A 57,671-nucleotide genomic window follows, 5' to 3' on the forward strand; every position below is an offset into this window, starting at 1 on the left:
CAAGACGCCGCTCTCGGTCATCGTGAACGAAGCGGCGACCCATGCGGCGGACCCGTTCGCGGCCAAGGTGATGGAGCAGGCGGACGTCATGCGCGACCAGGTCGCTCACCACCTCGAGCGGGCGCGGATCGCCGCGCGCGTCACCATCGTGTCCACCGTGACGGAGGTGGCGCCGGCCATCGAGGCGCTGCGCCGCACCATGGAAAAGATCTACCGCGACCGCAGCATCGTGGTCGAGGCGACCGCCGATCCCGCCGCGCGGTTTCGCGGCGAGCGCCAGGATCTCGAGGAGATGGTCGGCAATCTGGTCGACAATGCCTGCAAATGGGCGGCTTCGCGGGTCTCGGTCGAGCTCACCGTGGAGCCGCCGGCCCAGTCCGGGGCCTCGCCGATGCTGCGGATCGTGGTCGATGACGATGGCCGCGGCCTCTCGGCGGCCGAGCGCGCCCAGGTGCTGCGGCGCGGCCAGCGGTTGGACGAATCCAAGCCGGGATCGGGGCTCGGGCTGTCGATCGTCACCGATCTGGCTGCGCTCTATGGCGGCCGCCTGACCCTGGGCGATGCCCCGACCGGGGGACTGCGGGCGGAGCTGAGACTTCCCGGCGTTTGACGGGGCGGCGAATTTCGCCATCCTAAAGGTGTTCTTAATACCGCGGACGCTATGGTTCGGGCAGGGGTGCGCGATGTGCGCTCTCGCCGTGGAAATTTGCACGCCGGCGCATGGGTCAGACAGCTCACGAGCGGTTAAGGGAATATCTCGGGCAGCTGCCGCCGAACGCGCAGTCGCTCCTGATGCGCGAATTCGAGCGCGCCATCGAGCGCGGCCAGGACGTCGCCGTGGCGACCCTGGTGCTCGAGCAGCTGCGCAAGGTGGTGCGGCCCGTCGCGCCGGCGGCTCCCGCTCCAGCAGCCGACCCGGCGCGGCCCCAACCCGCCATCGAGGTCGCCCGTCCGCAAGGCCGCGACGAGCGCCGCCAGAGCGGCGATGGCCCGCGTCGGCTGTTCCGGCCGCTCGACCCGTTCCTCACCGATTCCACCGGTCCTCTCCGTCCCGGCCAGATCCGCCGTGCCTCGCTGCTGCCGGTCTGGCAGTGGCTCGGTCGCGAAGGCGCGCCGGAGCGCTACGCCGAATTCGAGGCCGCGATGTCGGTCTCCGGCGACAGTTCGCGCGAGGTCGAGATGACCGCACGCAAGCTGCAGCGCGCCGCCGCCGAGGCGCTGATGAACCTCGTCGGCCCCAACGCGACCGGCGACCGCCAGCGCGCGCTGGCCCGCATCGGCGCCCCCAGCGTGATCGAGGATCTGCTGCCGATCGCGCTGGTGCTGCAGAACCGCGAGGCGCTCGACGGCCTCAACGGCCGGCTGCCCGGCATCATCCGCGTGCTCGGCGATTCGCAGATTGCCTCCGTCACCGAAGCCATCAACGTGCCGTCGCTGCAGACGCCCTCGATGCTGCCGTTCGCACTGTCGCTGGTGATGCAGCGGCTCGCCGCGCCCTGGCAGATCATCCGTCTCGCCACCAAGATCGCCGCCTCCGACGACGAGATCAGGGTCGCCGCGACCCCGTTCGGCGTCGCCGTCACCATCGCGCTCAACGATCTCGCCGGTCTCGCCTCGGTGCTGCGCGCCGACATCCGGCGCGGTCATTTCTCCGATCTCGGCGATACGCTGAAGACGCTGCATGACGGCGTTCGCGGCCTGCGCACCGAGCTCGACCTGCGCTCGGATTCGAACTGGGGCAAGCAGCTCACCGCGATCCGCGCCGACATCTCCAATGCCCTGCAATCGGAGATCGACAGCGTGCCTGGCCGCGTCCGCCGCATCCTGCGCCAGCGCGCCGACAAGGACATTCCGGCCGGCGCCGGCGTCGATGGCAGCGAGGTCGAGGAGGTGGCGGCACTGATCGAGTTCGTCGCCGTCTGCCGCAACTATGCCAGCGAGCTCGCGATCAACGAGGTGACGCTGCGGACCTATTCCGATCTGCAGCAATATGTCGAGAAGGCCACCGAAGCGCTGGTGCAGTCGCTGCGCTCGGGCGACGCGCGGGCGCGCGCCTATCGGCAGTCGCAGGTGTCGGCGGCGATTCGCTTCTGTCACGTCCTGTTCGGCAACGACTACGCCCAATTGATGAGCAGGTCGGCCGAGAACGCGATGAACGGCGAGCGAAAATCCTCGCGCGCCGGTTGAGATTTTCTGCTAGTCTGTCGACGTTTTTGATTTTGCAATTTCAGGTTGACCTCGCCCCGGGGCCACGCATAGGTTCCGCCAAGTTCCATCCATTTTCATCAAGACCATGATTTCCGTCATCAACTTCGTCGAGGTCGAGAACCGCGTCGTCCGCGCGACCTATCGCAACCTCATGATCAAGGCCAAGGTCGTGCTCGTCGACAAGACGAGCGGGGCGCCACTTCCCGATCCCGTCACCACCATCGCCTCTCCGGTCCCGGTCGGGTCGCTGCGGATCAGGCTCACCGACCATGTCCGGCCGGGCACCTATTTCCTTATGGCCCTGAACGGGCACGGCAGCTATCTCGCCAAGAGCGCTGAGTTCGAGGTCCCCTAATTACGTAATCCTCCTGAGTTTTTTGGCGCGGACGGCTGCGCTACCACGGCGGCAAATGTGAATTGCCGCCGGGAACGGTGCTGGTTAAAAGCGGCGCGAGGCGCGCCTGCCGGTGGGCGCTGACTGGAACTCTGTCCGATGACTCTCTGGTTCGTGTTCGCCGTGATGACGGCCGCGGCGATCTTCGCCGTCCTGCTGCCGCTCGGCCTGGGCGCGCGGGCCGCGTCTGGCGGTCGCGAGGTCGTCGTCTACAAGGATCAGCTGGCCGAGATCGAGCGCGACGTCGAAACCGGGCTGATCGGCAAGGTCGAGGCGGAAGCCGCACGGGTCGAGATCGGCCGCCGCCTTCTGGCTGCCGCGGACCAGGAGGGCGAGGCCGCGGGGAAACCGAGCCTCGGCCTGCGCCGCGCGGCGGCCGTGCTGGCGCTGATCGGCGTGCCGATCGTGGCGCTCGCGGTCTACCTGCCGCTCGGCTCGCCGCAACTGCCGGATTTCCCGCTCACCGCACGCGCGGCGCCGCCCAACGGGACGCAGCCGCTGGAAACGCTGGTGGCGCAGGTCGAGCAGCACCTGCAGAAGAACCCGACCGACGGCCGCGGCTGGACCGTGCTCGCCCCGGTGCTGGCGCGGCTCGGCCGCACCGATGACGCGATTCGGGCCTATCGCAACATGATCACCTATGCTGGCGACGGCGCGGCCAAGCGCGCCGATCTCGGCGAGATGATCACGGCCGCCGCTGGCGGCGTCGTTACCGCCGAGGCCAAGGCGGAGTTCGAGCGCGCCCATGCGCTCGAGGCCGACGAGCCGAAGTCGAACTACTATCTCGGTCTCGCCGCCGAGCAGGACGGCCGCAAGGACGATGCGGCCAACATCTGGCGGGCGATGCTGGGCAAGGCGCCGGCGGATGCGCCGTGGCGGCCGCTGGTGACGGCGGCGCTCGGCCGGGTCGGCGGCGGAGAGGTGCCGGCGCTGCCGAGCGAGGCGGTGGCCGCGGCCAAGAGCATGAGCGACGGTGACCGCGAGACGATAATCCGCGGCATGGTCGACCGGCTGGCGGCGCGGCTGAAGCAGAATGGCGACGACGTCGAGGGCTGGCTGCGCCTGGTGCGCGCCTATGTCGTGATGGGCGATCTCGACAAGGCCAAGGGGGCGTTGTCGGATGCGCGGCAGGCGGTGTCCGGCGATGCCGAGCGGTTGCGGCAGCTCAACGAGGGCGTGAAGACTTTCGGCTTGGATGGATGAGCGGCGCTTCCGCCGCCAACGGGATCAAGGGATGACACGCAAGCAGAGGCGTTTGACGATCATCGGCGGGGCGCTGTTCGTGCTCGCGGTCGCCGCAGGGCTGGTGCTCAACGCGCTGCGCGACTCCATCGTGTTCTTCTCGACCCCGACCATGGTCGCGGAGAAGCATATCGGCCCGGGCAAGCGCTTCCGGCTCGGCGGCCTGGTGCAGCCGGGCTCGCTGAAGCGCGGCGACGATCTCGCCGTCAGCTTCGAGGTCGCCGATGGCGGCGCCAAGCTGCCGGTCGCCTACAAGGGCATCCTGCCGGATCTGTTCCGCGAAGGGCAGGGCGTCGTCGCCGAGGGCGCGCTCGATGCCGACGGCGTGTTCAAGGCCGACACCGTGCTCGCCAAGCACGACGAGACCTACATGCCGAAGGAAGTCGCCGATGCCCTGAAGAAGCAGGGCCATTGGAAGGACGATTACGGCAAGCCGAAAGGCGGCGCCAAACCGGGCCCGGTGTCGATGCGCGAGGGCACTGACAAGAGCGCGGCAGGAGCGACGCAGTGATTGCAGAGAGCGGACATTACGCCCTGGTGCTGGCGCTTGCGCTGGCGCTGATTCAGTCCACCGTGCCGATGCTCGGCGCGTATCAGCGTGACGTCGCCCTGATGAATGTCGGCCGCTCGGCCGCGCTGGCGCAATTGCTGTTCGCCGGTCTCTCCTTCATCGCGCTGATCACGTTGCACGTGACCTCGGATTTCTCCGTCGCCAACGTGTTCGAGAACTCGCACTCGATGAAGCCGCTGCTCTACAAGATCACCGGCGTGTGGGGCAACCACGAAGGCTCGATGCTGCTGTGGGTGTCGATCCTGGCGCTGTTCGGCGCCATGGTCGCGGCCTTCGGCAACAACCTGCCGCTGTCCTTGCGCGCCCGCGTGCTCGCGGTGCAGGCCTGGGTGGCGACCGCGTTCTATCTGTTCATCCTGACCACATCGAATCCGTTCGCGCGGCTCGCCAACCCGCCGATCGAGGGCCGCGATCTCAATCCGGTGCTGCAGGACATCGGCCTCGCCGTGCATCCGCCGATGCTCTATCTCGGCTATGTCGGCTTCTCGATCTCGTTCTCGTTCGCAATCGCAGCCCTGCTCGAAGGCCGCATCGATGCCGCCTGGGCGCGCTGGGTGCGGCCGTGGACCCTGATGGCCTGGATCTTCCTGACGCTCGGCATCGCCATGGGCTCGTACTGGGCCTATTACGAGCTCGGCTGGGGCGGCTGGTGGTTCTGGGACCCGGTCGAGAACGCCTCGCTGATGCCCTGGCTCGCCGGCACCGCGCTGTTGCACTCCGCTGTCGTCATGGAGAAGCGCAACGCGCTCAAGGTCTGGACCATCCTGCTGTCGATCCTGACCTTCTCGCTGTCCCTGCTCGGCACCTTCCTGGTGCGCTCCGGCGTCATCACCTCGGTGCACGCCTTCGCCAGCGATCCGACGCGCGGCGTGTTCATCCTCGGCATCCTCGTGCTGTTCATCGGCGGCAGCCTGACGCTGTTCGCCGGCCGCGCCACCGCGCTGAAGCAGGGCGGCCTGTTCGCGCCGATCTCGCGCGAGGGCGCGCTGGTCTTGAACAATCTGCTGCTCACCGTGTCCTGCGCCACCGTGCTGTTCGGCACGCTCTATCCGGTGATCATGGAGGCGCTCGACTTCAAGCTCTCGGTCGGCGCGCCGTTCTACAACATCACCTTCGGCCCCTTGTTCGCGCTGTTGCTGCTGATGGTGCCGTTCGGCCCGATGCTGGCGTGGAAGCGCGGCGACCTCGTCGCGGCGACCCAACGGCTGCTCGCGGCCGGCGTCACGGCGCTGGTGACGATCGCGATCGTCTGGGCCTGGGCGCGCGGCGGCAGCGCGCTGGCGCCGCTCGGCATCGGTCTCGGCGTGTTCGTCATCACCGGCTCGGTCGTCGATCTGGTCGAGCGCAGCGGCGTGGCCCGCGTGCCGTTCAGGACCGCGCTGCACCGGACGGCCGGCCTGCCGCGCTCGGTGTGGGGCACGGCGTTCGCGCATGCCGGCCTCGGCATAGCGCTGCTCGGCATCGTCTGCGAGACCACCTGGAACAGCGAGCTGATCAGTACGCTGCGTCCGGGCGACGTCCGCAATCTCGCCGGCTACCAGATCAAGTTCGACGGCATGAGCCAGCGCCAGGGCCCGAATTTCAGCGAGGTCGTCAGCACCTTCGTCATCAGCGAGGACGGCAGGCAGCTCAGCGTCCTGACGCCGAGCAAGCGCAGCTTCGCCACCCGCGGCATGTCGACGACGGAAGCCGCGCTGATGACCCGCGGCGTCAGCCAGCTCTACGTCTCGCTCGGCGATGCCACCGCCGACGGCGGCCTCGCCGTGCGCATCTATCACAAGCCGCTGGTGCTCTTGATCTGGTTCGGTCCGGTGCTGATGGCGTTCGGCGGCCTGCTGTCGCTGTCCGACCGGCGCCTGCGCGTCGGCGCCCCGCGGCCGGCGCGCGCCGCGCGCGCGCTGCAGCCGGCGGAGTAGGGCGGATGCGACGCAGTCTCGGCTTCCTCGCGCTCGCGCTGCTGCTGCTTGCCGCACCGGTCGCGCATGCCGTGCAGCCCGACGAGGTCATGTCGGACACCGCCAAGGAGCAGCGCGCCCGCGCGCTGTCGCGCGAGCTGCGCTGCATGGTCTGCCAGAACCAGTCGATCGACGATTCCGATGCGCCGCTGGCGCGCGACCTGCGCCTGCTGGTGCGCGAGCGCCTCGCCGCCGGTGACAGTGACAATCAGGTGCTGGACTTCCTGGTCGCGCGCTACGGCCAGTTCGTGCTGCTGAAGCCGCGGTTCGAGCGCCAGACCCTCCTGCTGTGGCTGCTGCCGCCGGTGCTGCTGCTCGGCGGCGGGCTGGCGCTGTGGTGGCAGGTCCGCCGTCGCGGCCAGCGCGGCCCGGAGGCCACGCCGAAGCTGACGGCCGAGGAGGAGGCGCGGCTCGCCGCGCTGATGGCCGAGCAGCCGCCGGCGACGTGATGATCCGCTAACGCCACGATCCCCTGCCAGTTAGTTACTCCGTCATGCCCGGGCTTGACCCGGGCATCCGCGTGGATCCCAGAGTGCCGGACGACGTGGATGGCCGGGTCAAGCCCGGCCATGACGACGGAGAGAGGCGGGTTGAAAGCGCGCGTGGTGCGAAGGCCGGCTGTCGCGAGTAAGAAGCGTGCGCAGCAAATGAGAACGCGCCGTCGATCCGCAAAACCCCCGTGCTTTCCCGTGCTCCGCACCTACCCGCGCTTTCAGCTTATTTTACCTTTGTCTGGAAGTGTGCGTTGACATTCCGTCTGACGTACCCGGGCAAAGCCGATGTTCTCCAACAGCAATCTGACGATCCGCTTCCTCGTGGGAGGCGTCGTCGCCTCTCTCCTCATGCTGTTGGCGATCGGCGGCGGCACCGGCTTCATCGCGGTGCTCTATCTCAACAACCAGATCACCAGCCTGTCGTCGGACTTCGCCAATCTCAGCGGTCCCGCCCGTGATCATGCGATGCTGATCTATCACCAGGCGCAGTCGGCGTTCTCCTACTTCCTGATGGCCTGCGCGGCCATCGCCGTGTTCGCCAGCGCCGTCTGCCTGATGACCTATGCCGCCGTGCAGAACGGCATCCTGCGCCCGCTCGCCGCGATGGTCTCGGCCATGCGCGACGTCGCCGACCAGAAATACGACACGTCGATTCCCGGCCTCGGCCTCAGCAACGAGATCGGCCAGCTCGCCGGCGCGCTCGAGGTGTTCAAGACCAACGGCATCGAGCGCCAGCGCCTCACCGCGCGCGAGCTGCAGGAGGCGCAGCGCCAGGGCGAGCGCTCGCGCTTTCTCGACGGCCGCATCCATTCCTTCAACGACCTCGTCGCCAGCGTCGTCAGCAGCGTGGCGTCCTCGGCCATCCGGCTGAAGAGCAATGCCGAGACCCTGTCGCGCGCCGCCAACGACACCTCGGCCAAGGCGAATGCGGTCGAGGCCGCCGCCAACCACGCCAATCGCAGCGTCCAGACCGTGGCCGGCTCGACCGAGGAGATGACGAGCTCGATCGGCACCATCAGCCGCCGCGTCTCCGACGCCACCCAGCGCGCCGAGGGCGCGGCCTCGCAGGCCGAGAAGAGCAAGAACACCATCCACGCGCTGTCGGACGCCGCCGAGAAGATCGGCGCCGTGGTCCAGCTCGTGCAGGCGATCGCCTCGCAGACCAATTTGCTGGCGCTGAACGCCACCATCGAGGCCGCCCGCGCCGGCGAGGCCGGCCGAGGCTTTTCGGTCGTCGCGTCGGAGGTGAAGAACCTCGCCAACCAGACCAGCAAGGCGACCGACGAGATCTCCGCCCACGTCGCCAGCATCCAGGGCATCACCGCCGAGACCCGCGGCGCCATCGACGGCATCTCGACCACGCTCAGCGAGATCAGCGCCATCATGTCCGGCATCGAGGTCGACACCTCGCAGCAGCGCAACGCCACCCAGGACATCTCCCGGAGCGTCCAGGAAGCCGCCCGCGGCACCCTCGACGTCTCCAACCACATCGCCCAGATCAGCTCCACCTCAGCCGAAACCGGCCGCCTCGCCTCTGAGGCCCGCGACGCCGCCGGCGAGCTGTCGCAACAGGCCGAGACGCTGAAGCGCGAGGTGGATGCGTTCATCGTGAGCGTGAAGGCAAGCTGATCGGGCGGCTAGCGCCGCACGACAACAGCCAGCCATCATCTCCGCCGTCATTCCGGGGCATTCGCGGCACGCGAATGAGCCCGGAATCCATAACCACGAGCGGTTGTGGTGGCGACGGGCCGTTTCGGCGTATTGCTCCACCAACTGCGAGTCGTGGCTATGGATTCCGGGCTCGCGCTCACGCGCGCCCCGGAATGACGGCGGCGAGAGCGTCGTCCCCGCCATGACGCGAAGCCGTCGCCCAGCCCTCCGCTGTCGTCCCTGCGAACGCAGGGACCCATAGCCACAGGGAGATGCTGTTGTGCGGGATGTCGGACCAGTCTTGTTTCACGACAACCGCCGCGGAGTATGGGTCCCTGCGTTCGCAGGGACGACATCGGAGTTGGTGGAGGCCGCTCGCGTCACACCGGCAGCTGCGAGCCGCGGCCGTCTAACCCGCTATTAGTAAATATCCCCCATCGTGCACATGCATAGCTCTGAGTCGCCGGACAGGCGGCCGATGCTGCGCGGCAGGCGCGTGGCGACGTCAGTTCGCCCGCCTGCCGCTCTTGGGGGAGCGGACGAGGACATGATGAGCTTGAAGATCAGGGGGCGTCTCTACGCCGGCTTTGCGGCGCTCATCGTCGCCGGTGCTGTGATGGCGGCTGTGGCGGTGTGGAATCTGTGGGCGGTGCGCGACCAGGTCGCAAGCATGTCGGCGCTGTCGGACGCGACCGCGCGCATCCTGCAGATCTCCGACCATTTGCAGGCGATCCAGCGCGCCAACCTGCGCTACATCCACGACGCCAACGAGCCGGCGCTCAAGGAGGCGGCCGAGCGCGAGGCGGCGGCGACCGCGCTGCTGCAGGCGGCCACCACCGGCCCGCTGTCCGCGGAGCGGAGCAGGCTCTATGGCGATCTCACGAGCGAGATCGCGCAGATGCAGACCCAGCGCGATGCGCTTAGCGACGCCGTCAAGCAGATGAAGACCGGCCGCGCCGCGCTGCTGCCGGGCGGCGAGGACCTCGCCGCCAAGGCCGCCAAGCTGTCGATCGCGGCGCGCATCTCGAAAGAGCCGGAGGTCATGACCGCGGTCGCGGACATCGACGCCCGCCTGCAGCTCGTCCGTATCGCGACCTGGCGCTTCCTGGCGCTGCGCGACACCAAGTCCGCCTCCGCCTTCCGCGCCGGCGTCGACAATGTCGAGCAGCGGCTCGCCACGCTGGAGGGCGCGTCGCCGCCGGCGGGCGTGCTGGCCGCGATCGCGCCGGTGAAGGCCTCGCTGGAGCTGAACAAGACCGCGTTCGAGGCCACCGCCGCCGCCGCACTGAAGTCCGAGGACATCTACGCCACCGCGATCGAGCCGCTGATCGCCCGGAGCATCGACACGCTCAAGGCCGCCGAAACGGGCGTGAATGCCGACTATCACGCTTCTCGCGCGCGCGCCGAGGGCGCCATCGACAGCACCATCTCGCTGCAGATGCTGGTCGGCGCCGCCGCCATCCTGTTCGGCTGCCTCGTCGCTGTCCTGATCGCGCGCAGCATCGTCGGCCCGCTGGCGTCGATGACGCGGGCGATGGGACGGCTCGCGAGCGGCGACGTCGCCGTCGAAATTCCCGGCCGCGGCGCCAGCGACGAGATCGGCGCCATGGCGACGGCGATCCAGGTGTTCAAGGACAGCATGGCCGAGACCGAGCGTCTGCGCGCCGAGCATGCGGACGCCGAAGCGCGGCAGGAGCAGCAGCGCCGGGACGACATGGCGAAGCTCGCGCGCCAGTTCGAGCAGGCGGTCGGCGAGATCGTCGATGCGGTGTCGCATGCCTCCAGCGAGCTCGAGGCCTCCGCCGGCACCTTGACCAGCACGGCCTCGCGCGCCCAGGACCTGTCGACGGAGGTCGCGGCTGCCTCACAGGAGGCCTCATCCAACGTGCAGACGGTGGCCTCCGCCGCCGAGGAGCTGTCGTCCTCGGTCAGCGAGATCTCCCGCCAGGTGCAGGAATCCGCGCGCATCGCGAGCGAAGCGGTGGCGCAGGCCAACCGCACCAATGAGCGCGTCGGCACCCTGTCGAAGGCCGCCACCCGCATCGGCGACGTGCTCGAGCTGATCAGTAGCATCGCCGGCCAGACCAATCTGCTGGCGCTCAACGCCACCATCGAGGCGGCGCGCGCGGGCGAAGCCGGCCGCGGCTTCGCGGTCGTCGCCGCCGAGGTCAAGGCGCTGGCCGAGCAGACTGCGAAAGCCACCGGCGAAATCGCCCAGCAGGTCTCCGGCATCCAGGCCGCCACCGCGGAGTCGGTCGGCTCGATCAAGGAGATCGGCAGCACCATCGGCCGCCTGTCGGAGATCGCAGCGGCCGTCTCCGCCGCCGTCGAAGAGCAGGGCGCCGCGACGCAAGAAATCTCCCGCAACGTCCAGCACGCCGCCAACGGCACCCAGCGCGTGTCGCGGAACATCGACGACGTGCAGCGGGGGGCCTCGGAGACGGGCTCCGCGTCGGCCCAGGTGCTGACCGCGGCGAGGTCGCTGTCGGCGGAGAGCGGACGGTTGAAGCGCGAGGTGAGTAGGTTCCTGGGGTCGTTGCAGGCGGCGTGATGGGGCGAGGGGTTGCCCAATCAGCGATGCATAGGGCAAATTAGCGTAGCACAATCCGCCATCGTCCACCGAAACCACCGCACGACGCGGTATACGAATTCCGCCTATCAGCCCCGTATACCGCGGTCACTGAGGCAAGTTGGCTTGCGAGAACGATGTGAGCAGGTAACTAGGCCTGCTCAGAAGGGTCTTTGCCGAAACTTTTAGCCGGTTTGATCTTCTTCAATCGTTGATAGCTCGGCTTGTCTGAATCGGGATCAATCATGATGAAAACCTCGGTCCCATCGTCGCCGAAGAACATATATGCAGCGGACGTATTGAGTCCCAAATCCGAGGCTGCGCCATCGCGTCCTGACGTGATTTCTCCGAAAACCGCTCGCCCCCGCGCTTTCCCGGAATAGACGATCTTGTGTCTTACGTTGGTTTCAGTTTTGGATGGTCCGCCGATTGCACCAAAAATACCCATCCCAAAGGGGTTCGCTCGCTCGAAAAAGCCTTCAAAGTTGATGGTGCCGTCGGTAAGTGAGCCTGTAAGCACACATTCAGGTCCCTGCCAGCTTCCGCCCACTGATGCCATCTCAGTGAGCACCGTCGCGGCGCCCAATTTCTGTAGGAAGACTACTCGCTTTTTCGCTCCTTCAATCAGGTGAGTTTGTCTTTTTTCTTCCTGCTCGGGTACGGACTGCAAAGCGCTGAACATCTGACCTACGTTTTTGTGTGGATTTTCGAGGGCTATGGCGCGCTTGTGTTCCAAAAGTGCCAGGTCAATGAAGCCGGCTCGCATGAGCTTGTAACCAAGATTGCTCATTGCGAGAGTTTCTCCGCGATCCGCCGCTAATTTGTACGCTTCAACAGACTTTGCGGGCAATCCGAGTTGATCGAGAGTGGCGCCTATATTGTTCCATGCTCCGGGCGTCCTTTCGTCAGCAGGTATCATCTCGTAGTGATAGATTGATAAGTCATTTTTTTCCTGCTCCCCATACTTATAGGCTATGTCAAACCTCAATTTACTATTGTCCGGGTCAAGTTCGAGTAGGCGCTCAAGAACTACAAGTTCCGTAGCTTTATCTTCCTCACGTTTGGCAAGGTTTGCCAGAGCCTGCAGCACTTGAACCTCAATCTCAGGGTTTTCGGCCGCTAGTGAACGAAGGGCGTTCAACATTTCGTACGATTTTTTTGGTTGTCCACCTAACGCGAATTGCTCGATCGCAAGACGCAAGCTCCTAGCTTTGTGCTTTACATCCTTCGCAAGGGCATGTGCGCGGACTAGGGTTTCGGCGCTCAGATTGTGTTGGTCGTAGACGGCGTACGCTTGTGCCAAATAGCCTAGCGTAGCGCTAGTTGGGCACCCTTCTGCAATCTCTTTGAGGCGCTGAAGTTTGCCTCCCTTTCCTGTGCTGAATCGAACATATTCGACAAATGCATCCCAAGCGGACGCCTTTTCGCGAAGGCTTCCGTCCGCTGTACCCTTATACGAACCTGTCAGGTCAGATAGGTAGGCGTCATTTCCATTCAAAATTGCTTTGAAAGCAGCTCTCTCGTATGTCTCCTTTGTCCAGCTGGCATCGGGCTTCGCGGGAACCATACCGCTGCGCTCGACGGGCACGGCATCGGGTGGTGCTGGCTCCACAGACTTCGTGTCAGCCATTGTAGCAGGCAGGTTGCTCGCGATTGGGGGCGAGATTGCGCTTAGCATTTCCAGTATCTTGCCGTACGACCTTTCGGGTGCAGTCCGATTAAAGGGAATGTACTCGATATCGCCTTGCAATCCTCCTGGGTCGCGAACGCCCTCTTCGATAAGGAGGATCACGTTCAAGCGCCTCCCAATTGCCAGCCCAATCTCCTGGATGATCCAATCTGACGTCTTCCAGATCAAATCTGTCTTATTGATTTTCCACGAGGCCCGTTGGCCGATTAGTGGGCGCAGCTGATTCGCCGGTGCAATCTGCTCTTTGCGTGTACAAATTCCGATGAACGTGTTCTTGTCCTGGATGAGCCTCAGTACCTTGTCAGTGAGTATTCGTGGTTCAGCATTCTCAGCACTCTCCCAGCTGAATTGCGGGTGTGAGCGAGCCACAGAATCGAAGTAATCGGTGAATTTTCGGATGACGTCTGCGTCACCTTCGGTGAAGCTATGACCGACGAACGCTTTAATTTCTCTCATATCGGACCTGCTAGCGAAATGTGTCTGGTTGCGGGCAAAGTAGATTTTTGAAAATGTTATATACCTATTTCGGGTAGCTTGGCGTCCTAGGAACAGCTTTCGCGTGCTTGATACCCGATTTTCTGCCGCTGGTGCAGAGCGGTGTAGTAGGGGATCGCTCCAGACCAAAAGTAGCGCGATAAAGGACGAGGACCGGTCGTATGCGTACCCGACCGGGCAGGACGAGCCTAACCGCTGCCCGTCGCCCAAATCACCCGCGACTTCTGGAAATTCGTCAAGTAATTCCGAAAAACATAAATAGTTTGCCTCTCGCCCCAAATCACCCTTATCCTCCGCCCGTTCCGTTCCGCCGAGGGGGCGTATCGCGATCGTCACGGACGTCGGGATGGAATGCGATGGATGCGGTCGGCCGCAGCGGGGCATTGGCCTCGCCGACGAACGGCGGACTGCGGACAGGAAATCGTGTCGTCCTGGCCTCCCGGTGCCGAGGCCAAGCTGGTGGTGATGATCCGCCGGCGACGGGGTCAATGAGCCGGTCCCCGGGGAGACCACGTATAAATGTTAACACCATCGCGCAGGGAGGGCCGGGCGTGTTCGGCCAGACCTGTGGTACCTGCCGCCTGCATTTTTTGACGCAGGCGGGCCACGGGCGCGGCCAGCGCCCGGCCTTCCCTGTGCCCTCGACGTGAGGGTGCGAGTTTGAAGGGCATGACTCGGGCGCGGGATGCGTCGCGAGGATGTGGAGGCTCGACTCGCGGTTAGTTTTCTCCACATGCTGTTTGATAGTGTGGATCAGGATAGTTGCTCCGGGCGTCATTGCGAGCGCGCCGGACGGGTAGGGCGGATGAGCGAAAGCGTCATCCGCCGGGGGCTGGCTCCGGTGCGGGCGGATGGGCGGCGGCTGGATCGGGGGCTGTTGGAAACGGCGGGTTACGCCTGCGGCCAACCCGCGCTACGGGGGTTACGACTTTGGTCGGACCGGCCAAAATGATGGCCGCTACGGGGCGGCCGGGACGTGGGCAAGCGCTTGGTCTCGCAAGGCTTTTCCGCCTCGCTCCACCATCTGCGCCATTCCGCCGCAGTGTTCGTGTCCATCCATTACAGAAGTTTAACGCCGCAGCCAGCACGCCGTAAGGCGGCAGCCCCCATCTTCACTGGCGAACGGGGCGCACAGCCCGGGACCCAAGTTTTAGACCTTGACCAAAATCGCTTGCGGAGAAAACCGTATGACTGACCGTCCGACCGACCTGTCCTCCCTTCCGTCCTATCGCCAGCCCCGGCGCGGCCTGTTCTCGGCGCGCAAGTTCGCGCTGATGGCCTCCGTCGTCGCGGGCCTCGGCGTCGCCGCCTATGGCCTGTCGCCGCAAGGGGCGCCCGTCGATCTGTTCTCGACCTCGGCGCATGCGCAGGTCGCCAACGAGGTCAGCAAGGTCGCGCGCCCGGTCGGCTTTGCCGACATCGTGGAGCGGGTGAAGCCGTCGGTGATTTCGGTCAAGGTCAACATCGCCGAGAAGGTCGCCAAGGACGACAGCGACGACGATACGCCGTTCCAGCCGGGCTCGCCGATGGAGCGCTTCTTCCGCCGCTTCGGCGGTGAGAACGGCATTCCCGGCATGCCGGGTCGCGGCGGCCGCGGTGGCGGTCGTGCCGTGACCGGGCAGGGCTCCGGCTTCTTCATCTCCGCCGACGGCTACGCCGTGACCAACAACCACGTGGTCGACGGCGCCAACAAGGTCGAGGTGACGACCGACGACGGCAAGACCTACAGCGCCAAGGTGATCGGCACCGACCCGCGCACGGATCTGGCGCTGATCAAGGTCGAGGGCAGCACGAACTTCCCGTTCGCCAAGCTCGCCGACGGCAAGCCGCGGATCGGCGACTGGGTGCTGGCGGTCGGCAACCCGTTCGGCCTCGGCGGCACGGTGACGGCCGGCATCGTCTCGGCGGTCGGCCGCGACATCGGCAACGGCCCGTATGACGATTTCATCCAGATCGACGCGCCCGTGAACAAGGGCAACTCCGGCGGTCCGGCGTTCGATGTCGACGGCAACGTCGTCGGCGTCAACACCGCGATCTACTCGCCCTCCGGCGGCAGCGTCGGCATCGCGTTCTCGATTCCCGCCTCGACGGTGAAGAGCGTGGTGGCGCAGCTCAAGGACAACGGCTCGGTCAGCCGCGGCTGGATCGGCGTGCAGATCCAGCCGGTGACGCAGGACATCGCCGACAGCCTCGGCATGAAGAAGGCAGAGGGCGCGCTGGTCGCCGAGCCCCAGGCCAACGGTCCGGCGGCGAAGGCGGGCATCCAGTCCGGCGACGTCATCACCGCGGTCAACGGCGAGCCGGTGAAGGACGCGCGTGAGCTCGCCCGCACCATCGGCGGCATCGCGCCGGGCGCCTCGGTCAAGCTCAACGTCCTGCACAAGGGCGAGGACAAGACCATCAACCTGACGCTCGGCAAGCTGCCGAACACGATCGAGGCCAAGGCCGACACCGGCGGCGACAATGCGAGCCCGACCCGCGGCGCCGACGTGCCGAAGCTCGGCATGACCGTGGCGCCCGCGTCGAGCGTCGCCGGCGCCGGCAAGGACGGCGTCGTCGTCACCGAGGTCGATCCGAAGAGCGCGGCCGCCGATCGCGGCTTCAAGGAAGGCGACGTCATCCTGGAGGTCGCGGGCAAGTCGGTGACCTCGGCCGGTGACGTGCGCGAAGCGATCAACGCCGCCAAGGCCGACAACAAGAACAGCGTGCTGATGCGTGTGAAGAGCGGCGGGCAGTCGCGCTTCGTCGCGGTGCCGCTGGCCAAGGGCTGAGCGAGGGCCAAGGCCCTCACGAGAAGGCCCTTACGAGATGGGAGACCGCCGGCATGTGCCCCCGCGCCGGTGGCTCTTCCTGGGGGCGGGCTTAAAGTTCCGCTCCCGCAAACCTTCCGTTGGACAACGCCCCCCTCCGTCGGAAGGAACTCGGGCGGTGAGGTCCCCCAGCCTCACCGCCCACTTTGCTGCCGATCAACCCCGGGCCCATGCCGCCTTGCACGGAAACGGCGGCCGGTCCATGTAGATGGACATCGAACCGTGACCGCCGCCCCCGTTTCCGCAATGCGCCTCCTGATCATCGAAGACGACCGCGAGTCCGCCGACTATCTGGTCAAGGCGTTCCGCGAGGTCGGACATGTCGCAGACCTCGCCAGCGACGGCGAGGAGGGGCTCGCCATGGCCGACAGCGGGGATTACGACGTGCTGGTGGTCGACCGCATGCTGCCCAAGCGCGACGGCCTGTCGCTGATCGGCGCGCTGCGCGACAAGGGCAACCGGACGCCGGTGCTCATTCTGTCGGCGCTCGGCCAGGTCGATGACCGCATCAAGGGCCTGCGCGCCGGCGGCGACGATTATCTGCCGAAGCCCTATGCCTTCGCCGAGCTGCTCGCCCGCGTCGAGGTGCTGTCGCGCCGCCACGGCGGCCCGGCCGAGGAGACCACCTACAAGGTCGGCGATCTCGAGCTCGATCGCCTGTCGCACCGGGTCGCGCGTGGCAAGGATGAGCTGACCCTGCAGCCGCGCGAGTTCCGCCTGCTCGAATATCTCATGAAGCATGCCGGGCAGGTGGTGACGCGCACCATGCTGCTGGAGAACGTCTGGGACTATCATTTCGATCCGCAGACCAACGTGATCGACGTCCACATCTCGCGGCTGCGCTCCAAGATCGACAAGGGGTTCGACCGCCCGCTGCTCCACACCATCCGCGGCGCGGGGTACATGATCCGTGACGGCCTTCGGTAAGCTGATCCGCACCACGGCGTTCCGGCTGACGCTGGTCTATCTGCTGTTGTTTGCGCTGTTCGCCGCCTCGCTGCTCGGCTATTTCGCCTGGAACACCCGCCGGCTCATCACCGAGCAGATCTCGACCACGGTCACCTCCGAGATCAGCGAGATGACCGACATCTTCGCCCGCTGGGGCCTGCGCGGAATCGTCGGTGCGATCGAGAGCCGCGCGCTGCGGCCGGGCGCCAATCTCTATCTCATCACCACGCCGACCGGGCAGGCGATCGCCGGCAATGTCGGCTCGCTGGCGCCGGGCGTGATGGGCTCGTCCGGCTGGTCGGAGACGTTCTACCGGCGGCTCGACGACAGCACCGAGCACAGCCATCGCGCGCTGGTCTATGTCACGCAGCTCTCCAGCGGTTTTCGGCTTTTGATCGGCCGCGATCTCGAGGAGCGCCGCCGCCTGTTCGGCATCGTCGCCAAGGCGGCGCAGTGGTCGGTGCTGGTGGTGGTGGTGCTCGGCATCGGCGGCGGCATCTTTGTCGCGCGGCGCGTGCTGCACCGGATCGATGCCATGACCGGCACCACGCGGCGGATCATGGATGGCGATCTCTCCGGCCGTCTGCCGGTCGGGCGCAGCGGCGACGAGCTCGATCGCCTGGCGGAAAATCTCAACGCGATGCTGGAGCGCATCGAGGCGCTGATGACCGGCCTCAAGGAGGTCTCCGACAACATCGCGCACGATCTCAAGACGCCGCTGACGCGGTTGCGCAACCGCGCCGAGGAGGCGCTGGCGAAGTCGCGCTCCGAGGACGAATATCGCGCCGCGCTGGAGCGCACGATCGAGGAATCCGACGGCCTGATCCGCACCTTCAACGCGCTCTTGATGATCGCGCGGGCGGAGTCCGGGCAGGCGCGCGGCGACATGGTCGAGTTCGATGCGGCCGAGGTCGCCGGCGGCATCCACGAATTGTACGAGCCGCTGGCCGAGGACAATGAGATGACCTTGCGGGTCAAGGCCGCGGCGGCGCCGGTGCATGGCAATCGCGAGCTGATCAGCCAGGCGCTCGCCAATCTCGTCGAGAACGCGATCAAATACGGCAAGCCGGCGGCGCTGCCGCTCGATGCCGCCGCCGCCGCTGATAGCCGCGAAATCCTGATCGAGGCGCGGCGCGAGGGCGGACAGGTGCTGCTCAGCGTGACCGATCATGGCGAGGGCATTCCCGAGGCCGAGCGCAAGCGCGCCGTGGAGCGTTTCGTGCGGCTGGAGGCGAGCCGCACTTTGCCCGGTTCCGGCCTCGGTCTCAGCTTGGCGTCCGCCGTCGCGACCCTGCATGGCGGCGAGCTCCGGCTCGGCGATGCCAGGCCGGGGCTGATCGCGACGCTGGTGCTGCCGGCTGGTGCCGGCGTGCCCGCGAAGCTTGCGGCGCCGGCGCAGGATGTGCCACAGAAGGCCGCATGATCTCATCCGCGCCGGGAAACGCGGACGGGCAGACGCTGGCCGAACGTTTCGTTGCCGGCCCACATGTCCGTGCGCCCGACAAAGCCGAACAGCGCCTCAACGAGTGGCTCGCCGAGCTCGAGCCGTCCTTGGCCGCCTCGCTCCACCAGCTGCTCGCCGACGGCTGGCCGCGAACCATCCTGCTCGGGATTGCCGAGTGCTCGCCCTATCTGTTCGATCTCGTCCGCGCCGACGGCCATCGCCTCGACCGTCTCTTGCGCTGCGAGCCGCAGGCGCATCTCGCCGAGCTGATCGCCCGCACCGGCCGCGAGGTGTTTGCCGCTTCCAGCGAAGCCGAGGTGATGAGCCTGCTGCGCCGGCTGAAATCCGAGGCGGCGCTCTTGATCGCGCTGTGCGACATCGGCGGCGTGTGGCCGGTGATGCAGGTGACGGCGGGGCTGACCGACGTCGCGGTGTCCTCGGTGCAGATGGCGCTGCGGTATCTGCTGCGCCTGGAGACGGTGCGCGGCCGGCTCGCGCCCGTCGATGCCGACGATCCGGAGCAGGGCAGCGGCCTGTTCGTGCTCGCGATGGGCAAGATGGGGGCGGGCGAGCTCAACTATTCGAGCGACATCGACCTGATCGTGTTCTTCGATCCCGAGATCAACTCGCTGGCGCGCGACATCGAGCCGCAGCCGTTCTTCGTCCGCGTGACGCAAGCGATGGCGCGGCTGCTGCAGAGCCGCACCGCGGACGGCTATGTATTCCGCGTCGATCTCCGGCTGCGGCCGGATCCGGCCTCGACGCAGGTGGCGATGTCGACCGAGGCAGCGCTGCATTACTACGAGCGCGAGGGCCGCACCTGGGAACGCGCCGCGATGATCAAGGCGCGGGTCTGTGCCGGCGACGTCGTCGCGGGCGAGGCGATGCTGGCGGAGCTGTCGCCGTTCGTATGGCGCAAGCATCTCGACTTCCAGGCGCTGACCGACGTCCACGACATGAAGCGGCAGATGCAGGTCTATCGCGGCCACAGCGAGATCGCGGTCGAAGGCCACAACGTCAAGGTCGGGCGCGGCGGCATCCGCGAGATCGAGTTCTTTGCCCAGACTCAGCAGTTGATCGCCGGCGGCCGTCATCCCGAGCTGCGCGTCCGTCCGACTTTGCAGGCGCTCGACGTGCTCACCGCCAGCAAGTGGATCACGGAGCAGGCGCGCGACGAACTCACCACGGCTTATGAGTTCCTGCGCAGGGTCGAGCACCGGCTGCAGATGATGGCGGACGAGCAGATCCACAGCCTGCCCGACGATGTCGAGGGCGTGAGCCGCTTCGCAAGCTTCTTCGGCTACGACAGCCGCGAGCGGTTCGCGACCGATCTGCTGTTCCATCTGGACGTCGTGCAGGGACATTACGCCAGGCTGTTCGAGGGCGATCCCACCGGCACCGTCAGCCTGCCGGCGGTGGACTACGGCGCCGGTCCCGACGAGCCGCGCCTGATGGAGCATCTTGCCGGATTGGGCTTCCGCGATCCGGTGATGGTCGCCAAGACCCTGCAGCAATGGCTGGCGGGCGAGTACCGTGTGTTCCGCACGGATGCGACGCGCACCGCGTTCACCGATTTCCTGCCCGCGCTGATCGATGGCCTCGCGCATGCCGACGAGCCGGATCGCGCCGTCGTGGCCTTCGACCGCTTCCTGCAGGCGCTGCAACTCGGCGGCCGCCTGATCACCCTGCTCGGGCAGAACCGCGATCTCGTGGCGCTCGTCGCGCTCGTGCTCGGGGCGGCGCCCCGGCTCGGCGACATGCTGGCGCGGCAGCCGCGGCTGATGGACGGCCTGATCGATCCGCGCTTCTTCGGCGCGATCCCCGACCGGCGCGAATTGTCAGAGCGGCTGGCGTCGACGCTAAAGGATGCCGGGACCTATGAGGAGTTTCTCGATCGTCTCAGGCTGTTCGGCCAGGAGAGCCTGTTCCTGATCGGCACGCGCATCCTCTCCGGCACGGTGTCGGCGCAGCAGGCCGGCACCGCGTTCGCCGACGTCGCCGAGGGCATCGTGCACACCGTGCATGATCTCGTGACGGAGCGCTTCGCCGCCCAGCACGGCCGCATCAAGGGCCAGGAGACCGCGATCGTCGCGATGGGGCGGCTCGGCGCGCGCGAAATGACGGCTTCGTCCGATCTCGACCTGATCCTGCTCTACGACTTCGACGGCGATGCGCCGGATTCCGACGGCGAGCGCTCGCTGCAGGGCGCGCACTACTTCGCGCGCTTCACCCAGCGGCTGATCTCGGCCTTCACCTCGCGCACCAATTACGGCGTGCTCTACGATATCGACATGCGGCTGCGGCCGTCGGGCCGCGCCGGCCCGCTGGCCTCGCACATCGACTCCTTTGCGCATTACCAGGAGCAGGAGGCGTGGACCTGGGAGCACATGGCGCTGACGCGGGCACGGGTGATCTCGGCGTCGCCGGCGTTTCGGGCCCGGATCGAGGAGATCATCCAGGCCGCGCTGCAGCGTCCGCGCGACAGGAGCGCGATCGCGCGCGACGTCGCCGACATGCGCCGCGCGATCGCGGCCGAGAAGGGCGAGGCCGATCTGTGGGACCTCAAGCACGCCGCCGGCGGCATGGTCGACATCGACTTCGTCGCGCAATATCTGCAGCTCGTCCACGCCGCGACGACGCCGGAGATTCTCGATGTCAGCACGCTTGCGGTGCTCGACAATGCCGAGCGGCTCGGCGTGCTGCCGCGCGCTGAAGCCGTGATCCTGCGTCAGGCTGCGCGGCTCTATCACGATCTGACGCAGATCGTGCGGCTGTGCGTCAGCGACAAGTTCAAGCCGGATCAGGCCGGCGAGGACCTGCTGCGGGTGATGGCCCGGGCGGGCGACGCGCCGGATTTCTCGGCGCTCGAGGCGCGGCTGCGCGAAACGCAGACCGAGGTGCGGCGCGTGTTCACCGCACTCGTGGAGGGATGACCCGACCAGCCGCGCGGTAGGACGGCCGGCCGCCTATGCCTTTTCCTTGGCGACCGCGGCATCTTTCAGCCGGCCGATCGCTTCCTTCACCGCCGGGTCGAGGCCCGCGCCGCCGGCGTCGTGGTGCGCATAGATCGTCTTGAGCATGCGCGGATCCCAGAACTTCTTGATGTGCTCGGCGACGCCGGCGACCTCCTTCTCCTGTCCCTGGCTCTGGAAGAACTTGCCGATCTGGTTGGCCATGTAGACGAGGCGCTCGGAGGGGTTATGCGACATGGGTGTTGTCCGTCTGTGTTGATCGCGCGCCGGTCTCGGCGCTCGCGACGATCCGTTCGGGATGGGTGAAGATTTCGAAGCCGTCGTTGCGGGCCACCGCAATCAGCGTGATGCCGGCGGCCTCGGCCATGCGAATGGCGAGTGCGGTCGGGGCGGAGACCGCGACCATGATGGGTGCGCCCATGGCAGCAGCCTTCTGCACCAGTTCGACCGAGACGCGGCTCGTCAGGATCACGATGCCCTCGCTCGCCGCACAGCGCGTTTGCGCGAGGTGGCCAGCGAGCTTGTCGAGCGCGTTGTGGCGGCCGACATCCTCGCGCAAGCCGACGATGCCGCGCGCGGGAGTCCAGAACGCCGCGGCATGCACCGCGCGGGTCTCGTGATTGAGCTTCTGCAGCGGCTCGATGGCCTCAAGCGCCGCCATGACGTCGCGCGGAGCGAAACGCCGGCCGTCCGGGACATGCGCCGGCGGCCGCACCGCTTCGCTGATCGAATCGATGCCGCACAGGCCGCAGCCGGTGGGGCCGGCGATGTTGCGGCGGCGCTCGGCCAAGCGTTCGGCCTGCGCGTCGGGCAGCCACATCCTGAGCTCGATGCCGTCATCCAGCTCGACGACGTCGAGCGAGATGATGTCGTCGCGGCTCGTGACGAGACCTTCGTTCAGGCTGAAGCCGATGGCGAAGTCGCGGAGGTCTTGCGGCGTCGCCATCATGACGGCCTGGGTGCCGCCATTGTAGGTCAGTGCGACCGCGGTCTCCTCCGGCACGCGGCGGTGGCCCTCGGTGAGGGCTCCGTCGCGCCAGACCAGACGATCCGCGATGCGCACTGCATCGGTCATGCTACTCCGCTGCCTCCACGACCGGGGCGATGCGGCGCGAGTTGCGGGCCTGCTCGTCATAGGCTTTCTGCCAGTCCGACGGTCCGTTGGACTGCGACACCTGCACTGCCGTGACCTTGTACTCCGGACAGTTGGTGGCCCAGTCCGAATAGTCCGTGGTGATGACGTTGGCCTGGGTCAGCGGATGGTGGAAGGTGGTGTAGACCACGCCGGGGGCGACGCGCTCGGAGATCAGCGCGTGCAGCGTGGTCTCGCCGGCGCGGCTGGTCAGCCGCACCCAGTCGCCGTCGCGGATGCCGCGCTGCTCGGCATCGTGCGGATGGATCTCCAGCACGTCCTCGCCATGCCACACCACGTTCTCGGTGCGCCGCGTCTGGGCGCCGACATTGTACTGCGACAGGATGCGGCCCGTGGTGAGCAGGAGCGGGAAGCGCGGGCCGGTGCGCTCGTCGGTCGCGACATACTCCGTGACCACGAACTTGCCCTTGCCGCGGACGAAGCCGTCGACATGCATGATCGGCGAACCCTCGGGATTCTTCTCGTTGCAGGGCCACTGCACCGAGCCCATCTCCTCGAGCTTCTGATAGGAGACGCCGGCGAAGGTCGGCGTCAGCGCCGCGATCTCGTCCATGATCTCGGACGGGTGGTTGTACTTCATCTCGAAGCCCATCGCCTTGGCGAGACCGATCGTCACCTCCCAGTCGGCCATGCCGTTGAGCGGGGTCATCACCTTGCGCACCCGCTGGATGCGGCGCTCGGCGTTGGTGAAGGTGCCGTCCTTCTCGAGGAAGGTCGAGCCCGGCAGGAACACGTGGGCGTAGTTGGCGGTCTCGTTCAGGAACAGGTCCTGCACGATGACGCATTCCATCGACGACAGCGCCTGCACCACATGCGTGGTGTTGGGATCCGACTGCAGGATGTCCTCGCCCTGCACGTAGAGGCCCATGAAGGTGCCTTCGATCGCGGAGTCGAACATGTTCGGGATGCGCAGGCCCGGCTCAGGGTTGAGCTTGACGTTCCACATCGCCTCGAACTGGTCGCGCACCGCGTCGCCCGAGATGTGGCGGTAGCCCGGCAGCTCATGCGGGAACGAGCCCATGTCGCACGAGCCCTGCACGTTGTTCTGGCCGCGCAGCGGGTTCACGCCGACGCCGCGGCGGCCGATATTGCCGGTCGCCATCGCGAGGTTGGCGATCGCGATCACCGTGGTCGAGCCCTGGCTGTGCTCGGTCACGCCGAGGCCGTAATAGATCGCGCCGTTGCCGCCCTTGGCGTAGAGCCGGGCCGCGCCGCGGATCGCTTCCGGGTCCACGCCGGAAATGCTGGCGATCGCCTCGGGGCTGTTCTTCTCCAGCGCGACGAACTCGGCCCAGTCCTGGAACTCGCTCCAATCGCAGCGCTCGCGCACGAAGGTCTCGTTGACGAGGCCCTCGGTGACGATGACATGGGCCAGCGCAGTCAGGATCGCGACATTGGTGCCGGGCAGCAGCGGCAGATGATAGTCGGCCTTGACGTGCGCCGACTTCACGAGGTCGATCTTGCGCGGATCGACGACGATCAGCTTGGCGCCCTGGCGCAGCCGCTTCTTCATGCGCGAGCCGAACACCGGATGCGCATCGGTCGGGTTGGCGCCGATCACCATGATGACGTCGCTGTCCTCGACCGAGTCGAAGTCCTGCGTGCCGGCGGAGGTGCCGAAGGTGGTGGCAAGGCCGTAGCCGGTCGGCGAGTGGCAGACGCGGGCGCAGGTGTCGACATTGTTGTTGCCGAAGCCGGCGCGGATCAGCTTCTGCACCAGATAGGTTTCTTCGTTGGTGCAGCGGGACGAGGTGATGCCGCCGATCGAGTCGCGGCCGTATTTGGCCTGGATGCCGCGCAGCTTGTCGGCGGCGAACTTGAAGGCCTCGTCATAGGAGACCTCGCGCCAGGGCTGGTCGATGGTCTCGCGGATCATCGGCTTGAGGATGCGTTCCTTGTGGGTCGCATAGCCATAGGCGAAGCGGCCCTTGACGCAGGAATGGCCGCGATTGGCCTTGCCATCCTTGTACGGCACCATGCGCACGACTTCCTCGCCGCGCATCTCCGCCTTGAAGGCGCAGCCGACGCCGCAATAGGCGCAGGTGGTGACCGCCGAATGCTCCGGCTGGCCGATCTCGATCACGCTCTTCTCGGTCAGGGTCGCAGTCGGGCAGGCCTGTACGCAAGCGCCGCACGACACGCATTCCGAACCGAGGAAGCTCTCGCTCATGCCCGGCGACACCCGGCTGTCGAAGCCGCGGCCGGAGATGGTCAGCGCGAACGTGCCTTGCACTTCCTCGCAGGCGCGGACGCAGCGCGAGCAGACGATGCACTTGGAGGGATCGTAGGTGAAATAGGGGTTCGACTCGTCCTTCGGCAGCCAGGCCGGATTGGCCTCGCCGCAGGCGTCGGCAAACACGTGGTTCTCACCCTGGTTGCCGTAGCGCACGTCGCGCAGGCCAACCGCGCCGGCCATGTCCTGCAGCTCGCAATCGCCATTGGCAGCGCAGGTCAGACAGTCGAGCGGATGGTCGGAGATGTAGAGCTCCATCACGCCCTTGCGCAGCTTCTTCAGCCGCTCGGTCTGGGTGTGAACGACGAGGCCCGCGGCCACCGGCGTGGTGCAGGAGGCCGGGGTGCCGGCGCGGCCTTCGACCTCGACGAGGCAGAGGCGACACGAGCCGAACGCGTCGACCATGTCGGTCGCGCACAGCTTCGGGATCTGCGTTCCGGCCTCCATGGCCGCGCGCATGATCGAGGTGCCCTCGGGAACGGTGATGCTCTGGCCGTCGATGGTGAGCGTGACCATCTTTTCGGACTTGGAGAGCGGTGTGCCGTAATCGGTTTCGTGGATGAGCGACATGGTCGGTGTCCTTGTTCCCGATATCTTATTCCGCAGCCTGCAAGCGCGGCTGCTGGGGGCCAAAATCTTCGCGGAAGTGCTTCAGCGCCGAGAGCACAGGGTAGGGCGTGAAGCCGCCGAGTGCACAGAGCGATCCGAGCTTCATAGTGCCGCAGAGGTCTTCGACCAGGGCGATGTTCTCGGCGACGCGCTCGCCGCGGCGGATCTTGTCGATGGTCTCGGCGCCGCGCGTCGAGCCGATACGGCACGGCGTGCACTTGCCGCAGGATTCGATGGCGCAGAACTCCATCGCGAAGCGGGCCTGCTTCGACATGTCGACGCTGTCGTCGAACACGACGATGCCGCCATGGCCGATCAGGCCGTCCTTGGCGGCGAACGCCTCGTAGTCGAACGGCGTGTCGAACAGGGCGCGGGGGAAGTAGGCGCCGAGCGGGCCTCCGACCTGCACCGCACGGACCGGGCGGCCGGTGAAGGTGCCGCCGCCGATGTCGTCGACCAGCTCGCCCAGCGTGATGCCGAACGCGGTCTCGAACAGGCCGCCGAACTTGACGTTGCCGGCGATCTGGATCGGCATCGTGCCGCGCGAGCGGCCCATGCCGAAATCGGCATAGGCCTTGGCGCCCTCGTCGAGGATGAAGGGGATGGCGGCGAACGACAACAGGTTGTTGACGACGGTCGGCTTGCCGAACAGGCCATGATGGGCGGGCAGCGGCGGCTTGGCGCGGACGATGCCGCGCTTGCCCTCGAGGCTCTCCATCAGCGCGGTCTCTTCGCCGCAGACATAGGCGCCGGCGCCGGTGCGCACCTCCAGCTCGAAATTGTAGTTCGAGCCCGCGACGTTGCTGCCGAGCAGGCCGGCCTTCCTGGCGATGTCGATCGCCTTGGTCATGGTCGCGATCGCGTGCGGATATTCCGAGCGCGTGTAGATGTAGCCCTTGGTGGCGCCCACCGCGATGCCGCAGATGGTCATGCCTTCGATCAGGACGAAGGGATCGCCTTCCATCAGCATGCGGTCGGCGAAGGTGCCGCTGTCGCCCTCGTCGGCGTTGCAGATGACGTATTTGCGGTCGGCCGCGGTCTGCGCCACCGTCTTCCATTTGATGCCGGTCGGGAAGCCTGCGCCGCCGCGGCCGCGCAGGCCCGAGGTCGTGACCTCGGAGATCACAGCATCGGGCGTCAGCGTCAGAGCGCGGGTCAGGCCCTTGTAGCCGCCATGGGCGCGGTAGTCGTCGAGCGACAGCGGATCGATGATGCCGCAGCGGGCGAAGGTGAGGCGGGTCTGCCGCTTCAGCCACGGGATCTCCTCGGTCAGGCCGAGCGAGAGCTTGTGCGGCTTGTCGGCGACGATCGCATCGAGCAGGGACGGCACGTCGTCTGCCGTCACCGGTCCGAAGCCGAACCGGCCCTGCGCCGTCTCCAGTTCGACCAGCGGCTCGAGCCAGTACAACCCACGCGAGCCGTTGCGTACGACTTCAATATCGACCTTCCGCTCCAGCGCCGCCTTGTGCAGCGCGTGGGCAACCTCATCGGCGCCGACGGCGAGGGCGCCGGCATCACACGGGACAAAAAGACGCACGCTCATCGCTGGGCCTCCGAGACGAGAGCATCGATCCGGGCTTCGTCGAGCCGGCCGACCAGGCGGCCATCGAGCATGGCCGACGGCGCGGTTGCGCACAGGCCGAGACAGTAGATCGGCTCGAGCGTGACGCGCTCATCGGCCGTGGTGTTGCCGATGGAGATGCCGAGCTTCGCTTCGGCGCGCGCCGCGAGCGCATCGCCGCCGGCGGCCTGGCAGGCCTCGGCGCGGCACAGCTTCAGCACGTGACGACCGGCCTTCTTGGCCCGGAAATCATGGTAGAACGTGAACACGCCGTAAACCTCGGCGCGCGAGAGGTTCAGAGCGGATGCGATCATCGGAATGGCATCCTCCGGCACATGGCCGAACGTCTCCTGCAACGCATGGAGGATGGGCAAGGTTGCTCCCTCCATCCCGCTATGTTGGGCGATGATTTCGGCGCCGCGCGCCGCGTCCCACGTCTCGTACACCGGCGTCATCCTGATCCCGATTCTGCGTTGCAAGCGTTTCGCACATCCAAATTGGAATTGCTCAAGATATCAATAAAGCAGTCCCGTGCTGCGATAGCGAAACGCAATCGAGAGATAGCTAGAAGTTGACGAAAAACAGGCCTTCGCGCGACCGGCTTGCGGCCGCGTTTTACCGTGTCCGGGCCCGCCGCGCCGTGATAGGTTTCTCCGTGGCCCGCACCGCCGAAAACGTGCGGAACTGGGCCCTTCAACCGCTGGAAGGCCGACCTCTTGATTGACAAGCTCGAACTGCTGCTGGCGCTGGCCAAGGAGCGTCATTTCGGCCGCGCGGCCGAGGCCTGCGGCGTGACCCAGCCGACGATGTCGACCAGCATCAAGCAGCTCGAGGAGATCCTCGGCGTTATGCTGGTGCAGCGCGGTTCCAGGTTCCAGGGCTTTACGCCGGAGGGTGAGCGCACGCTCGACTGGGCGCGCCGGATCGTCGGCGACTTCCGTGCGATGCGCCAGGAGATCAACGGCCTCAAGGACAAGCTATCGGGCGAGATCCGGATCGCGGCGGTGCCGACGGTGCTCGGCATGGTGGCGTCGCTGACGACGCCGTTCCGCGCCAAGCATCCGGAGGTCCGGTTCCGCATCATGTCGTGCACGTCGGCCGACGTGCTGGGGCTGCTGGAGAACCTGGAGGTCGATGCCGGGCTGACCTACATCGAGAACGAGCCGATCGGCCGCGTCCGCACCATCCCGCTCTACAACGAGAGCTACCGGCTGCTGACCGCGCCCGACGCGATGTTCGGCGATCGCGATCAGGTCACCTGGCAGGAGGTCGGGCAGGTGCCGCTGTGCCTCCTGACCCCGGACATGCAGAACCGCCGCATCATCGACCGCGCTCTGAAGGCCGCCGGCAACGAGGTGACGCCGACGCTGACGTCGAACTCGCTGCTGGTGCTGTACACCCATGTCAAGACCGGCCGCTGGGCCAGCGTGATGCCGGCCAAGCTCGCCGAAACGCTCGGCCTCGCCGACAAGGTGCGCTCGATCCCGATCGTCGATCCCGTCATCAACTACCAGATCGGCCTGGTCATCCCGCAGCGTGACCCGATGACCCCGCTGATCGCGGCGCTGGTCCAGATCGCCCGCGAGGTCGCGCCCAGCCTGCAGGCGTGAGGCGCGCGTCCGCGGAGTTGCCGCTGGCCCAGCGCCTCAGCACCGGCGGTGAACAATGGCCCAGGCTTGCTCCGCTGCGCTCGCCATGATGGCGTACACTGTCTCCTCTCGTCATTGCGAGCGCAGCGTCGCCATCCAGGTTGCTGCCGTGGCGACGGTCGGCGTCGTCACCGACCTTGCTGGCATCATCGGCAGACTTCGGGCTCTCATGCGGTCGCGGAACCCTGACCTTGCGCGTGGCGCGTGGTCTTCAGCTCATAATGCCCGGCATGGCCGTCATAGCGGCTGAGCAGCTTCCGCGCCGCGGGCGGCACCACCGCCGTGTCATGCGCCGGACCCGCAAAGCGAACCACCGCCGTCTGATCGGCGAAGGTCATGATCGTCACGAATTCGACCTCGTCTTCGAGCGGCCTGCGCAGCAGCTCGATGCTCAGAAATCCCTCGATTTCCCGATCGATGATCCCTGGAAAGATCGTTGACCGCAGCAGGTCCTCATAGGCATCGGCATCCGCCGCCCTGGTCCAGCCGTGCCAGATCCGCTTCAGCATCGCGATGCTCCCTTGGGTACGATGATGGTCACCGAACCCTTGCACGGGCGTCGAGCGTCGGACTTGGTGAAAGTTGCGGTCCGCGCGGCGAACTCGCGGAGCGGCTAGCTCCGCTCAGTACGCCGCAAATTGCTCCCGCATGATCTTCTCCTCCTGCCGGATCCGCAAGGTCAGTGGCACGGCATAGATGATCAGGCCGGCCACGAGCGTGAGATAGGCGTGCAGGGTCAGCGCGTAGCCGATCAGCTCGGGCAGGATGTTGAGGAAGTAGTTCGGGTGGCGCACGATCCGGAACAGCGGATGGGTCACCAGCGCGTGGTCGCGCGCGAGCATCAGCTTGACGGTCCAGAGGCGGCCGAGCAATTGCGACACCACAAGCAGCATCACCGCGCCGAACAGATAGATCACGAACCCGATGATGCTGACGGCGTCGAGCGGCGCATCCCGGACGAGGCCCTCGGCCGTCGCGGCGAGATAGAAAGCGACATGTGCGATGGCCAACCAGCGCGACACGGATGCGCCGTATTCGGTTGCGCCGTCGGCGCGCAGCCGTTTTTCGTTGCGGATCGAGACGCCCAGCATGGCAAAGCGATAGGCGAAGGCGGCAACGATGAAGGCAATGATCACGCGCGGTACTCCAGATCTTGGAGCAACTGCCTTAGTTGCTGACGTGCAGGTGCGTCAATACCACGTTCCGCCGATGTTGCTGACTAGGCACGAAGCGACGTCATGATGCCGTCATCCGCCTGCGTCGGCGTTGCATGTCCGAAGGGCAAGCCGATCGCATGCCTCGGGCATCATCCGTCACGCGAGAGCGCTGTCATGCCTGTGGGGCCTGATCCTGAAGTGCAATCTCTTTGAGATGTGAGTCCGATTTGATGATGTTGCCGTAGGGTGGGCAAAGTGCCCACGCTACGGCAGTACGGCCGCCGCGCTCACGCCGCGACCGAGATGCTCGCCGTGGCCTTGTACGCGTCGCGGGGCAGGGTCACGCGCACGACGGTGCCGTGCTCCAGCCGCGAGCGCAGCCGCATCGAGCCGCCGTGCAACTGGGCCAGCGAGCGGGCGATGGCGAGGCCGAGCCCGGAGCCGTGATAAGTCTTGGTCATCTGGCTCTCGACCTGCTCGAACGGGCGGCCGAGGCGCGCCAGCGAATGCGCAGGGATGCCGATGCCCGTGTCGGCGATGATGAGCACGACCTTGTCCTCGAACACGCGGCTCCGCATCGTGACACGGCCGCCCTCCGGGGTGAACTTCACCGCGTTCGACAGCAGGTTGACCATGATCTGCTTGGTGGCGCGACGGTCGGCGACGACCGGGATGCTGCCTCCGATGTCGGCGTCGAGCACGAGGCTCTTGTCCAAGGCGCGACCGGAGACGACGCGCAGCGATTCCGCCAGCGTCTTGGCGAGGTCGAGCGGCTCCATGTCGAGCTTCATGCGGCCGGCCTCGATCTTCGACATGTCGAGGATGTCGTTGATCACCTCGAGCAGATATTGACCCGAGGTCAGGATGTCGTGGCAGTACTCCTGGTACTTTTCCGAGCCGAGCGAGCCGAACATGCCGCTGCCCATGATCTCGGAGAAGCCGATGATGGCGTTGAGCGGAGTGCGCAGCTCGTGGCTCATATTGGCGAGGAATTTCGACTTGGTCTGGTTGGCTTCCTCGGCGCGGGTCTTTTCCTGCGAGTACTTCTCGGCGAGGTCGGCGAGCTCGATCGCCTGGCGTTCCAGCGCGCTCTGCGAGCGCTGCAAGTCGATGACCGTGGCGCGCAGGCGCAGGTCGTTGTCGACGAGCTTCTGCTCGTGCTCCTTGATGCGGGTGATGTCGGTGCCGACCGAGACGTAGCCGCCGTCCTTGGTGCGGCGCTCGGAGATGTGCAGCCAGCTGCCGTCGTCGAGCTGCGCCTCGAAGGTACGGCCGCCCGGCGCCTGCTGGCTGTGGTCGTGCAGCCGGGTGCGGATCTCCGGCATCTTGCCGACCTCGATGACGGTCTCATAGGAGGTGCCGGGGATCACGGCGGAGTCCGGCAGCTTGTGCAGCTTCTGGAAGTGCGAGTTGCACAGCACCAGCCGGTTGTTGGCGTCCCACAGCACGAAGGCTTCCGAGATCGTCTCGATCGCGTCGCGCAGGCGCAGGTCGGCCTCGACGGTCTTCTCGACCAGGCTCTTCTGCTCGGTGACGTCGACCGCGATGCCGATCAGGTGCAGGCCGGAATCTGAGGTGCCCTGGCTGAGCTCGCAGCGAACCCGCAGCCAGATCCAGTGGCCCTCGGTGTGGCGCATCCGGAAGCTCTGGTCGATCTGGTGGATGTCGCCGGCGACGAGCTGGTCGGCGATCTCGAACAGGTCGATGTCGTCCGAGTTCACCAGCGCGTTGACCTCGCCGAAGGTGAGGAGGTCGGTGCGGTTCTCCAGGCCGAGCATCGCGAACATCGAGTTCGACCAGAAGATGCGCCCGCGCGACAGGTCCCAGTCCCACAGCCCGCAGCGGCCGCGATTGAGCGCGGTGTCGATGCGGCCGCGCACGGCGTCGTTGATCAGGTCGCCCTCGCGGGCGCGGGTCGACTGCCAGTGGAAGGCGAAGCCCAGGATCAGCACGACGAAGCCCGTCGTCGCCGACAGGGTCACCGAGAGCGCGGCGTCCGAGCCCCAGATCGGCTCGAGCTTCTCCTGGATCACGACGACGCGGCCGGGCAGCGCCTTGATCAACTGCGACACTGCGAAGGCCGGACGGCCGTTCGGCAAGGTGATCTCGGTGACCGCGCCCTGCAGGCCGGGCGTGGCCAAGAGCTGCGCGGTCGAGATCAGATCGAGGATGCGGTCGTTCTCGCCGAGCGCGGCGTCGACCGGAACCCGGGCCAGGATGCGGTGGTCGGCGCCGGTGACGATCACGTGGCGTCCGGCCGCCGCTCCCCAGGCGGGGATCAGGTCGGGCAGCAGGCTCTGCAGATGCTCGATGTGGGCGATGCGGTCCGGGCGCGTCGCCAGATGACCGATACGGTCGGCGAGCAGGTCGGAGATCGCGGCCAGGTCGCGCTTGGTCGCGCCGCGCTTCTGACGGCTCTGGTCGAGCACCTGGACGAAGGCGCCGAGACAGATGGTGACGAGAAAGGCGATGATCAAAGTAGGGACAGCACGACGCAATACCGGCTCAGCAGTCAGCAGCCTTTGATAGGCCGGTTTCGCGATCGATTGCGCCAACCCCTTGATGGAATCAGAAGATTGGACGCACGCGTTCGCGGCATGCGCACGCGCCATGCTGTAGACCCCCGAAACTTCTTGGATACCCGAATTTCGAAAGAGCCCCAGCCGCTTCCGAATCAAGTTGATTTGAATCCAGATTTCTCGGGCTGTCGAGAGTCAACGATTTGGCAAAAGCTAATAAATCTTATCCAATGCGGAATTGCCATGGCGAAAAGCCGGCAGAGTGAGTCCGAAGCGGGAACGCAGCATGACGTTCAGGCTTCAGCCGTGCGGCGGCTCGGCGTGACTGATGACGCGCTTGACGCTCGGGAAGGCGCGACGCACCCCGCGCTCGATGTGGTCGACATTGTCGTGCACCTTCAGCACGCTCATCGACGGCGCCGCGCGGCAGTGGAAGTTGACGATCTCGCCGGCCTCGGTGTTGCGGACGCGGACATTGTGCACGTCGTACATGTCGGTCTCGGCGGCGAGACGCTGCAGGGCGGCGGCGATCTCGGCGATCCGCTGCGCCGGCGCGTCGACGCCGAATGGCAGCTCGGGTTCGAGCGGCTCGATATGGGTGTCGACCTCGACGTCGGCGCCGAATTCGTCGCGGATGCTGCGTTCCAGCTCGTGCGCGATCGCATGCGCCGCGAACAGGCTCATGTCGCCGTCGACCTCGAGGTCGATCGCGACGATCAGGCGGCCGCCGACGTCGTGGACGGTGACGTGATGGATCGCGAGGCCGGAATTGCGCGCGATCACCATGATGCGCTCGCGCACGCTCTCGTTGCTGAGCGCGACCGGCACCGTCGTGAAGGTGACGTCGGCGCCGGACAGGCTGGCATCGACCGCGGCCTGCGCATCGCGCTTGATCTCGTGCACACGGTCGATCGGGTAGGTGCGCGGCACCTGCACCGTGGCGTCGACAAAATGCGTTGCGCCGACGAGCCGGACCCGCAGCCGCTCGACATCGACGACGCCGTTGATCGAACGGATCGCGGCGCGCGCCTTTTCGGCCGCGCCCTCTGGTGCACGGTCGAGCAGTGTTTCTACGGTGGAGCGCGCCAGCCGCAGGCCGAGCACCGAGATCATCAGGGCGACCGCGACCGCGGCGGCGGAATCCCCCCACCAGAACCCGAACGCGGTGAGGACCAGGCCGCCGATGACGGCAATCGAGCCGAGCACGTCGGAGGCGAAATGCAGTGCGTCGGCGGCGAGCGCCTGGCTGTGGGTCTCGTGCGCGGCGCGGTGCAGCGCGCGGGCGCGCCAGAAGTTGACGGCGATGTCGACCAGCAGCACCACGAACGGAATCGCCGACAGCGACGGCGGCGGCGCCGCCTCGCGCAGCCGGCTGACGGATTCCACCAGCACGCCGCCGGCCAGCACGTAGAGCAGGGCGATGACGCCGAGCGCCGACAGGCTCTCCAGCTTGCCATGGCCGTAATGATGCTCGTCGTCGGCCGGCCGGTCCGATACCCGAACCACCATCCAGGTGATCACGGTGGCGACGACGTCGACGGCGCTGTGCAGGGCCTCGGAGACGAGCGCGAGGCTGCCGATCAGGATGCCGACGATGAACTTCGCCGCGGCCATGCTGGCGCTCGCCGCGATCGAGATCGCGGCGACACGGGTTTTCCCGGAATCGACATGGGAGGCGGCGTCTCTCATGGCGGCGGATGTAGCAGCCGAGGCCGCACCATGAAAGCCGGGATCGCGCGGTCCATGGGCGCGGACCGCGCGCTGTTTCGAGTGCTTCTAAATCTCAGAAGGTTGCGTTCACAAGGTCACCACGATCTTGCCGAGATGCTTGTTCGCCTCCATGTGCGCGAACGCCGCGCCAATGTCGTCGAAGGCGAAGACGCGGTCGATCGGCAGCCGCAGCGTGCGCTGCTCGACCGCACTCCAGATGTCCTTTTTCACCTCGTCGAAGATCGTACGGATCTCCTCGATCGAACGGGTGCGGAAGGTGACGCCGACGTAGGTGATGCGGCGCGCCGCGTGCAGGTCGAAGTTGAAGTCGGCATGGGTGCCGCCGAGCCGGCCGACATTGACGATGCGGCCGAGGACCTTGGTCGCGGCGAGGTTCTGATTGGCGACCTTGCCGGACACCTGGTCGATGATCAGATCGACGCCCTCGCCGTTGGTCGCCTGCAGCACCTGATCGACCCAGGCGGGATCGCTGGAGTCGATGGCGAGATCGGCGCCGAACTCGTTGAGCCGTCCGCGGCGCATCGCATCGGTCGAGGAGCCCACCACCAGCGAGGCGCCCTTGAGCTTGGCGATCTGCATCGCCATCAGGCCGACGCCGGAGCTCGCACCCTGCACCAGCACGCGCTGGCCCGGCTGCAAAGCGCCGTTGGTAACGACGGCGTTGTGCATCGTGGTCAACGCGATCGGCAGCGTGGCGGCCTCGTCGAAATTCATGTTCGACGGCGCGTGGAACAGACGGCCGTGGTCGGCGAGGGTGTATTCGGCGAACGCGGCGCTGCCCGAGCCCATCACCTTGGCGCCGATCTTCACGCCCTTGGCGTCGGGACCGAGCTCGGCGACCTCGCCGGCCCATTCCATGCCGAGCACCGTTCCGACGCCGCCGGCGGCGCCATGCACATGCCCCTTGGTCATGCCGAGATCGGCGCGATTGAGGCCGCAGGCGCGCACGCGGACCAGGACCTGCGTGCCCTTCGGCGTGGGCTTGGCGATATCGGTGATCGCGGCGCCCTGGGCGCCGTAGACATAGGCTTTCATCGCGAGGAATCCTGTCGGTCAGAATGAGCGGCGACCTTACTGTGCCGCTGTTCTCAGCGCACCGCCTAACAGGCGGCGCGCTGCTCCGACAAGACTCCCTGGGGGATGAACCGGTTCCGCTGACCGGGCTGGACGCGTCAGGCGGCGACCGGAGCTTCCGCTTCGTCGAAGGCGCTGGAGACGTCGCGCATGCTGATGACGCCGGCGAGCGCGAAGTCGACGATGACCGGGAGGTGGCGGATGTGATGCACGTTCATCAGATGCCGCACGTGCTCGAGCGTGTCCTCAGTGCTGCAGGAGATCAGCCGCTGCGGCGAGATCAACTGCGAGACCTTCATGGTGACGCCGGCGGCGCCGTGCTCGGCGATGGCGCGCACCACGTCGCGCTCGGTGAACATGCCGGCGGCGGTGTTGCCTTCCGTGCGGACGACGTCCTTCACGACGAGGGCGCTGACATTGCTGGCGCGCATCAACTGCGCCGCGACGCCGACGGTCTCATTCATTCGCACCGTGATCACGCGCGCCGTCTTGTTGCGCAGGATGTCTCCAACTTTCATGGCACCCTCCCGTTTGTTGTCTTGAACAGAAGGAAGTCTGGTATACGTTATGCCAGAAGTCAATTGGGATCTTGATGTTTTCTGGGCAGATGCCTGGAAAATAAGGTCAGCGATGCTGTCAAATGTATGCTCGGATTGGCATCTGGCATGCACGGCGCGCCAAAAGAAAAAAGAAAAGGAGGCGCATCGGGATGCGCCTCCTGCAGTCGCGGGAAGAAGCGGGTGATTTACGCCGTGGTGCGAACGTCCTGCGCCGCAGGCTGGGTGACCGCCGCCTCCTTGCCGAGGATGAAGGCGCGGCGCAGCGGCTTGATCACGAACAGCGCCATCAGCGCCGCCGTCGCGTTCAGCGCAACGCCGATCACGAACACGGCCTGCCAGCCATACTTGGCGGAGACGAGGCTCGCGAGCGGGACCAGGAGCGAGGCGGTGCCCTTCGCGGTGTAGAGCATGCCGTTGTTGGTCGCGGCATATTTGCTGCCGAACGTATCGCCCGAGGTCGCCGGGAACAGGCTGTAGATCTCGCCGAACACGCCGAAATAGACCGCGGTCGCGAGCACGAACACGATCGGGTTGTGGCCGTAATTCGCCAGCGTCAGCAGCATCAAAGCGGCGGTGCCAAAGGCGATGAACATGGTGTGCTCGCGGCCGATCGTATCCGAGATCCAGCCGAACACCGGACGGCCGAAGCCGTCGAAGATGCGGTCGAGCGAGATCGCAAACGTCAGCGCTGCCATCTGGAAGCCGGCGAGCGACACCGGCTCGTTGGCGATCTTGAAGTCGTGCGCGATCGGGGCGATCTGGGCGGCGGTCATCAGGCCGCCGGAGGCCACCATCACGAACACCAGATACATGATCCAGAAGATCGGCGTGCGCAGCACCTGCGGCGGCGTGTAGTCGATCTTGCTCTGCGGCAGGTTGAGCTGCTTCTTGCGCGCAGGTGCGGCGTGGGTCGGCGGCCGCAGGAAGATCGCGAGCACGAACACGATCAGGCCCTGGCCGATGCCGAAGGTGAAGAAGGCGCTCTGATAGCCGCTTGAGGCGATCATGCTGGCGATCGGCACGACGGTGAGCGCGGCGCCCGCGCCGAAGCCGGCCGCGGTGGCGCCGGCGGCGAGGCCGCGGCGGTCGGGAAACCATTTCAGCGCATTGCCGACGCAGGTGCCGTAGACCGCACCGGCGCCGATGCCGCCGATGACGGCGCCGGCGTAGAGCAGGGTGAGCGAGTCGGCGTAGGAGTTCAGCACCCATGCCAGCGAGATCATGACGGCACCGAACATGATGACGAGGCGCGGGCCGTATTTGTCGACGAACCAGGCCTCGACCGGCACGAGCCAGGTTTCGGTGACGACGAAGATCGTGAAGGCCAGCTGGATCGCCGTGCGACCCCAGTGAAACTTCGCGTCGATCGGATCGACGAACAGTGTCCAGCCATATTGCAGGTTGGCGATCATCGCCATGCAGATGATGCCCATCGCGAGCTGGAGCCAGCGGAAGCCGCTGGACTGTGCCTGAACAGGCGGTGTCGCCTCTGTGCTGGAAACCATGTGTCCTCCCTAACGCGCTCTCTTGGAGGATGCCGCTGCGAGCGCGCTCCTCGTCTGCGCACGAAGTCATTCTGGTATAATATATTCCAGTCTGCAATATGGCCTGCGACACAGGGTGCGACATGTTGCTTTGCAACGAGAGCGAAATCGTCCGCCAAGCAAAAGAAAACGCTCGGCAAAATGCCGAGCGTCGTCAATCTGGAAGCGTCCTTTTTTATTTTTGTTGCAGCGCGAAGGGGCGCGTCAGAGCGTCGATTTCTGCACCACGACCCTCCGCCAGGGCTTGAGCACCGCGATCGCGAGGATCGATGCCAGGATGTTGGCGCCGGCCGCGATGATGAAGACGCGGTCCCAATTGCCTGATGACTGCTGCATGTAGTTCGCGATCGGCACCAGCAGCGCTGCCGTGCCCTTGGCTGTGTACAGCAGGCCGGCATTGGTGGTGGCGAACTTGGTGCCGAACGTGTCGGTGCAGGTTGAGGGGAACAGCGAGTAGATCTCGCCCCAGGCGAAGAACACGAAGCCGGACAGGATCACGAACCACACCGGATCGTGGCCGAGCATGTACAGCGCCCAGATGCCGATGCCTTCCATGCCGAAGGCGATGAACATCGTGTTCTCGCGGCCGATCATGTCCGAGATCCAGCCGAAGAACGGACGCGTCAGGCCGTTCAGAACGCGGTCGATGGTCGCTGCGAACGTCACCGCCGTCATGGTCATGCCGATCAGCGTCACCGGAATGTTGTCGACCTTCCAGTCGCCGGCGATCGGCTTGAGGTTGGCCGTCACCATCAGGCCGCCGGCGCCGACGATCACGAACATGAAGTACATCAGCCAGAAGATCGGCTGACGGATCACTTCGGTCGGGTTGTAGTTGCGGCGGCTCTGGACGAGGTTGGTGTTCTGAGTGACCGCGGGCACCTGGCCTTCCTTGGGCGCGAACAGGAAGAAGGCGAGGATGACGATGATGATGCCCTGGCCGAGACCGAAATACAGGAAGGTGGTCTGGAAGCCGGAGTCGCGGATCATGGCCTGGATCGGCGCGACGGTGAGCGCCGAGCCGGCGCCGAAGCCGGCCGCGGTGATGCCGGCCGCGAGGCCGCGCTTGTCGGGAAACCATTTCAGCGCGTTGCCGACGCAGGTGCCGTAGACGCCGCCGGCGCCGATGCCCGCGATGATCATGCCGAGATAGTAGCCGTTGAGCGAGGTGGCGTAGGCGTTGATCATCCAGCCGATCGCGCAGAGCACGCCGCCGACGAGCACGACGATGCGCGGGCCGTATTTGTCGACGAACCAGCCCTCGACCGGCACGAGCCAGGTTTCGAACAGCACGAACAGGGTGAAGGCCCACTGGATCGACGCGCGATCCCAGCCGAAGGTCTTGGCGATATCTGGGACGAAGAAGGTCCAGCCATATTGATAGTTGGCGATCATCACCATCGCCAGGACGCCAACCGCGAGCTGCGTCCAGCGATAGGCGTCGCTTACTCTTGCAGATGCGGGCGCCCCCGCGTGAGCCAAGTCCGTCATGTTTCCTCCAGGCTGTCTATTCTTGTCCTAACAGCTATGCGGAGTTTGGTATATGATATGCCAATAAACAAGCGGATTCATCGAGCCCGTGCCCGCTGCTAGGCCAGCGATCGATGAAAAAAGCCTGCAGAAGCAAGGCAAATCGTTGCAGCGACAATACGACGCAGCAGAGGATATTTGTAGTTCAACTATCGGAGCAAGGGCGAGTTTATGTGGCGAGCGCCCGCAACCGGTTGTAGCCCTGCTGGATCGCCGACCAGAACAGCGCGATCAACCCGAGTGCCATGATGGTGCCGACCAGCCCGTTGGAGAAGAAGATCGCGAGCGATCCCTGGGATCCCAGCAGTGACTGCCGGAAGGCCTCCTCGGCCTTGTCGCCGAGCACGATGGCGAGCACCAGCGGCGCGAGCGGATAGCCGCACTTCTTGAACAGATAGCCGAGCACGCCGAACACCAGCATCAGCACCACGTCGAACGTGCTCGAGTGCACCGAATAGGCGCCGATGGCACAGAGCACGAGGATGAGCGGTGCGATGATGCTGAAGGGAATGCGCAGGATCGCCGCGAAGACCGGAACGCAGGTCAGCACGACGAGCAGGCCGGCGAGGTTGCCGAGATACATCGAGGCGATCAGGCCCCAGACGAATTCCTTCTGCTCGACGAACAGCATCGGGCCGGGCTGCAGGCCCCAGATCAAGAGGCCGCCGAGCAGCACCGCCGCCGTGGGGGAGCCGGGCACGCCGAGCGACAGCATCGGCAGCAGCGCCGCCGTGCCTGCCGCATGGGCTGCCGTCTCCGGAGCGACGACGCCTTCGATCTCGCCATGGCCGAAATTCTTGCCGCGCTTGGAAAGGCGCTTGGCGATGCCGTAGCTCATGAACGAGGCCGGCGTGGCGCCGGCGGGGGTGATGCCCATCCAGCAGCCGATCAGGCAGGAGCGCAGCGACGTGACCCAATAGGCCGGCATCTCCTTCCAGGTGTGCAGCACGACACGCAGATTGATCTGCGCATTGCCGCCGCGGAAACTCAGGCCTTCCTCCATCGTGAGCAGGATCTCGCCGATGCCGAACAGCCCGATCACGGCGATCAGGAAGTCGAAGCCGTTGAGCAGTTCAGTGACGCCGAAGGTGAGGCGGAGCTGGCCGGTGATGGAATCCAGGCCGACAGCCGCGAGTGCGAAGCCGATCATCATCGCCGCAATCGTCTTGAAGGGTGGCTCCTTGCTCAGGCCGACGAAGCTGCAGAAGGCGAGAAAATAGACGGCGAATTTCTCGGCCGGGCCGAACTGAAGCGCGAAGCCAGCGACCAGCGGCGCGATCAGCGTGATCATGATGACCGCGAACAGCGCGCCGACGAAGGACGAGGTGAACGCTGCCGTGAGCGCCTCGCCCGCCTTGCCCTGCTGCGCCATCGGGTAGCCGTCGAAGGTGGTGGCGACCGACCATGGTTCGCCGGGGATGTTGAACAGGATCGAGGTGATGGCGCCGCCGAACAGCGCGCCCCAATAGATGCAGGACAGCATGATGATCGCCGAGGTCGGCGGCATGCTGAAGGTCAGCGGCAGCAGGATCGCGACGCCGTTGGCGCCGCCCAGTCCCGGCAGCACGCCGATGATCACCCCGAGCACGATGCCGAGGATCATCACCATGATGTTGAACGGTTGGAGGGCGACTGCGAAGCCGTGAAACAGATTGGCGAGTTCTTCCATACCAGCTTGGTCCTGCAACCCTCAGCGGATGAGTTTTCTTGTTAGAGCCCGAGCCAATCCTCGATCGGCCCCTTGGGGAGGGGGACCATGAACCAGCGCTCGAAGATCAGATAGGTCACGACCGGCGTGCCGACCGCGACCGCTGCCACCGTGAGCCAGCCATATTTGCCGAGCCACCGCATGAACCAGGCGATGAAGATCATGGACGCGAGGTAGAGGCCAATGAAGGGAAGGGCGCCGACATAGATCGCCGTCGGCACCACCACGCTCATGACCTGGCGGAGCTGGCCCCATTCGGCGAAGACACGGCCGTCGTTCTCGCGCAGCGTGTTGCGGACATTCATCGCGCTGGCCGCGACGATGAGCAGGCCGACGTAGAACGGGAAGAACCCCGCCCGCGGTCCCTCGGCGCCCCAATTGATCCCAGCCTTCACGCTGCCGATGATCACGATGATCCCGAACAGCGCGATGGCGAGCGTGACGCCGGCCTCGACCGCCTTATGGCTGGGGCCGGCCGATCCACCGTGACTTCTCATGCGAGCCGCTCAGTTCGAGGCCAGGAAGCCGGCTTCCTTCATCAGGAGCTCGTGCCGCTTCTCTTCGGTCTCGACCCACTTCGCGTAGTCCGCACCGGTCATGAAGGTGGTGTTGAAGGCGCCGGTCTTCATGAAGTCCTGCCATTCCGGCGTCTCTCGCACCTTCTTGAACAGGTCGACGTAGTATTCGATCTGGTCCTTGGTGGCCCGTGGCGACATGAAGATGCCGCGCAGCATCAGATATTCGATGTCGAGCCCCTGAGACTTGCAGGTCGGGATGTCCTTCCAGGCCTTGCCGTCGGTGATCGGCTCGTCAAAGCCCATCGGCTTGTCGTCGAACACGCAGAGCGGCCTGACCTTGCCGCCGCGCCACTGCGCCACCGCCTCGATCGGATTGTTGACGGTGGAATCGATGTGGTTGCCCACCAGTTGCACGGCCACTTCGCCGCCGCCCTTGTAGGGGATGTAGGTGAACTTCGCGCCGGTCGCCTTCTCCATGGCTACCGTGATGATCTGGTCTTCCTGCTTCGAGCCGGTGCCGCCCATCTTGAGGGTGCCGCCGGCCTGCTTGACCGCATCGACGTAGTCCTTGGCGGTGGTGTAGGGCTTCTCGGCATTGACCCAGAGCACGAACTCGTCGAGCGCCAGCATCGCGACGGGAGTGAGGTCCTTCCAGTTGAACGGAATGCCGGTCGCGAGCGGCGTCGTGAACAGGTTCGACAGCGTGATGATGATCTTGTGGGGATTGCCGGCCGACGCCTTGACGTCGAGGAAGCCTTCGCCGCCGGCGCCACCGGACTTGTTGATCACGACCAGCGGCTGCTTCATCAGGTTGTGCTTGGTGACGATGCCCTGGATCGTCCGGGCCATCTGATCGGCACCGCCGCCGGTGCCAGCCGGAACGATGAACTCGACCGGCCGGACAGGCTCCCATCCCGCCAGAGCCGGGATATGCCCTGCCATCAGGGCGATGCCAGCCATAACGGCCACGCGCACGGAACGCTTCATCGACGCTTTCTCCCCTTCATTCCCGAGAGCGCACGGCTTCTTCCGGCCGCTGTGCCCAATCGAACCACCGACCTGTCGAGCCCGCCGGTGTCATCCCCACCGTGACCAGCTTCAGGCCGTCGCCAGCCCCGGACTTCCTTGCCATGCCCATGCAGCCAAAAGTTGTGTTGGCAGCCGGGATCAGGCAGCAAGAGGAGCATCCGCAGCAAATCGACCGATTTGATTTTGGTATGAAGAGGTGACCGACCGCAATTGAGGAGATCGGGTGGGACGCCCACGGGGCCAATATGTCGCAGGTCGCGTGGGGGTCGCAAAAGCAAAAGCCCCGGAGATCCGGGGCTCTTGGTTGGGCTTCGAGGGTTGCCTGCGCGCGCGAAGCGCGCCGAGCCTCAGAGGCCGAAATAGGGCAGGTCGCCGTTGCGGTTGGCGGCGCGGGCGCTGGTCATCAGCACGCGGTCGAGGGTCGCCAGCAGGCGGCCGAACAGCGACACGGGCTGGACGAGGGGGAGGGCGACGGTCTTGGCCATGGTTTGTCTCCTTCAGTGAGGCGGTATGACGTTCTGACTGAGGAGAATTTACGTATACCAGATGCCAGATACAACGGATTATATTGCATGGCGGTATGAGCGTTTTGCGATGCAGCAGGAATGTGACGATTTGGATTTTCAATCGAAATTTGACTTCGCATGCAGAAAGAGCCGCCCAATGGGGAGCTCTGAGCAGTTGAAGGGTAATTAGATACGCATTCGCGGCTATGCGACGGCTTGCCTGCCGCGGCTGGCTCGCCCACGACGATCCGGGGATCGCGGCCACTGCTGGACACCTCCCAGGTGCGCTCTGATCGCGTGCTCCGCGTGCAACGCGAGGGAACAATGGCGCGGGGCCAGGGAACCGTGCCGCCCGGGCCGCAGTTACCCTGCAATCGCACGGAGCGGCATGACCGGATGTTGATCGTTCAGTTCGGCGCGCTGTATCTCTTCTAGAAACGTATCATCGGCGAAGGAAAGGCCATGCGCGCCTTGATCCTGGCACTGTCCCTCCTAGCGATCGCCGGAAGCGCGCAGGTCGCTCACGCTGGTCTGAGCAGCACACCTCGTGAAGCGTCGGCACCCGCCGATACCGTGATCGCTGCCCAGGACGCCAATCAGCAGGCCGAGAACCAGATCGGCCTCACCAAGGCGAAGCGTCGCGCGGTGCAACGAGGGCTGACCAGGCTCGGGTTCGGCACCAAGATCAACGGGACGTTCGACGAACAGACCCGCGCCGCCCTCGCCCATTGGCAGGAGGAGCGCGGCTACCCCACGACCGGCTTCCTCAATGCCGCCCAGCACAAGGTCCTGATGGACGCGGCCGCCGAGGCTGCCAAATCCGACCGCCAAGCCCGTCGCAGCACGGGACGCGCGCGACATCAGCGCAATGTCGGAGGTCCCATCGGCGCGATCGGCGGTGCGATGCACCGCGTGGTGGGCGGAATTTTCGGCAGGTAAGCGTTCAACCTCGAAAGAGCTGGAGGACGGCCATCGCAACCTGGCACGTTGTAGGACGGTTGTGACCACGATTCGCCGGGCGAACTCATGTTACCAGAGCATGCGCATGGCGGCGTGGATGTCGGGGGATGAAGCAGATCGGATCAACTTGCTTTGACCACTACGAGTCCTCCCACCCCTTGCGGGATGCGGCCTGGCCGGCCGCCGGATACGAAGAGGCTGTCGCATCTTCGGCAGATGTCTGCTGTGGCTCTCAACGACACCGTCGCAATCAATGACCTCTGGGCCCGAAATGGGCCAAGCACGTCACTTCACGTCGCCCAGGTCGGCGGCCCGGCCGAGCCGAGAGTCACCGCTATCAGTCGTTGCGTCGTTGCGCGCACGCGGCAGATAGATCGTGACCGTGGTTCCCTTGCGGAGCTCACTCTCGATCACCGCGACACCGCCGCATTGTTTGGCAAATCTATAAACGCTGGCGAGACCGAGCCCGGTGCCTTTGCCCGGCTCTTTGGTCGTGAACAAGGGCTCGAATGCAACCGCGAGGATTTCAGGCGGCATGCCCGAGCCCGTGTCGGAAACCGCGACTGCCACGTAATCGCCCGAGAGATTGTCGTGCTCGCTGTGCAGCGTCCTATTCATCGTCGATATTTGCACGGTGCCTTCCGCGGTCATGGCATCGCGCGCATTGACGACCAGGTTGATGATCGCCATCTCCAGTTGGGTTGCGTCGCCGCGTACGGGCCAAGCCTCCGATGCGAGGTTGAAGATCAGCTTGCCGATTGTGCCCAGCGACTGCTCCAGCACTCCCTCCATGGCAAGGATCGCCTGATTGATGTCGATGATCGTCACTGCCGACGGCTCTTGGCGTGCGAAGGCCATAAGGGAGCGGACGAGCTGCTGGCCCCGTTTGGCACTAGCCAGGGCATTATTGATACGCAATCGCGAGCGGGGATCATCGATCCGCTCCTCGAGCATATCCAAGTTTCCTAGGATCGGGGTGAGCAGATTTCCGAAATCGTGGGCGATGGTGGCGGCCATCTGGCCAATCGCTTCCAGCTTCTGTGATCGCCGGAGCGACTCCTCGATTTGCGCTTTTTGGTGCTGCGCCTCGTCGCGCTCGACCTCGCGCTGGTTGATCAATTGGGAAGCCGTTGTCAGAGCGTGACCTAGCTCGTTCACCTCCCGAATTTCGACCGTCGGGACATCAATCTTCCTGGACAGTCCCAGCGCAAGCGCCGGGGTCGTCATCGCGCGGATCGAGCGGACGATTCGCCTGCTGATACTTGCCGCCAACAACGCACCGAGCAACAGCACGAGGACCGCGGTAGCGCTCTGGATCATCAGTGCCCATCGCAGATTCGTCGTATAGACGCTCTTGGGAACGCCGAATGCGATCATCCAGCCCGTGATCGACGACCGGTGGTATCCGCCGATGACTGCGATACCTTCCAGCGTCGGGGTCTCGTAGATGCCCTCCTGCGCCCTCGACGTCTGGCGTTGGAATTCAGGCGTTCCCTGCTGGCCGATGAACAGTTCCGGATCTTTGGTCCGGGCGACGATAGTCCCGCCGGTGTCGAGGATCGCCACGATCCAGCCCTCCGGTATCTTCTGCCGCTCCAAGATTACGGCAACATTCGCGGGAAGAATGCCCATCACAAGCGCATACGCGACCCCTTCCCGTCCCGAAACACGGGCACACCGACGGCGATTTGAGGCTGTCTCGATGTGGCTCCGATATAAAAATCGGAAATCGCAGGTCGGCCGGACTCGAAGATGGTGCGGACCAGGCCTGGGATGCTGGTTCTGGGCAACGGCTGACCGTAGGGGACCATCGTGCTGACCAGGAGTTGTCCGGCCGCGTCCGCGATGACAATTACATTGCCTGTCAGCCACTGCAGCAGTTCGCGCGAGTGCTCGTGAAAGGCGGCAAGATCACCGGACTGCAGGTAGGGTGACTTTGCAAGCACCCGCAAGCTCGACTGGACGCTGAGCAGCTCGCGGTCGACCGCCTGCATCAGCGCGCGTGTTGTGGCCACGGTATTGCGTTCTGCATTGTCGCGTGCCGCAATATACGAGTCGGTGATCAGGTAGCCGGCGACCAGCATTGCCGGAACCGTGCAGACCACGAGGAGCAACCCCAACCAGAACCGAATGGATCGACCACGGTTTTCGACAGGAGGTACGCGCCTGGACATGAACTCTTCACCGATAGAGTTTTGGAAAGAACCTCGCGACAGCCCACCATGCAAAACCCTATGAGCCTAAGGCGGGTTCTATTTGATTTGAGTCAAACGCCTACGATGAGAACCCGGGCCAACGCCCCGCCTCCAGGTATGGGATCGGGAATTTTCGCAGCCTCATGCCTGCCCTCAAGCTGAGGGAAGACCATCGTGTCGGTTCAAAGCAGAACTCTGGAATGGGCCTTCGCTACTACAATGTGGGATGCTAGCGAAATGTCTCAGATCGGTCACAAGCGGTCGAACCTCCGGCGACTGTGTCACGTCCGCTGCGTCCCTAATACCGGACATGCCGATACAGGCCCGATCGTCAGCCGTAGGCGGTGATCGCGCGGCTGGCCGTTTGTCCCCCTCTTGGCGGATTTCCACCGGTTAACTTTTCTGAGAGGTGATCTGTATTGATCAGCATGTTGGAGTGCGAGGGTAAAAGCTATTCCCACCGGTCAGTCGCGGGCATCTATCCGGTGACTGGGAGCATCGCGTTCACGTCTGATGCGAGGGAGTACGTCATGAGCCTGTTTTACGAGCCACCATGTCCTAAGTGCCGGAGACCCACAATCTTGGCGCGTATCACGCCCGGTTCGTCTGGTCTTGGTATCCGAACGTTCAAATGCCCCGCGTGTGAGGAAATTCATCAGCGGGTAATCGGATTCGTCGATCCAATGAAATCTCGAACGGTAGAGGGCTGGTTGCGCGGTGAATTGGGAGCGCCGGTGCAGAGCTCCGAGCGTAGCGTGTTCCAAATACACAACTCGACTCTGGAACAAGACAATTCCTTAAATGGAAACTACAAAGCTTGAGAGGTTAGCTCCCGGAGTATCGAGGAGATGCTGTCAGAGCCATAAGGCTTAGGCAGAAATCTGCTTCCCTCCGGTAATCGGCTTCTTTGAACGCATGATGTCCTGAAGTCGCGATGATCTTGATCGGGCCAGCGACCACGCACAAAGTGCGCGAGCTTGAGCCCATCCATCGATCCGGCCATCTGGATATCGGTAAAGACGACATGAATATCCGGGCGCGTTTCTAGGATGGCAATCGCCTCGTCCGCGTTGCTAGCTTTAGCCGCCCTTCGCATCTGTTCTGCCACGCCGAGGGGCTTTTCGGAAGTGAGCACCGCGTCCGCGACTCCGGGCCTCCCCAATTGACGGCCTCACGCGCGCCAATCGGCAAATTATAGGCAATCCAGTCGTCGACGCGAGGATTGCGGAACTGGAACAATTTCTCGTTATGGCTGTTGTCATCCATGATCTCCGGAGTGGATAGATCGAGACGACCTGGGGCAGCAAACCACAATGAAAAGATCATTCACAGCCCTCGGCATTTTCGCGCTTCTGGGAGCGCTGACAGTTGCCTTGCTTGGCTTTGCACCAAAGCTCGAAGCGAGCGAGGTCGCCGCGTTAGCCAAGGGAGACCGGCTGGCAGTGAGAACGGCGTCCGCAAACTGCTCAGCGCAGACGTGGCCTCACTTCACTACATCCTGTCTGCAAAATACGAGTTCAAGCCAAACAATCGTGCAAGCTCGTCTGGTAACGGCCGGCCGCTAAGGCGCCGAAAGCTATCATCGTCCAGCATACGATGGTTCGCCCCGCGCCTGAAGACAATGGCCAGAAAAGTGCCAGCTTGCGAACTGGGCTTCGCAGAAGTGTCGGCCCGGCCGACGCGAATCATGGCGACGCCGTGAAACGCACTTATCCTCCTCTTTTCCAGGGTTTGCATGACCTCCGATTTACCTGAAGTACCAAAAGTCCTCGTTGTCGAGGACGAAATGATGCTGCGTATGCGGGCGGTGGATATTGTGGAAGATGCCGGGTTCTCTCCTGTGCAGGCCGTCGATGCCGACGAGGCGCTCTCTATTCTCGAATCACGCTCTGACATATCGCTCCTCTTTACCGATATTCAGATGCCCGGCAGCATGGATGGGCTCAAGCTTGCTCACGCGGTCCACGACCGCTGGCCGGCCATCAAGATCATTTTGGTTTCCGGCCAAGTTGAGCCTTCCGACGCAGATAGGCCTCAGGACAGCCGCTTCTTTGGCAAGCCGCTAAGCAATGGCCAGATGATCACCGAACTGCAGGCGATGGTCGGTGCGGGCGCACTGACGACGATTCCAGACGCGTCCCTGTTGCCGACAGATAAGAACGGTTACAGCCCGGAAGCAATCGAACTTAAGCGAATATCCGCACAAGAGGCCGCGCTCTCCGCAGAGAATGATAGCCTTCGCTTATTACTTGAGCAGGCCAACATCGATGCCAAGGCCTTGCTCATGCAGTCTTCTATCGACGCAGAGCAGCGCGATGCAGCAGACAAGTTGCAGAAGCTGATCGTGGGCGAACTCCATCATCGCATAAAGAACAACCTCGCAACCGTCAGTGCCATCGCGTCGCAAAGCTTTCGGACCACAACCAGTATCGAGCACGGGCAGAAGGCTATGGAAGGCCGGTTGCTGGCGCTATCGCGCGCCCATGATTTGCTGATGCAAGTCAGTTGGTCGAATGCCAGCCTTACCCGCACCGTGAGCGGCGCAACCGAGCCCTTTGACAGTCAAGGAAACAGACGTTTCCATTTCAATGGGCCAGATATCAAGGTGGCCTCAAGTGCCGTTATTGCCCTCGCAATGACGCTCAATGAACTTTGCACCAACACCATAAAATTTGGCGCACTGTCGACCTCCGCTGGCAGCGTGGAGGTCGCCTGGAAGATAGATGAGGAAAAGCAGCGGCTTTGCCTGACTTGGACGGAACGAGGAGGTCCGCCCGTTCGGCCGCCCACGCGCAGCAGCTTTGGGACGCGCATGATGCAATCCCTCGGTCAGCAGCTCCATGGCCAGGTGCAGCTTTCTTACGAGCCAGCCGGCTTGATCTACTCGCTGGATGTGCCGCTAAGCTCAATCATCGCGAAAGCTTGAGCCATTCCGTCGATCCGGTTCGCAAGACTGTTGAACAGATTCGAGAACTGAGCGCATAAGAATATTACCGATAATCGGATCAACAAAATGATGAAGTTGCAAGCGCTGATAGTGACCATCTTTCTGGCAGCCATTGGAGCCACAGGCGCTGAGGCAGAGTGTGAGATCGCCGACGCCAAGCTGGAAGAAGCTATACAACAGAATCCCAAGCTGCGTGGTCCCGCCAATAGTCAGTCGGTACGCGATCTAAGAAGTTTGCGGGATGCTGCATTCACGCTCCGGTCCTACGGGCGTCAGGAGGACTGTGAGCGTCTTCTAGCAAATATCCGTGAATTGATAGCCGGGCCGCCAATGGGCTCGTTGGGCGATAATGACGAGGAAGATGCCGATAAACAAAACGCAGCGCGGGAGCCGAGAGCTAAACGCGGAGCGGCGCTGGGCAGTCGTGACAAAAAGGACGCAAAGCCGCTTTCAAGGATTGATGAACTCACCCCCGGCTTGAGGACGGACGAAATGATCGGCGCGGAAGTCCGCAGTTCCGACGACAAGATCGTAGGCGAGGTTAGAAATATCGTTTTTGGCACGAAAGATGGCCGAGATTACGCGATCGTCGCTTCTGGCGGCTTTTTTACAACGGGAAAGGAAAGCATCGTCGTGCCGATCAAATCGCTCAAGGTGACGCAGGATCGGTCGAGCTTCTTTCTTCCGATTTCCAGAGAGATCGTGAAAGCCGTGCCCCTCATGCCTGATCAGGACTACTTGTGGCTGTCGGATAAAAAGTGGCGTACCCATAATGACGGGTTTTTTCAGGGGCGCTGAGTACAGATGAACAATCTGGGTTCAGACTATAGGTGCGAGCAAACGCCCATGCTCGTCGGCCCCGATCGTCTGCAACGCTTCAATCGTTTCGTTGACCGTAATGTCCGACCATTCGATCTGGATGAAGAAATCTCCAAGATCGTCGTGAAACTCGGATCGTACGCGTTCATCTGGGCAACCTCGCGCAACTGCCTCAGGATGTCCGCTCCGGGTCTTGGTCGTGTAAAAACGGCCTTGCGGACGTCCGTCCTGACCACGAGGACGCGGGCGTTTCTCAGGCTGTGATTGCCGCGATCAACGGCTTGACCCCGACGATGTTCATGACCCGTGTGAGGTTGTAGGCCAGAACCGATAGGGCCTTCTCGGCGGCTACTTTTGGGAGCGATTTAGTGAGGAAGTGCGTCGCTCCCATACGGGCCTTCATCGTGCCGAACGGATGTTCGACCGTCTCGCGCCGCTGGCGCATCGCTTCCGGGTTTGCGTCAAGGCGCTGCTGCACTGCCTCAAGCAGATGCTCGTGCTCCCACCGTGTAATCCGCCGCTCCGGCCCCGGCGTGCACTGGGATTTGAGCGAACAGGTTTGACAGGCTGTGGTCCAGTAGCGCCGCAACACCTTGCCGTCTTCTTCGTTTGTATAGCGATACGGTAATCGCTCTCCAGCTGGGCAGCGATAGGCATCCTGTTCTGGCAAATAGACAAAGTCCTGCTTACCGAAGCGTCCCTCCGACTTAGCATTTGACGTCTGCGGCTTGGGCAGCGTCACCGTGATTCCGGCCTCGTGGCACGCGAGGATCTCTGGGCTATTGAAGTAGCCGCGATCGGCTACAGCGTCGAGCGTCTCGCTCTTGAGAACGGCCTTTGCCTGTTTGGCCATGTTAGCAAGTTGGGCGCGATCTGAACCGCTGTTCGTGACCTCGTGCGTCACAATCAGATGGTGCTCGGTGTCCACGGCGACCTGTACATTGTAGCCGACAACGCCGGAGCCGCGGCCGCTCGTTGCCATCGAGCGGCTGTCGGGATCGGTCAGAGAGATTTGCTGATCGGACGACGCAAGCATCTGCTTCTCATACGCGGCAAGCTTGCCCATTTCCTCCTTCAGCTTCGTGAGCTTCTCGGCAAGTCTCGTCACCTTCGCAGCCAGCGCCTCTGTCGGCTCCTGGCGGTCGGCCGTGTCAAGTTGGCTCAGATAACGCGCGACGCTCTCCTCCAGCTGAGCACGCCGCCGTTGGACCTTTGCCCGTGTGAAGTTCTTGTCTCGGTTGTTCACGGCTTTGAACTTGCTGCCATCGATGGCGACGCTCGCCGTCGCCAGAAGGCCCATCCCACGGCAGAGTTCGACAAAGCGCGCACAGACCATGCGAAGCGCCAGGCCGTTGTCTTTACGGAAGTCGGCGATGGTCTTGTGATCAGGCGCGAGCCGACCCAGCAGCCACATCACCTCGAGATTGCGGCCGGCCTCCCGTTCGAGCCGCCGGCTCGACTGCACCCGGTTCAGATAGCCGTAGATGTAAAGCTTCAGGAGAACCGAGGGGGGGTACGACGGCCGACCGGTGGCTGTCGGCTCCACCCCTTCAAAACCCATCTCAGACAAATCGAGCGCTTCGACAAATGCGTCGATCACGCGAACGGGGTTGCTCTCGTCAATGAAATCATCGAGGCATTCAGGCAACAGCGTCCATTGCCCACGATCCGCCTCTTCAACGAAGCGCCTCATCGATTCCCCCAAAAGAATCACTGGAGAATCATAACAGCCGCGCAGCGTTTTCACACAGCCAGGGTCCTAAGCCGTCGAATTCTCTACGACTGGGACAGGCGTCATCCAGACGCTCGCGTCGACATTGCAAATTTATCTAGCTAAGATCGACAACTATTGTTGTCCTCAGCTGGTCGATCGAACTGGAAGCGTTGGACGTTGGAGCCGGATATGGACGTCCCGAAAAGGCGCCTCATTTGGGACCTTGTGCAAGGAGGCCTCTCGGAGGAATCCTTCATCGCGCAATTCGGCGCAAATCCGCGAACTACGCCCGAGATCGTTCGCGTCGAGCTTGAGGAGAGTTTGACAGAGAGGTCGACCGATAACCTCAGATTTGCGTTTGCCGGTCACCATTGACTGCCTGTATCGGACGGCGTTGCGCAAGCATGATTATCTCGCCTACAACGACAACGAATCCCTGGCAATCAAGTGCATCTGGGCGCTGCATGATATCGGTACGCCCGAGGCAGCCGAGAAACTCCAACGTTTATCGCAGTCTGATTTGTCAGCGCGCGTGCGCGAGAAAGCTCTCAAGCGACTATCGGCGCTGGCGGTGACGCGACCCGGTGCCAGCTTATCGCCGCGCAAGAGACCAAAAGGTTCGGCCCGACTGGGATTTGGGTGGATCTCAGCGCGACAAGTAGGGCAGCGGGCGATATCCTTCGCAGAAGCGTGCCAAGGAGACGTCAAGTCTCGGTGGGCGGGAATCAAAAAGCCGCCGGGCGATGCCGGCGGCTTGATGTCGGTGGGAGGTAGGTGCTGCGGCGCTCGCGCCGCTCCTGCCTTGGTGCTGCGTTGCCGCTTACTCAGCAGCTTCCTTGCGCGGCGGATCGAGTGCACCGGAGTCGTGGATCTCGGCGACCTGGTGGTCGCTGAAGCCCAGCACCTGGCGCAGGATCTCGTCGGTGTGCTCGCCGAGCAGCGGCGAGCGCGTGACGTCGGCCGGGCTGTCCGACAGCTTGATCGGGTTGCCGACCGAGAGATACTTGCCGCGGGTCGGGTGGTCGACCTCGACCAGGGTGCCGGTCTTGCGCAGCGACTCGTCCTCGGCGATCTCCTTCATCGACAGGATCGGGCCGCAGGGGATGTCGAACTCGTTCAAGATGTCCATGGCCTCGAACTTGGTCTTGGTCATGGTCCACTGCTCGATGCGGCCGAAGATCTCGTTCAGGCGCGGCAGGCGGGCAGCGGGCTTGGCGTAGTTCGGGTCGGTCTTCCAGGTCGGCTCGCCGATTACGTCGCAGATCTTCTCCCAGACCGGGGCCTGGGTGATGAAGTAGATGTAGGCGTTCGGGTCGGTTTCCCAGCCCTTGCACTTCAGGATGCGGCCGGGCTGGCCGCCGCCGGAATCATTGCCGGCGCGCGGCACGGCGTCGCCGAACGGCACGCCCTCGCCGAACTGGCTGTATTCCTTCAGCGGGCCGTGCTCGAGGCGCTGCTGGTCGCGCAGCTTGACGCGGCAGAGGTTCAAGACGCCGTCCTGCATCGCGGCGGTGACGCGCTGGCCACGGCCGGTGTGGGTGCGCTGATAGAGCGCGGTGACGATGCCGAGCGCCAGGTGCAGGCCGGTGCCGGAATCGCCGATCTGCGCGCCGGTGACCAGCGGCAGGCCGTCACGGAAGCCGGTGGTCGAGGCGGCGCCGCCGGTGCACTGCGCGACGTTCTCATAGACCTTGCAGTCCTCGTAGGGACCAGGGCCGAAGCCCTTGATCGAGGCGACGATCATCTTCGGGTTGATCGCCTGGATCTTCTCCCAGGGGAAGCCCATGCGATCGAGCACGCCGGGGCCGAAATTCTCGACCAGCACGTCGCACTTCTTGATCAGCTCGGTCAGAACCTCCTTGCCCTTGGGGTTCTTGGTGTCGAGCGTGATCGACCGCTTGTTGTGGTTCAGCATCGTGAAATAGAGGCTGTCCACGTTGGGAATGTCCTGAAGCTGGCCGCGGGTGATGTCACCCACGCCCGGCCGCTCGACCTTGATCACGTCGGCGCCGAACCAGGCCAGCAGCTGCGTGCAGGTCGGTCCGGACTGGACGTGGGTGAAATCGAGAATGCGAACGCCCTCGAGCGCCTTGGTCATGTCTTGCTCTCCGTAACGATTGGTCATCCCGCGACAGCGGGCATCTGATGTCCTTGCGGGTGGCCTTTACTTCTTCTTCGTCAGCACGCTCTGCGGATTGAGGTTGCCGATACGGCCGCTCTCGGATCCCGCAGCAGGATCGATCACGGCGTTGATCAAGGTCGGCTTGCCGGAATCCATCGCTTCGTTGACGGCGCGCTTCAGCTCGTCTGGCGAGGTCGCGTTGACGCCAACGCCGCCGAAGGCCTCCATCATCTTGTCATAGCGCGCGCCCTTGACGAACACGGTGGTCGCCGGGTCGTCGCCCGCCGAGTTCTGGTCGGTGCCGCGATAGATGCCGTCGTTGTTGAAGATAACGACGCAGATCGGAAGATTGTAGCGACAGATCGTCTCGACCTCCATGCCGGAGAAGCCGAAGGCGCTGTCGCCCTCGATCGCCAGCACCGGCTTACCGGTCTCGACGGCGGCGGCGATCGCCGAGCCCATGCCGATGCCCATGACACCCCAGGTGCCGACGTCGAGGCGCTTGCGCGGCTGGTACATGTCGATGACGCCGCGGGCGAGGTCGAGCGTGTTGGCGCCCTCGTTGACCAGGATCGCGTCCGGACGCTCCTTGATGATGGTGCGGAGCACGCCGAGCGCGCCGTGATAGTCCATCGGTGAGTTGTTGTTCATCAGCCGCGGCGCCATCTTGGCGACGTTGTCCTCGCGCTTCTTCTGCACCGCGCTCAGCCACTCGACCGAAGCCTTGGGCCAGTTGCTGCCCATCGCCTCGCTGAAAGCCGTGACGACCGAGCCGATGTCGCCGACCACGGGGGCCGCGATCTCGACGTTGGAGTCCATCTCCTTCGGCTCGATGTCGACCTGGATGAACTTCTTCGGCTGTTCGCCCCAGCTCTTGCCCTTGCCGTGCGACAACAGCCAGTTGAGGCGGGCGCCGATCAGCATGACGACGTCGGAGTCCTTCAGCACGGTCGAGCGCGCCGCGCCGGCGCACTGCGGATGCAGGTCGGGCAGCAGGCCCTTGGCCATGCTCATCGGCAGGAACGGCACGCCGCTCTTCTCGACGAAGGTCTTGATCGCCTCGTCGGCCTGCGCGTAGGCCGCGCCCTTGCCGAGGATGATCAGCGGACGTTTCGCGTTCTTCAACAGATCGAGCGCGCGCTTCACCGAGTCGGGCGAGGGGATCTGCGCCGGGGCCGGATCGATCACCTTGACCAGTGAGGCCGCGCCGGCTTGCGCGTTCATCACCTGGCCGAACAGCTTTGCCGGCAGGTCGAGATAGACGCCGCCCGGACGTCCCGAGACGGCGGCGCGGATCGCGCGGGCGAAGCCGATGCCGATGTCCTGGGCGTGCAGCACGCGGAACGCCGCCTTGCACAGCGGCTTGGCGATCGCGAGCTGATCCATCTCTTCATAGTCGCCCTGCTGAAGGTCGACGATCTCTCGCTCCGAGGAGCCCGAGACCAGGATCATCGGGAAGCAGTTCGTCGTCGCATGCGCGAGCGCAGTGAGTCCGTTGAGAAAGCCGGGAGCGGAGACGGTGAGGCAGACGCCCGGCTTCTTGGTGAGGAAGCCGGCGATCGCGGCGGCGTAGCCGGCGTTCTGCTCGTGACGGAAGGAGAGCACGCGGATGCCTTCAGCCTGCGCCATGCGACCGAGATCGGTGATCGGAATGCCCGGCACGTTGTAGATCGTGTCGATCCCGTTCAGCTTCATCGCGTCGATGACGAGATGAAAACCGTCCGTGAGCTCCTCGTGCGTGTCGGGTGCCTCGGTCTTAACAGCAGTCTGCGCCATGCGCCTCTCTCCCTGGTCGTCTACGAAGGCGCTTTGCGGCGTCTTCTTCTGTTTGAACCTGTCAGCTGAATAATTCCTGGCCGTGCGTCTCGACATAGGTCGCGAGGCCCAGCGTGTGATCACGGGCGCGCTTCTCGGCGAGCTCGGTGTTGCGTTCCTCCAGCGCCTCGATGATCGCGAGATGCTCGGGCAGGGAGGCCGCGATACGATCGGTGCGCCCGATCGTGAGCTGGCGATAGCCGCGCACGTGCAGCAGGATGTCGTTGGTCATGTCGACCAACACGGGCGATTCCGACAGCGAGATCAGCGCCTGATGAAACGCGATGTTCGCCTTGGAATACTCCTCGACGTGCTCCTGCGGCGGGCGGTCCTTGCCGAAGTCCTTGAAGTAGTCGCGCAGCGCCGAGATGTCCTTCTTGCGCGCGATCGTCGTGATCAGCCGCGCCGCCATGCTCTCAAGCGCCGCCCAGGCGCGGATCATGTCGACGATCTCGCTCTTGGTCCGGCGCACCACGACGATGCCACGGCGCGGCACGGTCTTCACGAAGCCGTCCTGCTCCAGCATCGCGATCGCTTCGCGAATGGGCGTGCGGCTGACACCGAGGCGCTCGGAGAGAGCGCGCTCGTCGAGCATGACAGGCTCGGGCGAGGCGTAGATGTCCATCTTCAGAATGGCTTCTTTCAAGGCCTCATAGGCCTTATTCTTGAAGCTCGTCTCCGGGGCGATGCGAGCGATCGCGATGTCGGCCTCGGCCATGATGGGCAATGCCTTGTTCGTTTTTTCTGTAGACAAGACCGTCTCCTCTCCTTGGGAGATGCTTGTTTACAGCATTTTGCGTCCAAGTTTTTTGGCATACCAGATGCCAGGATGTCAAGCTGCGAGCTTTTTCAGCGTGTCCACATCTTCGTCGCGCTTGACAAAGTTTGCGTCTGGCATACCAAATGCCATAAACGACCAGCAATCTCCAGGAGGAAGCCCCGATGTCTGACGCCATCCCGAATGCCAAGGCCACGATCCGAGACGTTCTCGATCGTGTGAAGGCGGATAAACGCACCAGCCTCACCGCGCCCGAAGGCAAGATCGTGTGCGACGCCTACGGCATTCCGGTGCCGAAGGAGGGCCTGGCGAAGTCTGCGGCCGAGGCGGCCAAGCTCGCGGGCGACATGGGTTTTCCGGTCGTGATGAAGATCGTCTCGCCGGACATTCTGCATAAGACGGAAGCCGGCGGCGTCATTGTCGGCGTCAAGACTGCCGACGATGCGAAGACAGCGTATGAGACCATTCTCGCGAATGCGAAGAAGTACAAGGCCGACGCCAAGATCGAAGGCATCCAGGTGCAGCAGATGCTGACCGGCGGTACCGAGGTGATCGTCGGTTCGATCACCGACGGTTCGTTCGGCAAGCTGGTGGCCTTCGGCCTCGGCGGCGTGCTGGTCGAGGTGCTGAAGGATGTGACATTCCGCCTCGCCCCCGCGACCAAGGACGATGCCCTGTCGATGCTCGACGGCATCCAAGCCCACGAAATGTTGAAGGGCGTGCGCGGCGGCGATGCCGTGAGCCGCGAGGCGCTGGCGGACGTCATCGTCAAGGTGTCGAAGCTGGTCAGCGATTTCCCTGAAATCGTCGAGCTCGACCTCAATCCGGTGTTCGCGACCAAGACCGGCGCGATTGCGGCCGACGTCCGCATCGTCGTCGATTTCGACTACAAGCCCCGTCCGGCGCCGCGCTCGAACGAGGAAATCGTCACCGCGATGAACCGCATCATGAAGCCCCAGGCGGTCGCCGTGATCGGCGCCTCCGCCGAGGACGGCAAGATCGGCAACTCCGTGATGAAGAACCTGATCAACGGCGGCTACAAGGGCCAGATCTACCCGATCCACCCGAAGGCCTCCGAGATCCTCGGCTACAAGGCCTACAAGAGCGTCAAGGACGTGCCCGGCGTGATCGACACGGCGGTGTTCGCGATCCCCGCCAAGTTCGTCGCCGGCGCGCTGACCGAATGCGGCGAGAAGCAGATCCCCGGCGCGGTGCTGATTCCCTCGGGCTTTGCCGAAGCCAACGAGCCGGAGCTGCAGGCTGAGATCGTCGAGATCGGCAAGAAGTACAATGTCCGCCTGATGGGGCCGAACATCTACGGCTTCTACTACACGCCGGCCAATCTCTGCGCGACCTTCTGCACCGCCTACGACGTCAAGGGCCACGCGGCGCTGTCGTCGCAGTCGGGCGGCATCGGCATGGCGATCATCGGTTTTTCGCGCTCGGCGAAAATGGGTGTGTCTGCCATCGTCGGCCTCGGCAACAAGTCCGATATCGACGAGGACGATCTGCTCGCCTTCTTCGAGCAGGACCCCAACACCAACCTGATCGCGCAGCACTGCGAGGACCTCAAGGACGGCCGCGCCTTTGCGGAAGCCGCCAAGCGCGTCTCCAAGAAGAAGCCGGTCATCGTGCTCAAGGCCGGCCGCACCTCGGCTGGCGCCAAGGCGGCCTCGTCGCACACCGGCGCGCTCGCCGGCAACGACAAGATCTATGAGGACGTGCTGAAGCAGTCGGGCGTCATCCGTGCCCGCTCGCTGCGCCAGCTGCTCGAGTTTGCCCGTGGCGTGCCGGTGCT

Annotated in this window: 44 protein-coding genes (2 of these 44 only partly in view); 20 read left to right on the forward strand and 24 right to left on the reverse strand. The window is 64.6% G+C overall.

The genetic code is table 11. The annotated features are described in order from the left end of the window. From QX073_RS11045 to QX073_RS11085, 9 genes are all read left to right on the forward strand, one after another. Window positions 1-610, forward strand: partial view of a sensor histidine kinase gene (locus tag QX073_RS11045; RefSeq protein WP_315716143.1) — the final stretch only. Its footprint begins 767 nt before the window's first position; 610 of the gene's 1,377 nt are visible here — the last part of the coding sequence; its start codon lies beyond the left edge, outside the window; its stop codon occupies window positions 608-610. A gap of 110 nt (window positions 611-720) precedes the next feature. Beyond that, window positions 721-2,187 carry a hypothetical protein gene (locus QX073_RS11050; protein WP_316225744.1) on the forward strand — a complete coding sequence of 489 codons (1,467 nt, stop codon included), beginning with the start codon at window positions 721-723 and terminating at the stop codon, window positions 2,185-2,187. Window positions 2,188-2,293: 106 nt separating this feature from the next. Beyond that, a complete protein-coding gene (locus QX073_RS11055) occupies window positions 2,294-2,563 on the forward strand; it encodes a hypothetical protein (RefSeq protein WP_315716145.1) in 270 nt (89 codons plus the stop codon). A 138-nt stretch (window positions 2,564-2,701) separates the two neighbouring features. Then, window positions 2,702-3,805 carry a c-type cytochrome biogenesis protein CcmI gene (gene ccmI / locus QX073_RS11060; RefSeq protein ID WP_316225745.1) on the forward strand — a complete coding sequence of 368 codons (1,104 nt, stop codon included), beginning with the start codon at window positions 2,702-2,704 and terminating at the stop codon, window positions 3,803-3,805. Between the two features lie 31 nt (window positions 3,806-3,836). Beyond that, on the forward strand, window positions 3,837-4,355 hold the full coding sequence (ccmE, locus tag QX073_RS11065) for a cytochrome c maturation protein CcmE (protein WP_315753052.1): 519 nt from the start codon (window positions 3,837-3,839) through the stop codon (window positions 4,353-4,355). Continuing rightward, window positions 4,352-6,331 (forward strand): heme lyase CcmF/NrfE family subunit, encoded by a 1,980-nt coding sequence (locus QX073_RS11070; protein ID WP_316225746.1) that lies wholly within the window; start codon window positions 4,352-4,354, stop codon window positions 6,329-6,331. The genes ccmE and QX073_RS11070 overlap by 4 nt, the downstream gene beginning before the upstream one ends. Window positions 6,332-6,336: 5 nt before the next feature. Next, window positions 6,337-6,819 carry a cytochrome c-type biogenesis protein gene (locus QX073_RS11075; protein ID WP_316225747.1) on the forward strand — a complete coding sequence of 161 codons (483 nt, stop codon included), beginning with the start codon at window positions 6,337-6,339 and terminating at the stop codon, window positions 6,817-6,819. Window positions 6,820-7,149: 330 nt separating this feature from the next. Next, window positions 7,150-8,493 carry a HAMP domain-containing methyl-accepting chemotaxis protein gene (locus QX073_RS11080; protein WP_315716150.1) on the forward strand — a complete coding sequence of 448 codons (1,344 nt, stop codon included), beginning with the start codon at window positions 7,150-7,152 and terminating at the stop codon, window positions 8,491-8,493. 568 nt (window positions 8,494-9,061) lie between these two features. Then, entirely contained in the window at window positions 9,062-11,065 is a 2,004-nt protein-coding gene (locus QX073_RS11085) for a methyl-accepting chemotaxis protein (protein ID WP_316225748.1), read from the forward strand. A gap of 169 nt (window positions 11,066-11,234) precedes the next feature. On the opposite strand, the gene QX073_RS11090 is transcribed toward QX073_RS11085, so the two are convergent. Continuing rightward, window positions 11,235-13,229 carry a hypothetical protein gene (locus QX073_RS11090; protein ID WP_316225749.1) on the reverse strand — a complete coding sequence of 665 codons (1,995 nt, stop codon included), beginning with the start codon at window positions 13,227-13,229 and terminating at the stop codon, window positions 11,235-11,237. Window positions 13,230-14,455: 1,226 nt separating this feature from the next. Here QX073_RS11090 and QX073_RS11095 point away from each other — a divergent pair. The 4 genes from QX073_RS11095 to QX073_RS11110 all read left to right on the forward strand — a co-directional run bounded on the left by QX073_RS11095 (window position 14,456) and on the right by QX073_RS11110 (window position 21,403). Further along, entirely contained in the window at window positions 14,456-16,039 is a 1,584-nt protein-coding gene (locus tag QX073_RS11095) for a Do family serine endopeptidase (protein ID WP_316194734.1), read from the forward strand. 285 nt (window positions 16,040-16,324) lie between these two features. Further along, a complete protein-coding gene (locus QX073_RS11100) occupies window positions 16,325-17,005 on the forward strand; it encodes a response regulator transcription factor (protein WP_315716199.1) in 681 nt (226 codons plus the stop codon). Beyond that, the gene (locus tag QX073_RS11105) at window positions 16,989-18,449 is read left to right on the forward strand and encodes a sensor histidine kinase (protein WP_316175916.1); all 1,461 of its coding nucleotides are present in this window, start codon (window positions 16,989-16,991) and stop codon (window positions 18,447-18,449) included. The genes QX073_RS11100 and QX073_RS11105 overlap by 17 nt, the downstream gene beginning before the upstream one ends. Then, window positions 18,446-21,403, forward strand: a complete 2,958-nt coding sequence (locus QX073_RS11110; protein ID WP_316225750.1) for a bifunctional [glutamine synthetase] adenylyltransferase/[glutamine synthetase]-adenylyl-L-tyrosine phosphorylase — start codon at window positions 18,446-18,448, stop codon at window positions 21,401-21,403. Before QX073_RS11105 ends, QX073_RS11110 begins: the two co-directional genes overlap by 4 nt. Before the next feature lie 33 nt (window positions 21,404-21,436). Here the strand turns inward: QX073_RS11110 and QX073_RS11115 are convergent, their stop codons facing one another. Genes QX073_RS11115 through QX073_RS11135 form a run of 5 tightly spaced genes read right to left on the reverse strand, consistent with a single transcriptional unit; the run spans window position 21,437 to window position 27,453 of the window. Beyond that, the gene (locus QX073_RS11115; protein WP_315716156.1) at window positions 21,437-21,679 is read right to left on the reverse strand and encodes a formate dehydrogenase subunit delta; all 243 of its coding nucleotides are present in this window, start codon (window positions 21,677-21,679) and stop codon (window positions 21,437-21,439) included. Beyond that, window positions 21,669-22,517: a formate dehydrogenase accessory sulfurtransferase FdhD gene (gene fdhD / locus QX073_RS11120; RefSeq protein WP_316225751.1), complete on the reverse strand. Its 849-nt coding sequence runs from the start codon at window positions 22,515-22,517 to the stop codon at window positions 21,669-21,671. Before fdhD ends, QX073_RS11115 begins: the two co-directional genes overlap by 11 nt. A gap of 1 nt (window position 22,518) precedes the next feature. Beyond that, window positions 22,519-25,398 (reverse strand): formate dehydrogenase subunit alpha, encoded by a 2,880-nt coding sequence (fdhF, locus tag QX073_RS11125; protein ID WP_316225752.1) that lies wholly within the window; start codon window positions 25,396-25,398, stop codon window positions 22,519-22,521. 25 nt (window positions 25,399-25,423) lie between these two features. Then, window positions 25,424-26,980, reverse strand: a complete 1,557-nt coding sequence (locus QX073_RS11130; RefSeq protein WP_315753040.1) for an NADH-quinone oxidoreductase subunit NuoF — start codon at window positions 26,978-26,980, stop codon at window positions 25,424-25,426. Further along, window positions 26,977-27,453 carry a formate dehydrogenase subunit gamma gene (locus QX073_RS11135; protein WP_315753146.1) on the reverse strand — a complete coding sequence of 159 codons (477 nt, stop codon included), beginning with the start codon at window positions 27,451-27,453 and terminating at the stop codon, window positions 26,977-26,979. The genes QX073_RS11130 and QX073_RS11135 overlap by 4 nt, the downstream gene beginning before the upstream one ends. A gap of 261 nt (window positions 27,454-27,714) precedes the next feature. On the opposite strand from QX073_RS11135, the gene QX073_RS11140 reads away from it, so the two are divergent. Beyond that, a complete protein-coding gene (locus tag QX073_RS11140) occupies window positions 27,715-28,608 on the forward strand; it encodes a LysR family transcriptional regulator (RefSeq protein WP_315716160.1) in 894 nt (297 codons plus the stop codon). A gap of 206 nt (window positions 28,609-28,814) precedes the next feature. On the opposite strand, the gene QX073_RS11145 is transcribed toward QX073_RS11140, so the two are convergent. From QX073_RS11145 to QX073_RS11160, 4 genes are all read right to left on the reverse strand, one after another. Beyond that, window positions 28,815-29,156 (reverse strand): antibiotic biosynthesis monooxygenase, encoded by a 342-nt coding sequence (locus QX073_RS11145; RefSeq protein WP_315828279.1) that lies wholly within the window; start codon window positions 29,154-29,156, stop codon window positions 28,815-28,817. A 114-nt stretch (window positions 29,157-29,270) separates the two neighbouring features. After that, complete coding sequence (locus QX073_RS11150; protein ID WP_315828280.1) at window positions 29,271-29,783, reverse strand: isoprenylcysteine carboxyl methyltransferase family protein; 513 nt, start codon at window positions 29,781-29,783, stop codon at window positions 29,271-29,273. 308 nt (window positions 29,784-30,091) lie between these two features. Next, a complete protein-coding gene (locus tag QX073_RS11155) occupies window positions 30,092-32,416 on the reverse strand; it encodes a PAS domain-containing sensor histidine kinase (RefSeq protein WP_315753037.1) in 2,325 nt (774 codons plus the stop codon). A gap of 207 nt (window positions 32,417-32,623) precedes the next feature. Further along, entirely contained in the window at window positions 32,624-33,937 is a 1,314-nt protein-coding gene (locus QX073_RS11160; protein WP_316184524.1) for a cation diffusion facilitator family transporter, read from the reverse strand. On the opposite strand from QX073_RS11160, the gene QX073_RS11165 reads away from it, so the two are divergent. Next, the gene (locus QX073_RS11165; RefSeq protein WP_315716165.1) at window positions 33,918-34,046 is read left to right on the forward strand and encodes a hypothetical protein; all 129 of its coding nucleotides are present in this window, start codon (window positions 33,918-33,920) and stop codon (window positions 34,044-34,046) included. The genes QX073_RS11160 and QX073_RS11165 overlap by 20 nt on opposite strands. 74 nt (window positions 34,047-34,120) lie before the next feature. Here the strand turns inward: QX073_RS11165 and QX073_RS11170 are convergent, their stop codons facing one another. The 8 genes from QX073_RS11170 to QX073_RS11205 all read right to left on the reverse strand — a co-directional run bounded on the left by QX073_RS11170 (window position 34,121) and on the right by QX073_RS11205 (window position 42,502). Continuing rightward, window positions 34,121-35,089, reverse strand: coding sequence for a zinc-binding dehydrogenase (locus QX073_RS11170; protein ID WP_315828281.1), 969 nt, complete (start codon window positions 35,087-35,089; stop codon window positions 34,121-34,123). Window positions 35,090-35,226: 137 nt separating this feature from the next. Beyond that, complete coding sequence (locus QX073_RS11175) at window positions 35,227-35,646, reverse strand: CBS domain-containing protein (RefSeq protein ID WP_015665845.1); 420 nt, start codon at window positions 35,644-35,646, stop codon at window positions 35,227-35,229. 227 nt (window positions 35,647-35,873) lie between these two features. Further along, a complete protein-coding gene (gene oxlT, locus QX073_RS11180; RefSeq protein WP_315716168.1) occupies window positions 35,874-37,193 on the reverse strand; it encodes an oxalate/formate MFS antiporter in 1,320 nt (439 codons plus the stop codon). A 243-nt stretch (window positions 37,194-37,436) separates the two neighbouring features. Next, entirely contained in the window at window positions 37,437-38,723 is a 1,287-nt protein-coding gene (gene oxlT / locus QX073_RS11185) for an oxalate/formate MFS antiporter (protein ID WP_315716169.1), read from the reverse strand. 208 nt (window positions 38,724-38,931) lie between these two features. Further along, window positions 38,932-40,431, reverse strand: coding sequence for a tripartite tricarboxylate transporter permease (locus tag QX073_RS11190; protein ID WP_315753031.1), 1,500 nt, complete (start codon window positions 40,429-40,431; stop codon window positions 38,932-38,934). 41 nt (window positions 40,432-40,472) lie between these two features. Next, a complete protein-coding gene (locus QX073_RS11195; protein WP_316194739.1) occupies window positions 40,473-40,967 on the reverse strand; it encodes a tripartite tricarboxylate transporter TctB family protein in 495 nt (164 codons plus the stop codon). Window positions 40,968-40,976: 9 nt separating this feature from the next. Next, window positions 40,977-41,975, reverse strand: a complete 999-nt coding sequence (locus tag QX073_RS11200; RefSeq protein WP_315716172.1) for a tripartite tricarboxylate transporter substrate binding protein — start codon at window positions 41,973-41,975, stop codon at window positions 40,977-40,979. A gap of 389 nt (window positions 41,976-42,364) precedes the next feature. Continuing rightward, the gene (locus QX073_RS11205) at window positions 42,365-42,502 is read right to left on the reverse strand and encodes a hypothetical protein (protein WP_315716173.1); all 138 of its coding nucleotides are present in this window, start codon (window positions 42,500-42,502) and stop codon (window positions 42,365-42,367) included. 483 nt (window positions 42,503-42,985) lie between these two features. On the opposite strand from QX073_RS11205, the gene QX073_RS11210 reads away from it, so the two are divergent. Next, complete coding sequence (locus tag QX073_RS11210; RefSeq protein ID WP_315753028.1) at window positions 42,986-43,462, forward strand: peptidoglycan-binding domain-containing protein; 477 nt, start codon at window positions 42,986-42,988, stop codon at window positions 43,460-43,462. A 306-nt stretch (window positions 43,463-43,768) separates the two neighbouring features. Here the strand turns inward: QX073_RS11210 and QX073_RS11215 are convergent, their stop codons facing one another. Both QX073_RS11215 and QX073_RS11220 read right to left on the reverse strand, forming a co-directional pair. After that, the gene (locus QX073_RS11215) at window positions 43,769-45,115 is read right to left on the reverse strand and encodes an ATP-binding protein (protein WP_316225753.1); all 1,347 of its coding nucleotides are present in this window, start codon (window positions 45,113-45,115) and stop codon (window positions 43,769-43,771) included. Next, complete coding sequence (locus QX073_RS11220; protein WP_316225754.1) at window positions 45,115-45,567, reverse strand: PDC sensor domain-containing protein; 453 nt, start codon at window positions 45,565-45,567, stop codon at window positions 45,115-45,117. Before QX073_RS11220 ends, QX073_RS11215 begins: the two co-directional genes overlap by 1 nt. Before the next feature lie 1,846 nt (window positions 45,568-47,413). Between QX073_RS11220 and QX073_RS11225 the strand changes: the two genes are divergently transcribed. From QX073_RS11225 to QX073_RS11235, 3 genes are all read left to right on the forward strand, one after another. Then, window positions 47,414-48,604 carry an HWE histidine kinase domain-containing protein gene (locus tag QX073_RS11225; RefSeq protein WP_316187447.1) on the forward strand — a complete coding sequence of 397 codons (1,191 nt, stop codon included), beginning with the start codon at window positions 47,414-47,416 and terminating at the stop codon, window positions 48,602-48,604. A gap of 90 nt (window positions 48,605-48,694) precedes the next feature. Then, the gene (locus tag QX073_RS11230; RefSeq protein ID WP_316225791.1) at window positions 48,695-49,423 is read left to right on the forward strand and encodes a PRC-barrel domain-containing protein; all 729 of its coding nucleotides are present in this window, start codon (window positions 48,695-48,697) and stop codon (window positions 49,421-49,423) included. A gap of 6 nt (window positions 49,424-49,429) precedes the next feature. Further along, on the forward strand, window positions 49,430-49,708 hold the full coding sequence (locus QX073_RS11235) for a hypothetical protein (protein ID WP_316159569.1): 279 nt from the start codon (window positions 49,430-49,432) through the stop codon (window positions 49,706-49,708). Here the strand turns inward: QX073_RS11235 and QX073_RS11240 are convergent. The 4 genes from QX073_RS11240 to QX073_RS11255 all read right to left on the reverse strand — a co-directional run bounded on the left by QX073_RS11240 (window position 49,698) and on the right by QX073_RS11255 (window position 55,849). After that, window positions 49,698-51,137 (reverse strand): IS1182 family transposase, encoded by a 1,440-nt coding sequence (locus QX073_RS11240; protein ID WP_316225792.1) that lies wholly within the window; start codon window positions 51,135-51,137, stop codon window positions 49,698-49,700. The two genes, QX073_RS11235 and QX073_RS11240, sit on opposite strands and share 11 nt — an antisense overlap. An 841-nt stretch (window positions 51,138-51,978) precedes the next feature. Continuing rightward, window positions 51,979-53,256, reverse strand: coding sequence for a formyl-CoA transferase (gene frc, locus QX073_RS11245; RefSeq protein ID WP_315718405.1), 1,278 nt, complete (start codon window positions 53,254-53,256; stop codon window positions 51,979-51,981). Window positions 53,257-53,322: 66 nt separating this feature from the next. Further along, window positions 53,323-55,056, reverse strand: coding sequence for an oxalyl-CoA decarboxylase (gene oxc / locus QX073_RS11250; RefSeq protein ID WP_315754568.1), 1,734 nt, complete (start codon window positions 55,054-55,056; stop codon window positions 53,323-53,325). Between the two features lie 61 nt (window positions 55,057-55,117). Then, window positions 55,118-55,849 (reverse strand): GntR family transcriptional regulator, encoded by a 732-nt coding sequence (locus QX073_RS11255; RefSeq protein WP_315718407.1) that lies wholly within the window; start codon window positions 55,847-55,849, stop codon window positions 55,118-55,120. Between the two features lie 188 nt (window positions 55,850-56,037). Here QX073_RS11255 and QX073_RS11260 point away from each other — a divergent pair, with 188 nt between their 5' ends. After that, window positions 56,038-57,671 carry the 5' portion of an acetate--CoA ligase family protein gene (locus QX073_RS11260; RefSeq protein WP_315754566.1) on the forward strand. The gene runs 508 nt beyond the window's last position, so only the first 1,634 of its 2,142 coding nucleotides appear in the window; the start codon lies at window positions 56,038-56,040; its stop codon lies beyond the right edge, outside the window.

Origin of the sequence: Bradyrhizobium sp. SZCCHNS3052, assembly GCF_032484495.1 — a bacterium.
Lineage (GTDB): Bacteria > Pseudomonadota > Alphaproteobacteria > Rhizobiales > Xanthobacteraceae > Bradyrhizobium.

What these genes read in the sequence shown, in the direction of transcription:
- QX073_RS11145 (WP_315828279.1), bottom strand. Translation starts at nt 29,156, where the DNA reads ATGCTGAAGCGGATCTGGCACGGCTGGACCAGGGCGGCGGATGCCGAT.
- QX073_RS11050 (WP_316225744.1), top strand. Translation starts at nt 721, where the DNA reads ATGGGTCAGACAGCTCACGAGCGGTTAAGGGAATATCTCGGGCAGCTG.
- fdhF (WP_316225752.1), bottom strand. Translation starts at nt 25,398, where the DNA reads ATGTCGCTCATCCACGAAACCGATTACGGCACACCGCTCTCCAAGTCC.
- QX073_RS11230 (WP_316225791.1), top strand. Translation starts at nt 48,695, where the DNA reads ATGAAGTTGCAAGCGCTGATAGTGACCATCTTTCTGGCAGCCATTGGA.
- QX073_RS11160 (WP_316184524.1), bottom strand. Translation starts at nt 33,937, where the DNA reads ATGGCCGCGGCGAAGTTCATCGTCGGCATCCTGATCGGCAGCCTCGCG.
- oxlT (WP_315716168.1), bottom strand. Translation starts at nt 37,193, where the DNA reads ATGGTTTCCAGCACAGAGGCGACACCGCCTGTTCAGGCACAGTCCAGC.
- QX073_RS11240 (WP_316225792.1), bottom strand. Translation starts at nt 51,137, where the DNA reads ATGAGGCGCTTCGTTGAAGAGGCGGATCGTGGGCAATGGACGCTGTTG.
- QX073_RS11195 (WP_316194739.1), bottom strand. Translation starts at nt 40,967, where the DNA reads ATGAGAAGTCACGGTGGATCGGCCGGCCCCAGCCATAAGGCGGTCGAG.
- QX073_RS11205 (WP_315716173.1), bottom strand. Translation starts at nt 42,502, where the DNA reads ATGGCCAAGACCGTCGCCCTCCCCCTCGTCCAGCCCGTGTCGCTGTTC.
- QX073_RS11095 (WP_316194734.1), top strand. Translation starts at nt 14,456, where the DNA reads ATGACTGACCGTCCGACCGACCTGTCCTCCCTTCCGTCCTATCGCCAG.
- QX073_RS11135 (WP_315753146.1), bottom strand. Translation starts at nt 27,453, where the DNA reads ATGACGCCGGTGTACGAGACGTGGGACGCGGCGCGCGGCGCCGAAATC.
- QX073_RS11155 (WP_315753037.1), bottom strand. Translation starts at nt 32,416, where the DNA reads ATGGCGCGTGCGCATGCCGCGAACGCGTGCGTCCAATCTTCTGATTCC.
- QX073_RS11210 (WP_315753028.1), top strand. Translation starts at nt 42,986, where the DNA reads ATGCGCGCCTTGATCCTGGCACTGTCCCTCCTAGCGATCGCCGGAAGC.
- frc (WP_315718405.1), bottom strand. Translation starts at nt 53,256, where the DNA reads ATGACCAAGGCGCTCGAGGGCGTTCGCATTCTCGATTTCACCCACGTC.
- oxlT (WP_315716169.1), bottom strand. Translation starts at nt 38,723, where the DNA reads ATGACGGACTTGGCTCACGCGGGGGCGCCCGCATCTGCAAGAGTAAGC.
- QX073_RS11235 (WP_316159569.1), top strand. Translation starts at nt 49,430, where the DNA reads ATGAACAATCTGGGTTCAGACTATAGGTGCGAGCAAACGCCCATGCTC.
- QX073_RS11085 (WP_316225748.1), top strand. Translation starts at nt 9,062, where the DNA reads ATGATGAGCTTGAAGATCAGGGGGCGTCTCTACGCCGGCTTTGCGGCG.
- ccmI (WP_316225745.1), top strand. Translation starts at nt 2,702, where the DNA reads ATGACTCTCTGGTTCGTGTTCGCCGTGATGACGGCCGCGGCGATCTTC.
- QX073_RS11170 (WP_315828281.1), bottom strand. Translation starts at nt 35,089, where the DNA reads ATGAAAGCCTATGTCTACGGCGCCCAGGGCGCCGCGATCACCGATATC.
- QX073_RS11080 (WP_315716150.1), top strand. Translation starts at nt 7,150, where the DNA reads ATGTTCTCCAACAGCAATCTGACGATCCGCTTCCTCGTGGGAGGCGTC.
- QX073_RS11215 (WP_316225753.1), bottom strand. Translation starts at nt 45,115, where the DNA reads ATGGGCATTCTTCCCGCGAATGTTGCCGTAATCTTGGAGCGGCAGAAG.
- QX073_RS11110 (WP_316225750.1), top strand. Translation starts at nt 18,446, where the DNA reads ATGATCTCATCCGCGCCGGGAAACGCGGACGGGCAGACGCTGGCCGAA.
- QX073_RS11200 (WP_315716172.1), bottom strand. Translation starts at nt 41,975, where the DNA reads ATGAAGCGTTCCGTGCGCGTGGCCGTTATGGCTGGCATCGCCCTGATG.
- QX073_RS11055 (WP_315716145.1), top strand. Translation starts at nt 2,294, where the DNA reads ATGATTTCCGTCATCAACTTCGTCGAGGTCGAGAACCGCGTCGTCCGC.
- QX073_RS11100 (WP_315716199.1), top strand. Translation starts at nt 16,325, where the DNA reads ATGCGCCTCCTGATCATCGAAGACGACCGCGAGTCCGCCGACTATCTG.
- QX073_RS11130 (WP_315753040.1), bottom strand. Translation starts at nt 26,980, where the DNA reads ATGAGCGTGCGTCTTTTTGTCCCGTGTGATGCCGGCGCCCTCGCCGTC.
- QX073_RS11190 (WP_315753031.1), bottom strand. Translation starts at nt 40,431, where the DNA reads ATGGAAGAACTCGCCAATCTGTTTCACGGCTTCGCAGTCGCCCTCCAA.
- QX073_RS11175 (WP_015665845.1), bottom strand. Translation starts at nt 35,646, where the DNA reads ATGAAAGTTGGAGACATCCTGCGCAACAAGACGGCGCGCGTGATCACG.
- QX073_RS11090 (WP_316225749.1), bottom strand. Translation starts at nt 13,229, where the DNA reads ATGAGAGAAATTAAAGCGTTCGTCGGTCATAGCTTCACCGAAGGTGAC.
- QX073_RS11075 (WP_316225747.1), top strand. Translation starts at nt 6,337, where the DNA reads ATGCGACGCAGTCTCGGCTTCCTCGCGCTCGCGCTGCTGCTGCTTGCC.
- ccmE (WP_315753052.1), top strand. Translation starts at nt 3,837, where the DNA reads ATGACACGCAAGCAGAGGCGTTTGACGATCATCGGCGGGGCGCTGTTC.
- oxc (WP_315754568.1), bottom strand. Translation starts at nt 55,056, where the DNA reads ATGGCGCAGACTGCTGTTAAGACCGAGGCACCCGACACGCACGAGGAG.
- fdhD (WP_316225751.1), bottom strand. Translation starts at nt 22,517, where the DNA reads ATGACCGATGCAGTGCGCATCGCGGATCGTCTGGTCTGGCGCGACGGA.
- QX073_RS11220 (WP_316225754.1), bottom strand. Translation starts at nt 45,567, where the DNA reads ATGCTGGTCGCCGGCTACCTGATCACCGACTCGTATATTGCGGCACGC.
- QX073_RS11225 (WP_316187447.1), top strand. Translation starts at nt 47,414, where the DNA reads ATGACCTCCGATTTACCTGAAGTACCAAAAGTCCTCGTTGTCGAGGAC.
- QX073_RS11115 (WP_315716156.1), bottom strand. Translation starts at nt 21,679, where the DNA reads ATGTCGCATAACCCCTCCGAGCGCCTCGTCTACATGGCCAACCAGATC.
- QX073_RS11165 (WP_315716165.1), top strand. Translation starts at nt 33,918, where the DNA reads ATGAACTTCGCCGCGGCCATGCTGGCGCTCGCCGCGATCGAGATCGCG.